The organism is Kitasatospora sp. NPDC001132 (genome assembly GCF_053598415.1).
Genome location: NZ_JBSFKF010000037.1, coordinates 1 through 57671, shown reverse-complemented (window position 1 = coordinate 57671; position 57671 = coordinate 1). Strand labels below are relative to the sequence as shown.

52 protein-coding genes are annotated in these 57671 nt (G+C 73.0%); 41 read left to right on the top strand and 11 right to left on the bottom strand.

Annotation, left to right across the window (positions count from 1 at the left end; translation table 11 throughout):
• The first annotated feature begins 15 nt into the window (after nt 1-15).
• A complete protein-coding gene (locus ACWDBE_RS33500) occupies nt 16-720 on the top strand; it encodes an HAD family hydrolase (protein WP_449791849.1) in 705 nt (234 codons plus the stop codon).
• Nucleotides 721-941: 221 nt separating this feature from the next.
• A complete protein-coding gene (locus ACWDBE_RS33495) occupies nt 942-2546 on the top strand; it encodes an ABC transporter substrate-binding protein (protein ID WP_449791848.1) in 1605 nt (534 codons plus the stop codon).
• A gap of 105 nt (nt 2547-2651) precedes the next feature.
• Here ACWDBE_RS33495 and ACWDBE_RS33490 read toward each other — a convergent pair whose 3' ends face one another.
• Both ACWDBE_RS33490 and ACWDBE_RS33485 read right to left on the bottom strand, forming a co-directional pair.
• The gene (locus ACWDBE_RS33490; RefSeq protein WP_049650980.1) at nt 2652-3323 is read right to left on the bottom strand and encodes a response regulator; all 672 of its coding nucleotides are present in this window, start codon (nt 3321-3323) and stop codon (nt 2652-2654) included.
• Nucleotides 3324-4223 (bottom strand): RecB family exonuclease, encoded by a 900-nt coding sequence (locus tag ACWDBE_RS33485; RefSeq protein ID WP_402404810.1) that lies wholly within the window; start codon nt 4221-4223, stop codon nt 3324-3326.
• 264 nt (nt 4224-4487) lie between these two features.
• Between ACWDBE_RS33485 and ACWDBE_RS33480 the strand changes: the two genes are divergently transcribed.
• The 3 genes from ACWDBE_RS33480 (at nt 4488) to ACWDBE_RS33470 (ending at nt 7366) form a co-directional block, all read left to right on the top strand.
• Nucleotides 4488-5600 carry a site-2 protease family protein gene (locus tag ACWDBE_RS33480; protein WP_449809784.1) on the top strand — a complete coding sequence of 371 codons (1113 nt, stop codon included), beginning with the start codon at nt 4488-4490 and terminating at the stop codon, nt 5598-5600.
• A gap of 61 nt (nt 5601-5661) precedes the next feature.
• Nucleotides 5662-6621 (top strand): tRNA (adenine-N1)-methyltransferase, encoded by a 960-nt coding sequence (locus tag ACWDBE_RS33475; protein WP_449791847.1) that lies wholly within the window; start codon nt 5662-5664, stop codon nt 6619-6621.
• A 130-nt stretch (nt 6622-6751) separates the two neighbouring features.
• Nucleotides 6752-7366, top strand: coding sequence for a hypothetical protein (locus ACWDBE_RS33470; protein ID WP_449791846.1), 615 nt, complete (start codon nt 6752-6754; stop codon nt 7364-7366).
• Between the two features lie 20 nt (nt 7367-7386).
• Here ACWDBE_RS33470 and ACWDBE_RS33465 read toward each other — a convergent pair whose 3' ends face one another.
• A complete protein-coding gene (locus ACWDBE_RS33465) occupies nt 7387-7692 on the bottom strand; it encodes a ferredoxin (protein WP_392874377.1) in 306 nt (101 codons plus the stop codon).
• Between the two features lie 286 nt (nt 7693-7978).
• Here ACWDBE_RS33465 and arc point away from each other — a divergent pair, with 286 nt between their 5' ends.
• From arc to ACWDBE_RS33350, 23 genes are all read left to right on the top strand, one after another.
• Nucleotides 7979-9745 (top strand): proteasome ATPase, encoded by a 1767-nt coding sequence (gene arc / locus ACWDBE_RS33460; protein WP_402404822.1) that lies wholly within the window; start codon nt 7979-7981, stop codon nt 9743-9745.
• 227 nt (nt 9746-9972) lie between these two features.
• Nucleotides 9973-11484, top strand: coding sequence for a depupylase/deamidase Dop (gene dop, locus ACWDBE_RS33455; RefSeq protein WP_449791845.1), 1512 nt, complete (start codon nt 9973-9975; stop codon nt 11482-11484).
• Between the two features lie 174 nt (nt 11485-11658).
• Nucleotides 11659-11877: a ubiquitin-like protein Pup gene (locus tag ACWDBE_RS33450; protein ID WP_188299085.1), complete on the top strand. Its 219-nt coding sequence runs from the start codon at nt 11659-11661 to the stop codon at nt 11875-11877.
• A 162-nt stretch (nt 11878-12039) separates the two neighbouring features.
• Nucleotides 12040-12882, top strand: a complete 843-nt coding sequence (gene prcB, locus ACWDBE_RS33445) for a proteasome subunit beta (RefSeq protein WP_449809776.1) — start codon at nt 12040-12042, stop codon at nt 12880-12882.
• 31 nt (nt 12883-12913) lie between these two features.
• Complete coding sequence (prcA, locus tag ACWDBE_RS33440) at nt 12914-13669, top strand: proteasome subunit alpha (RefSeq protein WP_392874388.1); 756 nt, start codon at nt 12914-12916, stop codon at nt 13667-13669.
• Between the two features lie 117 nt (nt 13670-13786).
• A complete protein-coding gene (pafA, locus tag ACWDBE_RS33435; RefSeq protein ID WP_449809775.1) occupies nt 13787-15148 on the top strand; it encodes a Pup--protein ligase in 1362 nt (453 codons plus the stop codon).
• 301 nt (nt 15149-15449) lie between these two features.
• The gene (locus ACWDBE_RS33430) at nt 15450-16292 is read left to right on the top strand and encodes an FKBP-type peptidyl-prolyl cis-trans isomerase (protein WP_449809774.1); all 843 of its coding nucleotides are present in this window, start codon (nt 15450-15452) and stop codon (nt 16290-16292) included.
• 265 nt (nt 16293-16557) lie between these two features.
• Nucleotides 16558-17871: an FKBP-type peptidyl-prolyl cis-trans isomerase gene (locus tag ACWDBE_RS33425; protein ID WP_449791841.1), complete on the top strand. Its 1314-nt coding sequence runs from the start codon at nt 16558-16560 to the stop codon at nt 17869-17871.
• Nucleotides 17872-18017: 146 nt separating this feature from the next.
• Nucleotides 18018-18428, top strand: a complete 411-nt coding sequence (locus tag ACWDBE_RS33420; protein WP_449791840.1) for an FKBP-type peptidyl-prolyl cis-trans isomerase — start codon at nt 18018-18020, stop codon at nt 18426-18428.
• 177 nt (nt 18429-18605) lie between these two features.
• A complete protein-coding gene (locus ACWDBE_RS33415) occupies nt 18606-19580 on the top strand; it encodes a helix-turn-helix transcriptional regulator (RefSeq protein ID WP_449809773.1) in 975 nt (324 codons plus the stop codon).
• Between the two features lie 26 nt (nt 19581-19606).
• Entirely contained in the window at nt 19607-20533 is a 927-nt protein-coding gene (locus ACWDBE_RS33410) for a helix-turn-helix transcriptional regulator (RefSeq protein WP_359901265.1), read from the top strand.
• 3 nt (nt 20534-20536) lie between these two features.
• Nucleotides 20537-20767, top strand: coding sequence for a hypothetical protein (locus tag ACWDBE_RS33405; RefSeq protein WP_049652006.1), 231 nt, complete (start codon nt 20537-20539; stop codon nt 20765-20767).
• A gap of 21 nt (nt 20768-20788) precedes the next feature.
• On the top strand, nt 20789-21001 hold the full coding sequence (locus tag ACWDBE_RS33400) for a hypothetical protein (RefSeq protein WP_449809772.1): 213 nt from the start codon (nt 20789-20791) through the stop codon (nt 20999-21001).
• A gap of 201 nt (nt 21002-21202) precedes the next feature.
• Nucleotides 21203-21502, top strand: a complete 300-nt coding sequence (gene tatA, locus ACWDBE_RS33395; RefSeq protein WP_449809771.1) for a Sec-independent protein translocase subunit TatA — start codon at nt 21203-21205, stop codon at nt 21500-21502.
• A gap of 127 nt (nt 21503-21629) precedes the next feature.
• Nucleotides 21630-22523 carry a twin-arginine translocase subunit TatC gene (gene tatC, locus ACWDBE_RS33390; RefSeq protein ID WP_449791864.1) on the top strand — a complete coding sequence of 298 codons (894 nt, stop codon included), beginning with the start codon at nt 21630-21632 and terminating at the stop codon, nt 22521-22523.
• A gap of 159 nt (nt 22524-22682) precedes the next feature.
• The gene (locus ACWDBE_RS33385; protein WP_449791836.1) at nt 22683-23858 is read left to right on the top strand and encodes an NAD(P)/FAD-dependent oxidoreductase; all 1176 of its coding nucleotides are present in this window, start codon (nt 22683-22685) and stop codon (nt 23856-23858) included.
• Between the two features lie 89 nt (nt 23859-23947).
• Nucleotides 23948-24265 (top strand): (2Fe-2S)-binding protein, encoded by a 318-nt coding sequence (locus tag ACWDBE_RS33380; RefSeq protein ID WP_355250421.1) that lies wholly within the window; start codon nt 23948-23950, stop codon nt 24263-24265.
• Entirely contained in the window at nt 24246-25646 is a 1401-nt protein-coding gene (locus tag ACWDBE_RS33375) for an FAD/NAD(P)-dependent oxidoreductase (RefSeq protein WP_392914115.1), read from the top strand. Before ACWDBE_RS33380 ends, ACWDBE_RS33375 begins: the two co-directional genes overlap by 20 nt.
• A 131-nt stretch (nt 25647-25777) precedes the next feature.
• A complete protein-coding gene (locus ACWDBE_RS33370; RefSeq protein WP_449791863.1) occupies nt 25778-26641 on the top strand; it encodes a dihydrodipicolinate synthase family protein in 864 nt (287 codons plus the stop codon).
• Nucleotides 26642-26745: 104 nt separating this feature from the next.
• Complete coding sequence (locus ACWDBE_RS33365; protein ID WP_392874424.1) at nt 26746-27750, top strand: proline racemase family protein; 1005 nt, start codon at nt 26746-26748, stop codon at nt 27748-27750.
• Nucleotides 27751-27799: 49 nt separating this feature from the next.
• Nucleotides 27800-29155 carry an aldehyde dehydrogenase family protein gene (locus tag ACWDBE_RS33360; protein ID WP_449809770.1) on the top strand — a complete coding sequence of 452 codons (1356 nt, stop codon included), beginning with the start codon at nt 27800-27802 and terminating at the stop codon, nt 29153-29155.
• A complete protein-coding gene (locus tag ACWDBE_RS33355) occupies nt 29155-30183 on the top strand; it encodes a proline racemase family protein (RefSeq protein ID WP_449791833.1) in 1029 nt (342 codons plus the stop codon). Before ACWDBE_RS33360 ends, ACWDBE_RS33355 begins: the two co-directional genes overlap by 1 nt.
• A complete protein-coding gene (locus tag ACWDBE_RS33350) occupies nt 30180-31112 on the top strand; it encodes an ornithine cyclodeaminase family protein (protein ID WP_449791832.1) in 933 nt (310 codons plus the stop codon). The genes ACWDBE_RS33355 and ACWDBE_RS33350 overlap by 4 nt, the downstream gene beginning before the upstream one ends.
• Nucleotides 31113-31116: 4 nt before the next feature.
• On the opposite strand, the gene ACWDBE_RS33345 is transcribed toward ACWDBE_RS33350, so the two are convergent.
• Nucleotides 31117-31446, bottom strand: a complete 330-nt coding sequence (locus tag ACWDBE_RS33345) for a hypothetical protein (protein WP_449791831.1) — start codon at nt 31444-31446, stop codon at nt 31117-31119.
• A gap of 159 nt (nt 31447-31605) precedes the next feature.
• Nucleotides 31606-32259, bottom strand: a complete 654-nt coding sequence (locus tag ACWDBE_RS33340; RefSeq protein ID WP_449791830.1) for a TetR/AcrR family transcriptional regulator — start codon at nt 32257-32259, stop codon at nt 31606-31608.
• 119 nt (nt 32260-32378) lie between these two features.
• Here ACWDBE_RS33340 and ACWDBE_RS33335 point away from each other — a divergent pair, with 119 nt between their 5' ends.
• Together ACWDBE_RS33335 and ACWDBE_RS33330 are read left to right on the top strand one after the other, a co-directional pair.
• Nucleotides 32379-33260 carry an NAD(P)-dependent oxidoreductase gene (locus tag ACWDBE_RS33335; RefSeq protein WP_449809769.1) on the top strand — a complete coding sequence of 294 codons (882 nt, stop codon included), beginning with the start codon at nt 32379-32381 and terminating at the stop codon, nt 33258-33260.
• Between the two features lie 204 nt (nt 33261-33464).
• A complete protein-coding gene (locus ACWDBE_RS33330; RefSeq protein WP_449791828.1) occupies nt 33465-34181 on the top strand; it encodes a GntR family transcriptional regulator in 717 nt (238 codons plus the stop codon).
• 172 nt (nt 34182-34353) lie between these two features.
• Here ACWDBE_RS33330 and ACWDBE_RS33325 read toward each other — a convergent pair whose 3' ends face one another.
• Entirely contained in the window at nt 34354-35037 is a 684-nt protein-coding gene (locus ACWDBE_RS33325; protein WP_449791827.1) for an ABC transporter ATP-binding protein, read from the bottom strand.
• The gene (locus tag ACWDBE_RS33320; RefSeq protein ID WP_449809768.1) at nt 35034-36110 is read right to left on the bottom strand and encodes an ABC transporter permease; all 1077 of its coding nucleotides are present in this window, start codon (nt 36108-36110) and stop codon (nt 35034-35036) included. Before ACWDBE_RS33320 ends, ACWDBE_RS33325 begins: the two co-directional genes overlap by 4 nt.
• Nucleotides 36111-36273: 163 nt before the next feature.
• On the opposite strand from ACWDBE_RS33320, the gene ACWDBE_RS33315 reads away from it, so the two are divergent.
• From ACWDBE_RS33315 to ACWDBE_RS33305, 3 genes are read left to right on the top strand one after another with little or no spacing between them, the layout of a single operon-like run.
• On the top strand, nt 36274-37479 hold the full coding sequence (locus tag ACWDBE_RS33315) for a sensor histidine kinase (RefSeq protein ID WP_449791825.1): 1206 nt from the start codon (nt 36274-36276) through the stop codon (nt 37477-37479).
• Nucleotides 37476-38102 carry a response regulator gene (locus ACWDBE_RS33310; protein WP_449791824.1) on the top strand — a complete coding sequence of 209 codons (627 nt, stop codon included), beginning with the start codon at nt 37476-37478 and terminating at the stop codon, nt 38100-38102. Before ACWDBE_RS33315 ends, ACWDBE_RS33310 begins: the two co-directional genes overlap by 4 nt.
• Before the next feature lie 48 nt (nt 38103-38150).
• A complete protein-coding gene (locus tag ACWDBE_RS33305) occupies nt 38151-39176 on the top strand; it encodes an NAD(P)H-dependent flavin oxidoreductase (RefSeq protein ID WP_449791823.1) in 1026 nt (341 codons plus the stop codon).
• A gap of 64 nt (nt 39177-39240) precedes the next feature.
• Here ACWDBE_RS33305 and ACWDBE_RS33300 read toward each other — a convergent pair whose 3' ends face one another.
• Nucleotides 39241-40692, bottom strand: coding sequence for an aminopeptidase P family protein (locus tag ACWDBE_RS33300; RefSeq protein ID WP_449791822.1), 1452 nt, complete (start codon nt 40690-40692; stop codon nt 39241-39243).
• A 161-nt stretch (nt 40693-40853) separates the two neighbouring features.
• On the opposite strand from ACWDBE_RS33300, the gene ACWDBE_RS33295 reads away from it, so the two are divergent.
• The 5 genes from ACWDBE_RS33295 to ACWDBE_RS33275 are packed head-to-tail and all read left to right on the top strand — an operon-like array spanning nt 40854 to nt 46536.
• Complete coding sequence (locus ACWDBE_RS33295; protein WP_449791821.1) at nt 40854-42602, top strand: ABC transporter substrate-binding protein; 1749 nt, start codon at nt 40854-40856, stop codon at nt 42600-42602.
• A 13-nt stretch (nt 42603-42615) separates the two neighbouring features.
• Nucleotides 42616-43578, top strand: coding sequence for an ABC transporter permease (locus ACWDBE_RS33290; protein WP_449809767.1), 963 nt, complete (start codon nt 42616-42618; stop codon nt 43576-43578).
• Complete coding sequence (locus tag ACWDBE_RS33285; RefSeq protein ID WP_449791819.1) at nt 43575-44561, top strand: ABC transporter permease; 987 nt, start codon at nt 43575-43577, stop codon at nt 44559-44561. Before ACWDBE_RS33290 ends, ACWDBE_RS33285 begins: the two co-directional genes overlap by 4 nt.
• Nucleotides 44561-45562, top strand: a complete 1002-nt coding sequence (locus tag ACWDBE_RS33280) for an ABC transporter ATP-binding protein (RefSeq protein ID WP_449791818.1) — start codon at nt 44561-44563, stop codon at nt 45560-45562. Before ACWDBE_RS33285 ends, ACWDBE_RS33280 begins: the two co-directional genes overlap by 1 nt.
• The gene (locus ACWDBE_RS33275; RefSeq protein ID WP_449791817.1) at nt 45559-46536 is read left to right on the top strand and encodes an ABC transporter ATP-binding protein; all 978 of its coding nucleotides are present in this window, start codon (nt 45559-45561) and stop codon (nt 46534-46536) included. The genes ACWDBE_RS33280 and ACWDBE_RS33275 overlap by 4 nt, the downstream gene beginning before the upstream one ends.
• Nucleotides 46537-46685: 149 nt before the next feature.
• Here ACWDBE_RS33275 and soxR read toward each other — a convergent pair whose 3' ends face one another.
• Nucleotides 46686-47159, bottom strand: coding sequence for a redox-sensitive transcriptional activator SoxR (gene soxR, locus ACWDBE_RS33270; RefSeq protein ID WP_449791816.1), 474 nt, complete (start codon nt 47157-47159; stop codon nt 46686-46688).
• Between the two features lie 60 nt (nt 47160-47219).
• On the opposite strand from soxR, the gene ACWDBE_RS33265 reads away from it, so the two are divergent.
• Nucleotides 47220-48677, top strand: a complete 1458-nt coding sequence (locus tag ACWDBE_RS33265; RefSeq protein ID WP_449809766.1) for an MFS transporter — start codon at nt 47220-47222, stop codon at nt 48675-48677.
• A gap of 68 nt (nt 48678-48745) precedes the next feature.
• Here the strand turns inward: ACWDBE_RS33265 and ACWDBE_RS33260 are convergent, their stop codons facing one another.
• Nucleotides 48746-51109 carry an immune inhibitor A domain-containing protein gene (locus ACWDBE_RS33260; protein ID WP_449809765.1) on the bottom strand — a complete coding sequence of 788 codons (2364 nt, stop codon included), beginning with the start codon at nt 51107-51109 and terminating at the stop codon, nt 48746-48748.
• Between the two features lie 167 nt (nt 51110-51276).
• Complete coding sequence (locus ACWDBE_RS33255; protein ID WP_449809764.1) at nt 51277-53343, bottom strand: prolyl oligopeptidase family serine peptidase; 2067 nt, start codon at nt 53341-53343, stop codon at nt 51277-51279.
• 104 nt (nt 53344-53447) lie between these two features.
• Between ACWDBE_RS33255 and ACWDBE_RS33250 the strand changes: the two genes are divergently transcribed.
• Together ACWDBE_RS33250 and ACWDBE_RS33245 are read left to right on the top strand one after the other, a co-directional pair.
• Nucleotides 53448-54620: an aminotransferase class V-fold PLP-dependent enzyme gene (locus ACWDBE_RS33250; protein ID WP_449791812.1), complete on the top strand. Its 1173-nt coding sequence runs from the start codon at nt 53448-53450 to the stop codon at nt 54618-54620.
• Between the two features lie 162 nt (nt 54621-54782).
• On the top strand, nt 54783-57671 hold a 2889-nt coding region (locus ACWDBE_RS33245; protein ID WP_449809783.1), incomplete at its 3' end, for a DEAD/DEAH box helicase.

Genomic DNA, 57671 nt, shown 5'->3' with positions numbered 1-57671 from the left:
CGGAAGGACCCCGCCATGACGACCAGCTCCACCGCCACGCGCATCCTCGAACACGGGGACGACCGCGGGCTCCAGGCGGTGCTGCTGGACATGGACGGGACGCTGGTGGACACCGAGGACTTCTGGTGGCAGGCCGAGGCCTCGCTCTTCGCCGAGCTGGGCCACGAGCTGGACGAGGCCGACCGCGCCCACGTGGTCGGCGGCCCGATGGCCAGGGTGATGGAGTACCTGGTCGCCAGGACCGGCGCGGACATCGCGCCGGCGGACCTGGGCGTGCTGGTCAACCAGCGCTTCGTCGACCTGCTGGCCGGCGGCGTGCCGCTCATGCCGGGCGCCGAGCGGCTGCTCAACACCCTTGCCGCGCACGGGATCCCAGCCGCCATGGTGTCCGCCTCGCACCGGCACGTGATCGACATCGTGCTGCGCTCGCTGGGCGCCCACCACTTCGCCTTCACCATCGGCGGGGACGAGGTGCCGCGCACCAAGCCCTTCCCCGACCCGTACCTGGAGGCCGCCCGGCGACTCGGCGCGGAGCCGGTCCGCTGCGTGGTGATCGAGGACACCCCGACCGGGGTGCGGGCGGGCGAGGCGGCCGGCTGCCCGGTGATCGCGGTGCCCTCGGTGGCGGCGATCGAGCCGGCTCCGGGGCGGCTGGTGCTGCCGTCGCTGGAGCAGGTCGACCTCGATCTGCTGCGCTCCCTGGTCGCCTCCCGGGTGTGATTGTCGTCTCATTGCGACTCGGCCTCACCGGCCGATAAGCGGCCCGGCGGGGCTCCGGACCGAAGTCGCCGGGGGAGAAAACGGGCAATGGCTGACAACTCGTCGAGCGCGCCGTGATGCCCTGAACCGCCGTGTCCCAAACGTCATCAGCGCGGGTATCGGTCGTACGTGTTCGATGTGGCACGCTACTCCAGTTCGTGCCACCCAAAAGGACGCGCCTCGTGAAGACTTCAGCTGAACGCCTGGCAGTACTCGGTTGCGCCGGCCTGGTCGCCGTGTCGGTGGCGGGCTGCGGATCGGTGACCGACGTGGTCAAGGGGGACGGCGGCAAGTCGATCACCATGGGCACCAGTCAGCTGACCGGTGTCCTGGACCCGGCGGCCGCCTACGACGCCGGCTCCTGGCTGCTGCTGCGCAACACCTTCCAGTCGCTGCTCACCTTCCAGGCCGCGGCCAGCTCGCCGTCCCCGGACGCCGCGCAGTCCTGCGAGTTCACCAGCGCCGAGGCCACCGAGTACCACTGCACCCTGAAGCCCGGCCAGAAGTTCTCCAACGGTCACCCGCTGACCGCCCAGGACGTGGTCTTCTCGATCGAGCGCACCAAGAAGATCAACGACCAGACCGGTCCGGTCGAGCTGCTGGACTCGATCAAGTCCGTCGAGGCCAAGGGCGACAACGAGGTGATCTTCCACCTCTCCACGCCCGACGCCACCCTGCCGGCGAAGCTGGCGAGCCCGGTCGGCGCCATCGTGGACCACCAGGTCTACCCCGCGGACAAGGTCGTCCCGAACGACAAGCTGATCGGCTCCGGCCCGTACCGCTTCGACGCGGTCGAGAACCTGAGCGGCGGCAAGCAGCTGGGCAAGGTCGTGCTGTCGGCCAACGACAAGTACGGCGGCGAGGCCAAGCTGCGGAACAACAAGTTCACCGTGCGGTTCTTCGACAAGTCGGAGGACCTCAAGGCGGCGCTGGACAAGGGCGAGATCGACCTCACCGACAACAGCCTGGAGCCGAACACCGCCGCCCAGGTCCGCTCCGACCAGCAGGGCGGCAAGACCGACCTCCAGGTGACCGAGGGCGACAGCAACGACACCCGTTCGCTGGTCCTCAACACCAAGGACCCGCTGATGAGCAACGTCGCCGTCCGCCAGGCCGTCGCCCAGATGATGGACCGCAAGGCGCTGGCCCGCGACGTCTTCGCCCGCACCGTCCAGGCGCTCTACTCCATGGTCCCGGCCGGCCTGCCCGGCCACACCACGGCCTTCTTCGACCGCTACGGCGACCAGGACGTGAACAAGGCCAAGAAGATCCTGGCCGACGCCAAGATCCAGACCCCGGTCAAGTTCACCCTCACCTGGTCCCGTTCGCGGGCCGGCAGCAACGAGGCCGAGACGCTGAAGAAGCAGCTGGAGACCGGCGGCCTCTTCCAGGTGACGCTCGTCCAGGAGCCGGACTGGGACTCGTACCGCAAGGGCTGGACCGAGGGCAAGTACCAGGCGTACATCATCGGTTGGTTCGCCGACTACCCGGACCCGGACAACTACCTCGCCCCGCTGCTGATCAACGGCGGTGCGTACCACCACGGTTGGGACGACCCGCGGATCAGCGGGCGGCTGGTGCCGGAGGGCCTCAAGCAGACCGACCGCAGCGCCGCGGCCGCCACCTACGCGCAGATCCAGGCGATCGAGGCCGAGAACGTGCCGCTGATCCCGCTGTACCAGAACAAGTCCTTCTTCGCGGCCCGCTCGTACGTCACCGGCGTCGAGTCCACCGTCGACACCACCGGCTACTTCCGCTTCTGGGAGATCAGCCGGAACAACAAGTAGCGCCCGCAGGACGGCGGCCCGCCCGCATCCCCGTCGGTACGGGGAGCGGACGGGCCGCCGTGACGTTTCCGCGGCCCCCGGGAGGCCCAGGGGCCGCCGGAACCGCTAGAGGGCGCCGGGGCGCACCAGTCCGCTCTCGTAGGCGTACACGGCCGCCTGCACCCGGTCGCGCAGCTGCAGCTTGGTCAGCACGTGGCCCACGTGCGTCTTCACGGTCGTCTCGCTGACGAACAGCTCGGCCGCGATCTCCGCGTTCGACAGCCCGCGCGCCACCAGCTTCAGCACCTCCAGCTCGCGCTCCGTCAGCGCGCCCAGCGCCTGCGGCGGCGCCTCGTCGCCCGAGGGCAGCTTGGTGGCGTACATGTCCAGCAGTCGGCGGGTGATGCTCGGCGCCAGCATCGCCGCGCCGTCCGCGACCACCCGGATCGCCTGCACCAGCTCCTCGGCCGGGACGTCCTTCAGCAGGAAGCCGCTGGCGCCCGCGCGCAGCGCCTCCACCACGTACTCGTCCAGGTCGAAGGTGGTCAGCACCAGCACCTTGGCCGGGCCGTCCCGCCCCGGGCCGGCGATCCGGCGGGTCGCCTCGACGCCGTCCATCCTGGGCATCCGGATGTCCATCAGCACCACGTCGGGCTGCAGCGCCCGCACCTGGTCCAGCGCCTGCTGGCCGTCGCCGGCCTCGCCGACCACCACCAGGTCGGACTCGGCCTCCAGGATCATCCGGAAACCGGTGCGCAGCAGCGGCTGGTCGTCGACCAGCAGCACTCGGATCGTCACCTAGGACTCCTTGCTCATCGGATCCCCCGTGGGATCGCTCTCGTCCGACGTACGGGCTACCGGCAGCGGGTACGGCGGCGGGGTGCCGCCGAACTCCGGGCAGCTGGCCTGGTGGTCGCACCAGTCGCAGAGGCGGTTGCGGGTGGCAGGGAAGTCCCCGGTGGCCACCGCGTGGCCGATCCGCTCCCACAGCGCCAGGAGCTTGCGCTCCACCGCCAGCAGGTCCGCCTGGTCCGGGTCGTAGCTGACCACGTCACCGCCGCCACCGAGGTAGACCAGCTGGAGGCGCTTGGGGATCACGCCCTTCCAGCGCCACACCACCAGGGCGTAGAACTTCATCTGGAACATCGCCTTGCCCTCGAAGTCCCGCGAGGGCGCCCGGCCGGTCTTGTAGTCCACCAGCCGGACCTCGCCGGTCGGGGCGACGTCCACCCGGTCGATGTAGCCGCGCAGCAACAGGCCCGAATCCAGGGCCGTCTCCACGTAGAGCTCCCGCTCCACCGGGTGCAGCCGGGTCGGGTCCTCCAGCCGGAACCACTGGCCGACCAGCTTCTCGGCGTCCGCCAGCCAGCGGGTCAGCGCCGCGCCGTCCGGGTCGTCCGGGAACAGCGTGCCCAGCTCCGGGCGCTCGCCCAGCAGCCGCTCCCACTGCGGGCGCAGCAGGCCCAGCGCCCGCTCCGGCGTCCGCTCGGCCGCCGGGCTGTCGAAGAGCCGCTCCAGCACCGCGTGCACCAGCGTGCCCCGGGTCGCCGCCGAGCTCGGCGGCTCGGGCAGCCGGTCGATCACCCGCAGCCGGTACAGCAGGGGACAGGTGAGGAAGTCCCCCGCTCGGGACGGGGAGAGCCCGGTCGGGGGTGCCGCCGGTCGCGCGGTGGCACTGCTGGTCTCGGTGTGCTGCATGGCTACGACCCTATTGCCCTTCGCCGTCATCCCGCTGCCACGGTGCTGCCACGGCCGCCGTGAGTGGGTAGGAAGCTGGAAGCAGGGCCGTGCGGCGCCGGAGGGCCACGATCACGTAGCGTGGGCGCACCGGGCACGACGGGGGAGACGACCGAAGGGATCACGGTGAGCGACAGCAGGGGGCAGCAGTCCTCCGACCAGCCACCGCAGGCGGGCGAAGGGCGCCCGGCCGGGCCGCCGCCCGAGCGCCGCGGCGGCATCCTGATGGGCCGGCCCTTCGGCGTGCCCGTCTACGTCACACCCTCCTGGTTCGTCATCGCCGCGCTGATCACCTGGGTGTTCGGCGGACAGCTGGGCGACGTGCTGCCCGACCTCGGCGGTGCCCGCTACCTGGTCGCGTTCTTCTTCGCGGTGGCCTTCTACGCCTCCGTGCTGGTGCACGAGCTCGCCCACACCCTGGTCGCGCTGCGCTACAAGCTGGGGGTGCGGCGGATCCAGCTCCAGTTCTTCGGCGGGGTGTCCGAGATCGAGAACGAGGCGGAGCGCCCCTGGCGGGAGTTCTGGCTGGCCTTCGTCGGCCCGCTGCTCTCGCTGCTGCTCGGCGGCGTGTTCTACCTCGCCGTGCGGGCGGTGGAGCCGTCCACCGTGCCCGGGGTGCTGCTCACCGGCCTGATGGTCTCCAACCTGGTGGTCGCCGTCTTCAACCTGCTGCCCGGCCTGCCGCTGGACGGCGGCCGGATGCTGCGCGCGCTCGTCTGGGCGGTCACCGGCAAGCCGATGACCGGCACGGTGGCCGCCGCCTGGGTCGGCCGCGGGCTGGCCGTCGCCGTGCTGATCGGCCTGCCGCTGCTCAGCGCCTCCCGCGGGGTCGAGCGCACCACCACCGACACCCTGGTGGACGCGGTGCTGGCCGCGGTGCTCGCCGCGATCATCTGGAACGGCGCCACCGGCAGTCTGCGCAACGCCCGGCTCAAGGAGGTGCTGCCCGGCCTGCGGCTGCGCGAGCTGGCCCGGCGGGCCGTCGAGGTCACCGCCGACACCCCGCTCGGCGAGGCGCTGCGGCGCGCCCGCGAGGCCCAGGCCGGCGCGGTGATCGTGGTCGACGGCCGGGGCGAGCCGATCGCCCTGGTGCGCGAGTCCGCCGTCCGCTCGGTGCCCGAGCACCGCCGCCCCTGGGTGGCCGTCGGACCGCTCGCCCGCGACCTCGAACCCGGCATGCGACTGGACGCCGACCTCGGCGGTGAGGACCTGCTGCGGGCCGTCCAGGCCACCCCGGCGGGGGAGTACCTGGTGGTCGAGCCGGACGGCCGGGTGTACGGCGTCGCCGCGCTCAGCGACATCGAGCAGCGGCTGACCGCCGCCCTCACCGGCCGCTGACCGGACAGCCGACGATCACCCGCGTCCCGCGGGCCGGTCCGCTTCCCTTAGGATTGTCGGCATGTCCGAACCGACCGGTGCCGCCCGCCGACGCGGGCCCTTCCAGGTCGGGGACCAGGTCCAGCTGACCGACCCCAAGGGTCGCCACTACACGTTCACGCTCCAGGCCGGGAACCAGTTCCACACCCACAAGGGTGCGTTCCCGCACGACGAGCTGATCGGCGCTCCCGAGGGCACGGTCGTGCGCACCACGGGGAACGTTCCGTACCTCGCGCTGCGCCCCCTGCTCCCCGACTACGTCCTGTCCATGCCGCGCGGCGCCGCCGTGATCTACCCCAAGGACGCGGGGCAGATCCTGGCCATGGCCGACATCTTCGCGGGTGCCCGCGTGGTCGAGGCCGGAGTCGGCTCGGGCGCGCTCAGCACGTACCTGCTGCGCGCCGTCGGCGAGCAGGGCATGCTGGCCTCCTACGAGCGTCGGCAGGACTTCGCCGACATCGCCCAGGGGAACGTCGAGCGCTACTTCGGCGGCCCGCACCCGGCGTGGAAGCTCACCGTCGGCGACCTCCAGGACAACCTGGTCGAGACCGACGTCGACCGCGTCATCCTCGACATGCTGGCCCCCTGGGAGTGCCTGGACGTCGCCTCCAAGGCGCTCGTCCCCGGCGGCCTCATCTGCTGCTACGTGGCCACCACCACGCAGATGTCCAAGACCGTCGAGGCGCTGCGCGACCACGGCACCTTCACCGAGCCGCAGGCCTGGGAGACCATGGTCCGCACCTGGCACCTGGAGGGCCTGGCCGTCCGCCCGGACCACCGGATGATCGGCCACACCGGCTTCCTGCTCACCGCCCGCCGCCTGGCGGACGGCGTGGAGCCGCCGCTGCGCCGCCGCCGTCCGGCCAAGGGCGCGTACGGCGAGGACTACGACAACGGGGCGCCCGAGCCCACCCTCCAGGAGCGCGCCGCGGCCCGCAAGGCCGCCCGCGCCACGGACGCGGACCAGCCCGACCTGGGCTGAACCCGGACCCACCGAGAAGGGGTGGTACGAGCACGGCGCTCGTACCACCCCTTTCGCATGCCGCCGAGCACGGTGTGGGACGATGCTCGCTCACGCAGAGCGGCTTGTGGAGCCCTGGAGGGGACGCCTGGTGAAGACCGCGGTCGGGACGACGACGGCGACGACTGGACAGCGGACACCGCGGGGCCGTTCCGGGCCCGGACACGCGCGCACCGCCCCCTGGCACTGGGCCGTCGCCCTGGCCGGCTGCGGCGCGGTGGTGGGGGCCGCGCTGGCCGCCTCCCCGGCGACCGGCACCCCGGTACCCGCCCACGAGACCCCCAAGGCCATCGCCGCGACCGCCGCCCCCGACCCGGCCCGGGCCCAACTCCCGCTGGACTGCGGTCCGTTCCCGGTCAAGACGACGCTGGTCGTGCCCGCGCGGCTCGGTGACGGGCGCCCCGGCACGGTGGTCACCGCGCACTGCGCCACCGAGACCGGCACCCCGCCGGACGCCGTCTTCCTGCTCGGCTTCGGCCCGGGCGAGCGCCCCGAGGTGGTGGCCACCCTGCTCGCCGAACGCGAGAACCTCACCGTGAGCCGGATCGCGGTGCGGTCGGACGGCGTCATCACCGGCCACGCGCAGGGGTATTCGAGCGAGGACGTGCCGCGGTTCCGGCCGGACGTCTCGGTCGACCTCACCTGGACGCACCGGGGCGGCGGCTGGGAACGCTCCCAGGCCGCCGCCCCGGTCTCCGCCGTGTGACGGACCGACTACGGACCCGACTACTCCGCGTCCGGCCCGTACACCTCGACCCGGTCGGCGACCCGGCGCACGTGGATGCAGTCGCCGGGGCACTCCTTCGCCGAGTCCACCACGTCCTGAAGGATCGTCAGCGGCACCGGGGCGGTCTCCCCGGGCTGCTGGCGCAGCTCGTCGTCAGGCCCCTTCACGTAGGCCAGCCCGTCGATGTCGAGCTCGAAGACCTCGGGTGCGTACTGCGCACAGATGCCGTCGCCGGTGCACAGATCCTGGTCGATCCACACCTCCAGCTCCTCGGCCGCTGCCGCCGTCTGCTCGGTCACCGACATGGTCCCCTGCCGTTTCTGTCCCGGGTCGCCCCTATTCCTGGAGCAATCCCGCCATTCGTACAACGATCGGACCTCCAGTTGTGGTCGCGATCGGATATCACTTCGCCCGACGATACATCTGGCCCGCTTTGGGCGGTGCGCGGTGGGTATCCCCCTTAGCAGAGGGGAAGCACGCTGGGGCGAAGATCGGACACGCCCGTTCCATCTTTCTTGATCTAGGGGTTTACGGACCCCTGGTCCCAGGTAGGGTCTGGAAGCGTCCAGCTCCCCGGAGGAGGTGAGGACCGTGGCAGCCCACGATGACGACTACAACCGCAGCACCGGCAGGCCCGCTCGTGGTTCCGACGAGGCCGCTCAGGTCTCGTACCTTGAGCAGGAAATCGCCGTGTTGCGCCGCAAGCTCGCCGACTCGCCGCGCAATTCGAGGATCCTCGAAGAGCGGATCGTCGAGCTCCAGACCAACCTGGCGGGCGTGACCGCCCAGAACGAACGGCTCGCCTCCACCCTGCGCGAGGCCCGCGACCAGATCGTGGCCCTCAAGGAGGAAGTGGACCGGCTCGCACAGCCCCCGGCCGGCTTCGGCACCTTCCTCGACGCGAACGAGGACGGCACCGCGGACATCTTCACCGGGGGGCGCAAGCTCCGCGTGAACGTCAGCCCCAACGTCGCCCTCGACGAGGTGCGGCGCGGCCAGGAAGTGATGCTCAACGAGGCCCTCAACATCGTGGACGCGATGGCCTTCGAGAACATCGGCGAGATCGTCACCCTCAAGGAGCTCCTGGAGGACGGCGAGCGCGCCCTGGTCCTCGGTCACACCGACGAGGAGCGCGTGGTGCGCCTCGCCGAGCCGCTGCGCGGGATGACCATCCGGGCCGGGGACGCCCTGCTGCTGGAGCCCCGCTCCGGCTACGTGTTCGAGGTCGTGCCGAAGTCCGAGGTCGAGGAGCTGGTCCTCGAGGAGGTCCCGGACATCGACTACCGCCAGATCGGCGGTCTGAGCAACCAGATCGAGCAGATCCGCGACGCGGTCGAGCTGCCCTACCTGCACGCCGACCTCTTCAAGGAGTACGAGCTGCGCCCGCCCAAGGGCGTGCTGCTCTACGGCCCGCCCGGCTGCGGCAAGACGCTGATCGCCAAGGCGGTCGCCAACTCGCTGGCGAAGAAGGTCGCCGAGGTCACCGGCCGCCCCCAGGGGAAGAGCTACTTCCTCAACATCAAGGGCCCCGAGCTGCTCAACAAGTACGTGGGCGAGACCGAGCGGCAGATCCGGCTGGTCTTCCAGCGCGCCCGGGAGAAGGCGGGCGAGGGCACGCCCGTCATCGTCTTCTTCGACGAGATGGAGTCCCTGTTCCGCACCCGCGGCTCCGGGGTCAGCTCGGACGTGGAGAACACCATCGTCCCGCAGCTGCTCGCCGAGATCGACGGCGTGGAGGGCCTGGAGAACGTCATCGTCATCGGCGCCTCGAACCGCGAGGACATGATCGACCCGGCGATCCTGCGGCCCGGCCGCCTGGACGTCAAGATCAAGATCGAGCGCCCGGACGCCGAGGCCGCGAAGGACATCTTCTCCAAGTACCTCAAGGACTCGCTGCCGTTCCACCCGGACGACCTCAAGGAGCACGACGGCTCCGTCGAGACCACGGTGGCCGCGATGATCCAGTCGGTCGTGGAGCGGATGTACTCCGAGACGGAGGAGAACCGCTTCCTGGAGGTCACCTACGCCAACGGTGACAAGGAGGTCCTGTACTTCAAGGACTTCAACTCCGGCGCGATGATCCAGAACATCGTCGACCGGGCGAAGAAGATGGCCATCAAGGACTTCCTCGACCACGGCCAGCGGGGTCTGCGCGTCTCCCACCTGCTCGCCGCCTGCGTGGACGAGTTCAAGGAGAACGAGGACCTCCCGAACACCACCAACCCGGACGACTGGGCCCGCATCTCCGGCAAGAAGGGCGAGCGGATCGTCTTCATCCGCACGCTGGTCACCGGCAAGCAGGGCGCCGAGTCCGGCCGCTCGATCGACACTGTCGCCAACACGGGGCAGTACCTGTAAGCACGCGGTTGTCCGGGCCGGCAGCGGTCCCCGGAGCTGTACGCACCCCGTCCGGCTGTGGCGCCTCGCGGCCCCGCAGCCGGACGGCGCGTCTCCGGGCCCGCCGCTCGGCGCCGGGTTCTAGGCTCGACCCACCGTCCGCGGGCAGAGGCCGGCGTCGGTGTTGTTCGGCGGTACGTCAGCGTGCTCCGCCCGTCGGGGGCGGTGCACCGGGCAAGGAGGGCCGCATGACCGTACGGCGCGTGATGGGCATCGAGACCGAGTACGGGATCTCCGTGCCCGGGCACCCCAACGCCAACGCCATGCTCACCTCGTCCCAGATCGTCAACGCGTACGCGGCGGCGATGCACCGGGCACGGCGGGCCCGCTGGGACTTCGAGGAGGAGAATCCGCTGCGCGACGCACGGGGGTTCGACCTGGCCCGCGAGGTCGCGGACGCCAGCCAGCTGACCGACGAGGACATCGGCCTCGCCAACGTCATCCTCACCAACGGGGCCCGGTTCTACGTGGACCACGCGCACCCCGAGTACAGCTCGCCCGAGGTGACCAACCCGCGTGACGCCGTGCTCTGGGACAAGGCCGGCGAGCGGATCATGGCGGCGGCCGCGCAGCGCGCGCTGGAGCTGCCCAACGGGCAGAAGATCCACCTGTACAAGAACAACACCGACAACAAGGGCGCCTCCTACGGCACCCACGAGAACTACCTGATGAAGCGGGCGACACCGTTCGCCGACATCGTCCGCCACCTCACCCCGTTCTTCGTCTCCCGCCAGGTGGTCACCGGCGCCGGCCGGGTCGGCATCGGCCAGGACGGCTCGGCGCACGGCTTCCAGATCAGCCAGCGGGCGGACTACTTCGAGGTCGAGGTGGGCCTGGAGACGACGCTCAAGCGCCCGATCATCAACACCAGGGACGAGCCGCACGCCGACGCCGAGAAGTACCGCCGGCTGCACGTGATCATCGGGGACGCCAACCTCTCCGAGATCTCCACCTACCTCAAGCTGGGCACCACCTCACTGGTCCTGTCGATGATCGAGGACTCGTTCATCGCCGCCGACCTCGCCGTCGACCAGCCGGTGCGCACCCTGCACCGGGTCTCCCACGACCCGACGCTCAAGCACCTGATCACCCTGCGCAACGGGCGCAAGCTCACCGCCGTCCAGCTCCAGCTGGAGTACTTCGAGCTGGCCCGCAAGTACGTCGAGGACCGCTTCGGCACCGACGCGGACGAGCAGACGGTGGACGTGCTGGCGCGCTGGGAGGACGTCCTGGGCCGACTGGAGCGCGACCCGATGTCGCTCTCCCGCGAGCTGGACTGGATCGCCAAGCGGGAGATCCTGGAGGGCTACCGCAGCCGGGACGCCCTGCAGTGGGACAACCCGCGGCTGCACCTGGTCGACCTCCAGTACAGCGACGTACGGCCCGAGAAGGGCCTCTACAACCGTCTGGTGGCGCGCGGCAGGTTCGAGCGGCTGCTCACCGAGGACGAGGTCGAGCGGGCCGTCTCCAAGCCGCCGGAGGACACCAGGGCGTACTTCCGCGGGCGCTGCCTGGAGCAGTACGCGGAGCACGTCGCGGCCGCCTCCTGGGACTCGGTGATCTTCGACCTGCCCGGCCGGGACTCCCTGCAGCGGGTCCCCACCCTGGAGCCGTTGCGCGGCACCCGCAACCACGTCAAGGAGCTGCTGGACCGCTGCCGCACGGCCGAGGACCTGCTCCGGGTGCTGTCCGGCGGGTAACTTTTCGATCACCATGGGTGAACGTCCGCCGAATGGGAATCATCCGGGGTGGCAGCGGGTGTTGGACAGGAAGCGCCACCGGCAAACCGGGAGCGGTAGTCGCACCTTGTGTATAGGGTCGGTGCAGCAAGCAACGACCGAACCGTGCCAGACGAATCGAGCGGGGTGAGGGAAATGGCGAGCAAGGACACCGGCGGCGGCCAGCAGCGGGCGAACCGTTCCTCCGAGGAGGTCGAGGAGCAGGCCGCGGAAAGCCAGAATTCCGACGACCTCAAGGAGCGCCAGGAAAAGCTGAGCGACGACGTCGACGCGGTGCTGGACGAAATCGACGAGGTCCTCGAATCCAATGCGGAGGATTTCGTCCGAGGATTCGTCCAGAAGGGCGGGCAATAGTCCGGCCCGGGCATTCCGGAATTCACGGTCGCGATCGTCCCCGGCGGCCGGGCGGAGAACACCGCCCGGCCGTCCGGCACCGGCCCCTCCACGCGTTCACGGTGATCGTCGGACGGGTAGGGTGCGGGCAGCGCGCGCTTCAAGCTACCTGGAAGGAATCGTGTGGAAGCCAACACTCGCGGCACCGGGCGTCTGCCGGCTGCCTTCCTGACCCCGGGGTCGTCGTCCTTCATCGACTTCCTCGCCGACCACCAGCCGGAACTGCTCCCCGGCCGCCGCGGGCTCCCCGAGGGCGTCATGGTCGAGGCCCCGCACGGGACCACGATCGTGGCCGCGGTGTTCGACGGCGGCGTGGTGATCGCGGGTGACCGGCGGGCGACCATGGGCAACGTGATCGCCCAGCGCGACATGGAGAAGGTCTTCCCGGCCGACGAGTTCAGCGCGGTCGGCATCGCCGGCACCGCGGGCCTCGCGATCGAGATGGTCCGGCTGTTCCAGCTGGAGCTGGAGCACTACGAGAAGATCGAGGGCACCACGCTCTCCCTGGAGGGCAAGGCCAACCGGCTCACCACCATGATCCGGGGCAACCTGGGCATGGCGATGCAGGGCCTCGCGGTGGTGCCGCTGTTCGCCGGCTACGACCTGGACCTCGGCCGCGGCCGGATCTTCAACTACGACGTCACCGGCGGGCGCTCCGAGGAGCGCGGCTTCACGGCCACCGGCTCGGGATCGGTCTTCGCCCGCGGCTCGATGAAGAAGCTCTACCGCGAGGACCTGACGGCCGACCAGGCCGTCACCATGGTCGTCCAGGCGCTGTACGACGCCGCGGACGACGACTCCGCCACCGGCGGTCCCGACCTCGCCCGCAAGATCTTCCCGATCGTCTCGCTGATCACCGAGGACGGCTTCCGCCGGCTCACCGAGGCGGAGGTCACGGAGGTCGCCGTCGCCATCACCGACGAGCGCCTGGCCCGGCCCAACGGCCCGCAGGCCCCGCTGATCTAGCCACCCCCTCACAGGAAAGGGACGACCGCCGGTGTCGACACCGTTCTACGTCTCACCCCAGCAGGCCATGGCGGACCGCGCGGAGTACGCCCGCAAGGGCATCGCCCGCGGCCGCAGCGTGGTCGTGCTCACCTACGCCGACGGCATCGTCTTCGTCGCGGAGAACACCTCCAGGGCGCTCCACAAGGTCTCCGAGATCTACGACAAGATCGCCTTCGCGGCGGTCGGCCGCTACAACGAGTTCGAGAACCTGCGCATCGGCGGCGTCCGCTACGCCGACCTGCGCGGCTACTCCTACGACCGGGCCGACGTCACCGCCCGCGGCCTGGCCAACGTGTACGCCCAGACCCTGGGCACCATCTTCTCCTCGGTCGGCGAGAAGCCGTACGAGGTCGAGCTGATCGTGGCCGAGGTCGGCCGCACCTCCGACAACGACCAGATCTACCGGCTCACGCCGGACGGCTCGGTCGTGGACGAGAAGAACTACGTGGTGGTCGGCGGCAACGCCGACTCGATCGGCAACTACCTGGGCCAGCGCCACCGGGCCGGCATGAGCCTCACCGAGGCGGTGAAGCTCGCCGTGGACTCGCTCGCCCGGGACCCCAACGGCGGCAGCCCGCGCAGCCTCACGCCGGAGCAGCTGGAGGTCGCGGTCCTCGACCGCCAGCGGTTCCAGCAGCGCAAGTTCAAGCGGATCCTGGGCAACCAGCTGGGCCGGCTGCTCGACGGGGACCAGTCCGCCGAGGCGGACGACGAGGACAACCCGGCGGACGGCACGCCGGTGTAGCAGTTCCTGCGGAGTCCCGTACGGCGGCCTGCCGCCGTACGGGACTCCGGTGCCCCTGCGGCGGCCCAGTCGTCGTGGAGGCGGTTTCGGACAGCTCCGACAGAGAATGGAGTGCTCATGGACCGCCGGATTTTCGGGCTGGAGAACGAGTACGGCGTGACCTGCACGTTCCGCGGGCAGCGGCGGCTGTCGCCGGACGAGGTGGCGCGGTACCTGTTCCGCCGGGTCGTCTCCTGGGGGCGCAGCAGCAACGTCTTCCTGCGCAACGGCGCCCGCCTGTACCTCGACGTCGGCTCCCACCCCGAGTACGCCACCCCCGAGTGCGACGACGTCGTCGAGCTGGTGACGCACGACAAGGCCGGCGAGCGCATCCTCGAGGGGCTCCTGGTGGACGCCGAGCGGCGGCTGCACGAGGAGGGCATCGCGGGGGACGTCTACCTCTTCAAGAACAACACCGACTCGGCCGGCAACTCCTACGGCTGCCACGAGAACTACCTGGTGGCCCGGCACGGCGAGTTCTCCCGGTTGGCCGACGTGCTGATCCCCTTCCTGGTCACCCGGCAGCTGATCTGCGGCGCGGGCAAGGTGCTCCAGACCCCGCGCGGCGCGGTGTACTGCGTCAGCCAGCGGGCCGAGCACATCTGGGAGGGCGTCAGCTCCGCCACCACCCGCTCGCGCCCGATCATCAACACCCGGGACGAGCCGCACGCGGACGCCGAGCGCTACCGCCGGCTGCACGTGATCGTCGGCGACTCCAACATGTCCGAGACCACCACGCTGCTCAAGGTCGGCTCCACCGACCTGGTGCTGCGGCTGATCGAGGCCGGCGTGGTGATGCGCGACCTCACCCTGGAGAACCCGATCCGGGCGATCCGCGAGGTCAGCCACGACCTCACCGGCACCCACCAGGTGCGCCTCGCCAACGGCCGGGAGGCCAGCGCGCTGGACATCCAGGAGGAGTACTACACCAAGGCCCTGGAGTTCGCCGAGCGCAAGGGCATCAACACCGGGACGGTCGCCCGGGTGCTCGACCTGTGGGGCCGCACCCTGGAGGCCGTCCGCACCGAGCGGCTGGACGGGGTGGCCCAGGAGATCGACTGGATCATCAAGTACAAGCTCATCGAGCGCTACCGCGAGAAGAACCAGATGAGCATGTCCAACCCGCGGGTGGCGCAGATCGACCTCGCGTACCACGACATCCACCGCCGCCGCGGCCTGTTCTACCTGCTCCAGGGCAAGGGCCAGGCGCAGCGGGTGACCACCGACCTCAGGACCTTCGAGGCCAAGTCGATCCCGCCGCAGACCACCCGGGCCCGGCTGCGCGGGGACTTCATCCGCCGGGCGCAGGAGCAGCGCCGGGACTTCACGGTGGACTGGGTGCACCTGAAGCTCAACGACCAGGCCCAGCGCACGGTGCTGTGCAAGGACCCGTTCCGTTCGGTGGACGAGCGGGTGGAGAAGCTGATCGCGGGGATGTGAACCCGCTGAGGCCGCGTGGTCACCAGGAGTGACCGCAGCGGTGTGATCAAGGAGGCGTCCGGCCCCGGTGGTGTCTACCGGGGCCGGACGCGTGCCGGGCATACGCTGTCCGTCGAGTCAGGAGAGCCGACTTCGACCGACAGTTAGGACCACCGTGCGCCGCACCGCCGGTTTGCTTCCCACCCTGCCGCTGCTGCTCGCGGTCGCCTGCAGCAGTTCCCCCCCGGCGGCTGGCCCCGCGACGCCGACCACGGTGAGCGCCGCCCCGACGGTGCCGGCGCCGGTCAGCGAGGCGTCACCGATGCCCACCCTTTCGGGTGGCGGGTACGGCAGCAAGGCCACCATCACCATCCCCGAGGGCCAGCAGCCCAGCGGCCAGTTCGTGGTGAACACGGTCACCGAGGGCGAGCGGGCCACCGTCAACAAGGGCGACTGGGTGACGGTCAACTACACCGCCAAGGACTGGACCACCGGCAAGGACCTGCCCAGCTCGTACGACGCCAACGGCAAGCCGCAGCTCTACCAGGCCGGCAGCGGGCAGCTGGTGCCGGCGCTGGACCAGAGCGTGATCGGCAAGAAGGTGGGCTCCCGGCTGCTGGTGGTGGCCCCGCCGGCGGCGGCCTTCGGCGAGCAGGGCTCCGGCCAGCTGGGCGTCAAAAAGGGTGACACGGTGGTGTTCGTGCTGGACATCATGGAGAGCCTGCCGCCGGACTCCACGCTGAGCGGGACGATGACCGAGCCGCCCGCGACGATGCCGCAGGTCAAGGACAACGGCAAGGCCCCGGCGACGATCACGGTCCCGGCCGGGCAGGCCCCGCCGAACGAGCTCCAGCAGGCCGTGCTGATCAAGGGGGAGGGCAAGCAGGTCAAGAGCGGGCAGACCCTGGTGGTGCAGTACACCGGGGTGCTGTGGGCCAACGGCCAGCAGTTCGACTCCTCCTGGACGCACGGCGGAGCCCAGGCGGTGCAGATCGGCACCGGCAGCGTGATCGAGGGCTGGGACAAGGGCCTGGTCGGGCAGAACGTCGGCAGCCGGGTCCTGCTGGTGGTGCCGCCGGCGCTCGGCTACCAGGACAAGGCACAGGGCTCGGTGCCCGCGAACTCGACCCTGGTCTTCGTGATCGACATCCTCGAAGCGGTCTAGCGGTCTGGCGGTCCAGCTGCCGGGGGGCTGTGCCTGGGGGGACTCCACCGGCGCAGCCCCTCGAACTCACCCCGGGGATTCCGTACGCTTGGGCGGACGCTCGTACAACGAAGCGTCCGCCCTCATCCTGAGCTGTCATACTGCCCACGCACTGTGGCAGGCGCCGCCCGGCGCCGAGGCCTGGGGCGGGCGGTGCGACCGCAGGCCGGCGTGCCCACGCCGGGCGCAGACCTGGAAGACCTCGTGGCGAGATGGATGGGGAGTCATGACTGAGAAGACGCCGAGCCCGGGCGGGGCCGGCACCGCGGCGAACGACGGCTCTGCGGACCCGGCCGCCTCCCGTCCCGGCGGCCCGGTCGGCGGGGACCGCGAGTCGATCGTCGTCCCCCCGGCGATCCTGGCGCAGCAGGCCGGCTGGGCGCAGCCCGGTGAGGCGCCGCGCGCCCCGGGCGGCGGGACCAAGACGGACGACGCCCCGCAGATCTTCGCCTCCAGCGTGCGCAAGTCCGACACCTCGGAGGCCGGGTACGACGAGAACCCGCCCGGCGTCGGCAAGCTGGGCGTGATCCTCGGCACGGTGATCGCCCTGCTGCTGGTCGGCAGCGGCGTCACGCTCTACATGGTGAACAAGGACGGCTCCAAGGACAGCGCCGCGGCCAAGCCGGACGCGGCCAAGACCGCGCAGCCCACGCCGACCGCCGAGCCGGTACCGCCGATCAAGGACAGCGCCAAGGTGCTGCCGACGGTCGCCGGCGACTTCGGCAAGAAGGCCGAGATCCAGGTGCCGGGCGAGGCCTCCGACGGCTCCTTCGTGGTCAAGGTGCTCACCGAGGGCACCGGCGCCAAGGTCGAGAAGAACTCCTGGACCTCGGTGGACTACACCGCCAAGGACTGGAACACCGGCAAGGACATCCCGAGCTCGTACGACGCCAACGGGAAGCCGCAGATCTTCCAGGCCGGCACCGACTCGCTGATCCCGGCCCTGGACCAGGCCGTGATCGGCAAGAAGGCCGGCAGCCGGCTGCTGGTGGTGGCCCCGCCGGCCGCCGCGTTCGGCGCCCAGGGCAAGGCCGACATGTCGATCGGCCCCAAGGACGACCTGATCTTCGTGATCGACGTCCGCAATGCCAACGCGCCCGACTCCGTGGTGAGCGGGACAGTCACGCCGCCGCCGGCGGACTTCCCGCAGGTCAAGGACAACGGCAAGAAGCCGGCCGAGATCACCCCGGTGGCCGGGGCGAAGGACCCGACCGAGCTGAAGTCGCACGTCCTGATCAAGGGCACCGGGCCGGCGGTGGAGAAGGGCGAGAAGGTCGTCGTCCAGTACACCGGCGCGCTGTTCAAGGACGGCAAGGTGTTCGACTCCTCGCTCAGCAAGGGCCAGGCGTTCACCTTCCCGGTCGGCGGCGGCCAGGTCATCCAGGGCTGGGACCAGGGCCTGGAGGGGCAGACCGTCGGCAGCCGGGTCGAGCTGGTGATCCCCGCCTCGCTGGGCTACGGCGACAAGGGCCAGGGCGACATTCCGCCCGGCGCGACGCTGGTCTTCGTGGTGGACATCCTCGACGCCGGTCAGGGCTGATCCACTTTCGGGTGACAATGGTGCACGTGTGACCTTCGGGTCCGGCCGTGTGGCCGGACCCGGACGGGCGGCGGGTGCGCGTACGGTGGTTCGCCGAGACTTCTGTCGGGGCGGACCCGGTACGGGTGCCCGCCGCTTGGTCGTGAATGCAAGCGAATGTGAGAAGAGGGACTGTGAGCGTCAACCTCAACGAGAAGCCCGAGATCGACTTCCCGATCGGCGACGCCCCGACGGAGCTGCAGATCCGCGACATCGTCGTCGGTGACGGCGAGGAGGCCAAGCCGGGCCAGGTCGTCAGCGTGCGCTACGTCGGCGTGACCTTCGAGACCGGCGAGGAGTTCGACGCGAGCTGGAACCGGGGCACCGCTCCTTTCCAGTTCCCGCTGGGCAAGGGCCGCGTCATCAAGGGCTGGGACCAGGGCGTCGCCGGCATGAAGGTCGGCGGCCGCCGCGAGCTGACCATCCCGTCGCACCTGGCGTACGGTGCCCAGTCGCCGACCCCGGCCATCCCGCCGCACTCGACCCTGATCTTCGTGGTCGACCTGCTGGGCGTCTGAGCCTGCCGTGACCGTGGGCCGGACCCCTCCGGGGGCCCGGCCCACGGGCGTGTCCGGGGGCGTTCGCGGAGGCGGCTTTTGCAGCGCGTACCGCTACCGGTACGGTCGGTCCCGCCGGGTGGAGACCGCCCGGTTGGCGCACCCCGCGCGCGGCGCGGCACACCGGAAGGGTCAGCGATGGCGATCGCCAAGGCAGAGCGGCTGATGAATCTCGCCCTGTGCCTGATGAACACCAGACGTCCGCTCTCCAAGAAGGAGCTGCGGGAATCCATCGAGGCGTACCGCGAGGCCTGGCAGACCAGCAGCGAGGACGCCTTCAACCGGATGTTCGAGCGGGACAAGGACGACCTGCGCGAGCTCGGCCTGGTGATCGACGTCGACGAGAGCGCCCTGGACGGCGAGCTCGGCTACCTGGCCAGGGCCGACCGCAACCGGCTGCCCGAGATCGCCCTGGACGCCGAGGAGGCGGCCGCGCTGACCCTGGCCGCCCGGGTCTGGCAGCAGGCCAAGATGTCCGGCGCGGCCAGCGGCGCCCTGCAGAAGCTGCGCGCGGCCGGGGTGCCGTTCACCGAGGCCGAGGGCCGTACCGCCCTGGAGCCGCGCATCCCCGCCCGGGAGGCCGCGTTCGAGCCGCTGCTCACCGCAGCCCGGGACCGCCGTCCGGTCACCTTCGAGTACCGCAAGGCCGGCGCCGCCGCCGTCGAGCAGCGCAGCGTCGAGCCGTGGGCGCTGGAGTGCTGGCGCGGCCACTGGTACCTGGCCGGGTACGACCGCGACCGGGGCGACGCCCGGGTGTTCCGGCTCAGCCGGATCACCGGCCGGGTGAAGGCGCGGGCCGGGGCCTTCCTCGGCACCGTGCCCGAGCACGTGGACGTCCGGGCCACCGTAGCGAAGTTCGCGGGGGAGGGTGCCACCGCCACCGCGACCGTCCGGGTCCGCCGGGGCGCCGGCTTCCCGCTGCGCACCAAGGCGCTGAGCAGCACCCGGGTGGACGAGGCCTGGGACGAGCTGGAGATCCCGTACGGCAACGGGCTGGGCGCGGACCTGGCCGAGTTCGGGCCTGACGTGCTGGTGCTCGGGCCGGAGGAGCTGCGGGCGGATGTCGTCGACCGGCTGCGGGCGGTCGCGGGGCTTGAAGGAGAGAGCGCGTGAGCAACGCCATCGACCAGACGCGACGGATGCTGTCGCTGGTCACCTACCTGCGCGAGCGGCCCGGGGCCGAGGTCGCCGAGGTGGCCCGGGCGTTCGGGATCAGCGAGCGCGAGCTGATCGCGGACCTCAACGTGCTGCCGATGTGCGGCACCAGCTTCCGCGGCGGCGACCTGCTCGACATCGACACCGACGGCGAGCGGATCTGGTGGCACAACGTCGACGACGTGGCCCAGCCGCTGCGGCTGGCCGCCGACGAGGCGACCGCGCTGCTGGTGGCCGCCCGCGCGGTGGCCGGGCTGCCGGGCCTGCGGGCCGGGGACCGCGAGGCGCTCACCCGGGCCGTCGCCAAGATCGAGAACGCGGCGGGGGAGAGCGCCGAGGGCAGCGCCAGGGTCGGCGTCACCTTCGAGGCGGAGAGCCACGTCTTCGCCGACATCGACCGCGCGCTCAGCGAGGGCCGCCGGCTCTGGCTGCGCTACTACTCGCACGGGCGCGGCGGGATGACCGAGCGGGAGGTCGACCCGATCCGGCTGCTCACCGAGGGCCACACCTACCTCGAGGCCTGGTGCCGCACCTCCGAGGACCACCGGATGTTCCGGCTCGACCGGGTCGCCGAGATCCGCGTCCTGGACGTCCCGGCCGACCCGCCCCGGCGCGAGCCGCGCGACCTCAGCGGCGGGCTGGTCAACCCGGCGGCGGACGACCCGGAGGTGGTCGTCGAGGTCTCCTCCGGCGGGCGCTGGGTGGCCGAGTACTACACCCACGACCGGGCCGAGGAACTGCCCGACGGCGGGCTGCGGATCACCCTGCGCAGCGCCGACCCCTCCCAGCTGCGCCCGCTGGCGCTGCGGCTGGGCCGGGACGGCCGGATCGTCTCGCCGCCCGAACTGGCCGAGCAGGCGCGCTCGGCCGCGCGGGAGGCGCTGGCCGCCTACGGGGAGGGGCGGGCCTGAGCGGTGGAACCCGGGACCAGATTCAAGGTGTACTGCTCCGAGTGCCGGGAGAAGGTGGAGCTCCCGGCCGAGGACTTCCGCCTGACCCTCGGCCGCACCCCGGCCCAGGCGCACTACAGCTTCGGCTGCCCGCGGTGCGGGGCGGCGGTGCGCAAGCCGGCCGGGGAGAAGATCGTCGAGGCGCTCACCGGGGCCGGGGTGCGCACCATGCGGCTCGTCCCGGCGGAGGGGTGACCCCCGTATAGGGTGGGGCGCATGTCCTGGATGCTCGTCGCCGCCGTCCTGCTCGCCACCGCGGGCCTGCTGGTCCTCGGGATCCTCGCGATCCGGCTCTGGCTGGACGTGCGGGCGCTGGCCAAGGGCGTGGACCGGGCCTCGCGGGCGCTGGCCGCGGCGGCCGAGGACCTGGCGGAGGCGATGCCGGCGGCGAACGCCCCGGTCGAGGAGCGGACCGTCCCGGTCGCGTAGTTCCGCACAGCACGACCGGGCCGACGGCGGCACGGGGGCTGCTGCGCGCGGGCGGGGTCGGGTTACGCTCTGAGGTGGCTCCTGAACCGCGTTCCTGGGGCCGCTGTCCTGTTCGGGCGGCCGTCGTCGTGGCGTCATCCGCAGCGGTTACCATCCGCAGCGGACGGCCCGTCGGGCCGCCATGACTGAAGGTGGTCGCGCATGCGCATCTCGATGACCGCGATCGTGGTGATCGTGGTTCTCGCCATCGTGCTGTTCGGAGCCAAGCGGCTGCCGGACCTGGCGCGCTCGCTGGGCAAGTCGATGCGGATCCTGAAGAGCGAGGCGCAGGCGATGCGTTCGGACGGCGAGTCCGAGCAGCCGGCCCGGCCCGCTCCGGCTCCGGTCGACGGTGGTGCGGGCAAGACCATCCGGTCCGCCCCGGGCGCGGCGGCCACGGCCCGTCCGGTGAACGAGTCCGCCGCCGGGGCCTTGGCGCCCGACGGCGACCGTCCGCACTGAGCGCGGCGCACGTGACGTACGCGACTTCGCAGGCCCGTCGACCGGCGGGCCCCCACGCACGAGTTGAGGACCGGGGTTGAGCAAGCTCTCCAAGGCGCCGAAGGCGTCAAAGGATCCTGAGGGGCGGATGGCCCTCGCCGACCACCTGCGGGAACTGCGCAACCGCGTGGTCAAGTCGGTCCTGGCGATCGTGGTGATCACCATCGTGGCGGCGATCTACCACAAGCAGCTCGAGGACCTGCTGCTGAAGCCGCTGCCGCAGTGCAACACCCCGGAGCTGGCCAAGCACTACCACGGCAAGTGCGCCCAGGTCTCCAACATCGGCCTGACCGCCGGTTTCACCTGGATGCTGAAGGTGGCCCTGACGGCCGGTGTGGTCGCGACCGTGCCGATCTGGCTCTACCAGGTCTGGGCCTTCGTGGCGCCCGGCCTGCACAAGCACGAGAAGAAGTACACGTTCGTCTTCCTGCTCTGCGGGACGCCGCTCTTCCTGGCCGGTGTGGCCGTGGCCATCCTGGTGCTGCCGACCACGATCGACGTGCTGATCTCGTTCACCCCGAACAACACCACGCCGATCCTGCCGCCCGAGGACTACTTCGACATCGCCACCAGGATGGTGCTGGTCTTCGGCCTGGCCTTCGAGTTCCCGCTGCTGCTGGTGATGCTGAACGTCATCGGCATGGTCGGCGGCAAGCGGCTGCTGGGCTGGTGGCGCGGCATGGTCATGGGCATCACGGTGTTCGCGGCCTTCGCCACGCCGAGTGCCGACCCGCTGAGCATGCTGGCGCTGGCCGCGCCGATCTGGGCGCTGTACTTCATCGCGGTGGCGATCGCGCTCTTCAACGACAAGCGGAAGGCGCGCCGCAACCCGGACGCGGGGCTGGACGACGAGGAGGCCTCGCACCTGGACCTGTCGGTGCAGCCGGTGGCCGGTGCGGAGTCCGTCGAGGCCTCGGCGGCCCCGGCGGCCGGCGCGGCGGTGCCGGCGTCCCGCCGCGAGGAGATGGACGACATCACCTGAGTCGCCCGAACCGGTAGGCCCTGACGGAGCCCCGGTCCGCCGCTCTGCCGAGCGGTGGGCCGGGGCTCCTCGGCGTTCGGGCCTTTCCGCTGGTCGGGGGTGCTCCCGGTTTCGGGCGGCGGGCTTGGCAGCTCTCATGGCATGTGACATATTACTGACGTGCTGAAGACCGAGAGACCTCCCCTGGATGTCGTCGTGGTCGGCGCCGGCGTGGTCGGCGCCGCCTGCGCCTACTACGCCGCCCGCGCCGGGCTCGCCGTCGCCGTCGTGGACCGCGGCCCGGTGGCCGGCGGCACCACCGGCGCGGGCGAGGGCAACCTGCTGGTCTCCGACAAGGAACCCGGCCCCGAACTCGACCTCGCCCTGCTCAGTACGCGGCTCTGGCGCGAACTCGCCGAGCGGCTCGGCCCGGCCATCGAGTACGAGCCCAAGGGCGGCGTGGTGGTCGCCTCCACCGCCGCCGGACAGGACGCGCTGCGGGCCTTCGCCGCCGGACAGCGGGCCGTCGGGGTCGAGGCCGAGGAAGTGCCCGGCGAGCGGCTGCGCGAGCTGGAACCGCACCTGGCCGAGGGCCTGGCCGGCGGCTTCCACTACCCGCAGGACGCCCAGGTCCAGCCCGCCCTCGCCGCCGCCCACCTGCTGCGCGAGGCCCGCCGGATGGGCGCCCGGCTGATCGCCGGGGAGAGCGTCACCGCCATCGACCGGGGCCCGGACGGCGCCGTGCGCGGCGTGCGGACCGACCGGCGCGGCCTGGCCGCCGGCGCCGTGGTGAACGCGGCCGGCACCTGGGGCGGCGAGGTGGCCGCACTGGCCGGGGTGGGCCTGCCGGTGCTGCCCCGGCGCGGCTTCGTGCTGGTCACCGAGCCGCTGCCGCGGGTCGTGCGGCACAAGGTCTACGCGGCCGACTACGTCGCCAACGTGGCCAGCGGATCCGCCGGGCTGGAGACCTCCGCCGTGATCGAGGGCACCCCGGGCGGGCCGGTGCTGATCGGCGCCAGCCGGGAGCGGGTCGGCTTCGACCGCACGCTCTCCCAGGAGGTGCTGCGCCGGCTGGCCGCCCAGGCCGCCGCGCTGTTCCCGGTGCTCGCCGGAGTCACCGTGATGCGCACCTACCGGGGCTTCCGCCCGTACCTGCCGGACCACCTGCCGGCCATCGGGGCGGACCCCCGGGTGCCCGGGCTGTACCACGCCTGCGGGCACGAGGGGGCCGGCATCGGGCTGGCCCCGGCGACCGGGCTGCTGATCAGCGAGCAGCTCACCGGCAAGCAGCCGGAGCTCGACCTCGCGCCGTTCCGGGCGGACCGGTTCCCCGTCGAGGAGAGTTCCGCCGGGTGACGGCCCGGCCGGGTGACGGCCCGGCCGGGCGACCACCGGCCCCACGACCGCCAGACATGAGATTCCGTCCAGGATTGGAGAAGCCGCCGATGCGCCGCCGCACCCCCGCCGGGCTGGTCGAGGCCGAGCCAGGGCCCGCCCACCACATCGAGTTCGACGGGCGGCCCGTCCCCGCGCTGCCCGGGCAGTCGATCGCCGCCGCGCTCTGGGCCGACGGCGTGCTCGCCTGGCGCACCACCCGGGTCGGCGGCAGGCCGCGCGGGGCGTTCTGCGGGATCGGCGCCTGCTTCGACTGCCTGGCCACCGTCGACGGCCGCCCCAACCAGCGCACCTGCCTGCTCCCCGCCGAGCCCGGCACCACCGTCACCACCCAGGAGGGCCACGGCCGTGCCGACCTCGCCGTCTGAGACCTTCGACCTCGTCGTGGTGGGCGCCGGCCCGGCCGGGCTGGCCGCCGCCGTCACCGCCGCCGACCTCGGGCTGCGCTGCGCCCTGCTGGACGGCGGGCAGAGCACCGGCGGGCAGTACTACCGCCACCCGGCGCCCGGCCTCGGCGCGGCCCGCCCCGACCGGCTGCACCACCACTGGTCCGCCTACACCGGTCTGGCCGGCCGGCTCGACGCGCACGAGCGCGCCGGGCGGGCCGCCTTCCTGGCCGGTCACCACGTCTGGGCGCTGGAGCGCACCGGCGACGGCTTCGCGGTGCACGTCACCCGCGGGCCGGAGAGCACCGACCGGGCCACCGTCCGGTCCCGGTCGGTGCTGCTCGCCACCGGCGCGTACGAGCGGCAGCTGCCCTTCCCCGGCTGGACCCTGCCCGGGGTGGTCACCGCGGGCGGCGCCCAGGCCATGCTCAAGGCCGGGCTGGTGCTGCCCGGGAAGCGGATCGTGGTGGCCGGCAGCGGCCCGCTGCTGCTCGCGGCCGCCTCCTCGCTGGTCACCGCCGGGGCCGAGGTGCCCGCGGTGGTCGAGGCCACCGCCTACCTCGGGTACGTACGGCGCCCCGGCGTCCTGGCGGGCGTTCCCGGCAAGCTGGTCGAGGGCGCCGGGCACGGGGGCGCGCTGCTGCGGCACGGGGTGCGGCTTCGCCCGCGCAGCGCGGTGGTCGAGGCGCACGGGACGGACCGGGTCACCGGCGTCACGGTGGCCCGGCTGGACGCGGACTGGCGGCCGGTGCCCGGCACCGAGCGGCGGATCGACTGCGACGCGCTCGCCGTCGGCCACGGCCTGCTGCCGCAGATCGACCTGGCCACCGAACTGGGTGCGCGGACCGTGACCGGGCCGGACGGCGCCGTCGCGCTGGAGGTCGACGCCCGGCTGCGCACCAGCGTGCCCGGCCTCTGGTCGGCGGGGGAGACCAACGGCGTCGGCGGCGCGGACCTCGCGCTCGCCGAGGGCGAGCTGGCCGCCCACGCGGTGGCCGGCGAGCTGCCCGCGGCCGCGCTGCTGCGCCGCCGCTCGCGACTGCGGGCCTTCGCCGGGCTGATGGCCGCCGCCCACCGGCCGGGGCCCGGCTGGACCGGCTGGCTGCGCCCGGACACCGACGTGTGCCGGTGCGAGGAGGTGCCGGTCGCGGCGATCCGGGAGGCCGTCGACGAGCTGGGCGCGGGCGATCCGCGCACCGTCAAGCTGCTCACCCGGGCCGGGATGGGCTGGTGCCAGGGCCGGATGTGCGGTCCGGCCGTGGCCTGCCTGGCCGGTTCGGGTGAGCCGGGGCCGGACCGGCGGCCACTGGGTTGTCCGGTGCCGCTCTCCCAGTTGGCCGCCGGGCCCGCGCCCGAGGCGTAACGGGTCCGCCGTCGAACGGTGGGCCGGGGACCTTGTCTCCGGCCCGCCCGCTCTTGTAAAATGTCACACCTCATCAAGGAGTTCATGTGTCCATCACCCAGCACGACACCACCCGTCCGTGGCGCGGCATCATGGTCGCCACCACGCTTCCGCTGCGCCCGGACCACTCCGTCGACTACGACGCCTACGCCGAGCACGTCCGCTGGCTGATCGACTCCGGCTGCGAGGGCGTCGTCCCCAACGGCTCGCTGGGTGAGTACCAGACGCTCACCGCCGAGGAGCGCGCCAAGGTCGTCGAGGTCGCCGTCGAGGCGGCAGGCGACGGCTCCCGGGTCATGCCCGGGGTGGCCGCCTACGGCAGCGCCGAGTCCCGCCGCTGGGCCGAGCAGGCCGCCGAGGCCGGCGCCGGCTCCGTCCTGCTGCTGCCGCCGAACGCCTACCGGGCCGACCACGCCTCGGTGCGGGCCCACTACGCCGAGGTCGCCAAGGCCGGCCTGCCGATCGTGGCGTACAACAACCCGATCGACACCAAGGTCGACCTCGTCCCCCCGCTGCTCGCCCAGCTGCACGCCGAGGGCTCGATCGTCGCCGTCAAGGAGTTCAGCGGCGACGTCCGCCGGGCCTACGAGATCGCCGAGCTGGCCCCCGGGCTGGACCTGCTGATCGGCGCCGACGACGTGCTGCTGGAGCTGGCGCTCGCGGGCGCGGTCGGCTGGATCGCCGGCTACCCGAACGCCCTGCCGGCCGCGTCGGTGGCGCTCTACGACGCCGCCGTCTCCAAGGACCTGGAGAACGCGCTGCCGCTCTACAAGTCGCTGCACTCGCTGCTGCGCTGGGACTCCAAGACCGAGTTCGTCCAGGCCATCAAGCTCTCCATGGACATCGCCGGGCGCCCCGGCGGCCCGGTCCGCGCCCCGCGCCAGCCGCTCACCCCGGAGATCGAGGCGGCCGTCCGCGCGGCCACCGAGAAGGCGCTGGCCGACGGCCTGGTCTGATCCCCCCGCCCGGATGATTCCGGGCCCCGGGCCTCCGGGCCGGCTGCGGCGGCAGCCGGCCCGGCCCACCCCCACCATCCGAACCTGTACGGGAGTTGTGACCCATGCGGAGCCGTCACGTGTTCCACGCCGTCGACTCGCACACCGAGGGCATGCCGACCCGGGTGATCACCGGCGGCTTCGGCGTCATCCCCGGCGCCACCATGGCCGAGCGCCGGGTGCACTTCCAGCAGCACCTGGACCACTTCCGCACCCTGCTGATGTACGAGCCGCGCGGCCACGCGGCGATGAGCGGCGCGATCCTCCAGCCGCCGACCCGCCCGGACGCCGACTTCGGGGTGCTCTACATCGAGGTCTCCGGGCTGCTGCCGATGTGCGGGCACGGCACCATCGGGGTCGCCACCGTGCTGGTCGAGACCGGGATGGTCCCGGTGGTCGAGCCGGTCACCACCGTGCGGCTGGACACCCCGGCCGGGCTGGTGGTCGCCGAGGTGCACGTCGAGGACGGCGCGGCCAAGGCGGTGACCATCCGCAACGTGCCCTCGTACTCCGTCGCCCTGGACCGCAAGATCGAGGTGCCCGGCTACGGCACGGTGAACTACGACCTCGCGTACGGCGGCAACTTCTACGCCATCCTTCCGCTCGCCGAGTTCGGGCTGCCCTTCGAGCGCGAGCGCAAGCAGGAGATCCTGGACGCCGGCCTGGCGATGATGGACGCGATCAACGCGAGCCCGGACAAGCCGGTGCACCCGGAGAACCCGTCCATCCACAGCTGCCACCACGTCCAGCTGCTCGCCCCCGGCTCCACCGCCGAGCACTCCCGGCACGCGATGGCCATCCACCCCGGCTGGTTCGACCGCTCGCCCTGCGGCACCGGCACCTCGGCGCGGATGGCCCAGCTGCACGCGCGCGGCGAACTGCCGCTCGGGCGGGACTTCCGCAACGACTCCTTCATCGGGACCACCTTCACCGGGCGGCTGGTCGAGGAGACCGAGGTGGCCGGGCGGCCCGCCGTGGTGCCCACCGTCACCGGGCGGGCCTGGGTCACCGGCACCGCCCAGTACTTCCTCGACCCGAGCGACCCGTTCCCGGCGGGCTTCCTGCTCTGACCCCACCTACCTCCTTCGTCCCCGTACCTCCCCCGAAGGGCTGCTGGCCGTGACCATCACCTCGTACAACCCCGCCGACCCGGACGACCTCGTGGTCGCCGTCGAGGAGCCCGGCGCCGAGGCCGTGCGGGCCGCCGTCGGGCGGGCCCGGGCGGCGCAGGGCGACTGGCTCGCCGCCGGTGCGGGCGCCCGGTCGGCGGCGCTCGGCCGGATCGCGGACGCCGTGGAGGCGCACGCCCACGAGCTGGCCGCGCTGATCGTGCGCGAGGTCGGCAAGCCGTCGGCCGAGGCGCTCGGCGAGGTCGCCCGCACCGCGGCGATCTGGCGCTACTACGCGCAGGCCCCGTACGCGCCCTCCGGGGCCGTGCACGAGCCCGCCGCCGGGCCCGGGCTGCTGCTCACCCGGCGCCGCCCGTACGGGGTGGCCGGGCTGATCGCGCCGTGGAACTTCCCGCTGGCGATCCCGACCTGGAAGGCCGCGCCGGCCCTCGCCGTCGGCAACGCGGTGGTGCTCAAGCCGGCGCCCGAGGCGACCGCCTGCGCGCTGCGGCTGGCGGAGCTGGCCGGGCTGCCCGAGGACGTGTTCACCGTGCTGCCCGGCGGGGCGGAGGAGGGCGCGGCACTGGTCGACGCCGTGGACGTGGTCTCCTTCACCGGTTCGACCGGCGTCGGCCGGGCCGTGGTGCGGGCCGCGACCGAGCGCGGGGTGCCGGTGCAGGCCGAACTCGGCGGGCTGAACGCCGCGCTGGTGCTGCCGGACGCCGACATCGCGCAGGCCGCCGGGCACATCGCCGCGGCCATCGCCGGGTACGCCGGGCAGAAGTGCACCGCCACCAGCCGGGTGATCGCGGTCGGCGCCGCGTACGAGCCGCTGCGCGAGGCGCTGGTCAAGGCGCTGGCGGCGGTCGACGACGCGATCTGCGGGCCGGTGATCAACGCCGCGGCCCGGGAGCGGCTGACCGGCGCCGTCGCCTCGGCGGTCGAGTCCGGGGCCGTCGTCCTGGCGGGCGGCGGGGTGCCCGAGCGGGCCGGCTGGTACGTCGAGCCGACCCTGCTCACCGAGGTGCCGGCCGAACACCCGCTGGCGCGCGAGGAGTTCTTCGGCCCGATCGCGGTGCTGCACGCCGCGGCCGACCTGGACGAGGCCGTCGCGCTGGCCAACGACACCCCGCACAGCCTCTCCACCTCCGTGCACACCCGCAGCCTGGACGTGGCGCTGGCCGCCGCCGACCGGCTGGACGCGGGCATGATCCGGGTCAACGCGCCGTCCAGCGGCGTCGACTTCCACCTGCCCTTCGGCGGGGCCAAGGGCGCGAGCCACGGCGACCGCGAGCAGGGGCAGGCGGCCCTGGACTTCTACACCGTCAGCCGGACCGTCAGCGTGCTGCCGGGCGGTGGCGCCTGATGTTCGTCCGCACCGTCGACTACCACACGGCCGGCGAGCCGTTCCGGATCGTGCTGGAGGGCGTGCCGCCGATCCCCGGCGACAGCGTCGCCGAACGCCGCGCCATCGCGATCGGCTCGGGCGGCAGCGCGACCTCTCCCCGGCCGAGCGCGCTGGACGACGTCCGGCAGCTGCTCAGCCGGGAGCCCCGCGGCCACGCCGGGATGTACGGCGGCTTCCTGGTGGCGCCGGACGACGACGAGGCGCACCTCGGCGTGCTGTTCTGGCACAAGGACGGCTACTCCACCGCCTGCGGGCACGGCACCATCGCGCTCGGCGCCTGGGCGGTGGACTCCGGGCTCGTCCCGGCCCCCGCCGACGGCGTGGCGCGGGTGCGGATCGACGTGCCGTCCGGCCGGGTCACCGCCCTGGTGCACCGGACCGGTGGGCGGACCACCGGGGTGACCTTCCGCAACGTGCCCAGCCGGGTGACCGCGCTGAAGCTGCCGGTGGAGACCTCGCGCGGCACCGTGGAGGTCGCCGTCGCGCACTCCGGCGCCTGCTACGCCTCGGTGCCGGCCGCCGCCCTCGGGCTCGCCGTGGAACCGGCCCAGCTGCCCGAACTCACCGCCGTCGGACGGGAGATCAGGGCGGCGCTGGCCGACGCGGAGGCGGTCGCGCACCCGACGGACGCCCGGCTGTCGGGCGTGTACGGGGTGGTGCTGTACGACGAACTCCCTTCGGCGGACGGCGGGTTGAACCAGCGGAACGTCACCGTCTTCGCCGACGGCCAGATCGACCGCTCGCCCTGCGGCTCCGGCACCTCCGCCCGGCTCGCGGTGCTCGCCGCCGAGGGCCGGCTGGCCCCCGGCGAGCCGCTGCGGCACGAGTCGATCATCGGCACGGTCTTCACCGGCCGCTTCCTCGCGGGCGGCGACCCGTACGGCGAGGGCGTGGTCACCGAGGTCGGCGGGACGGCCCACCGCACCGGCGAGCACGGATTCGTCCTGGAGCCGGGCGACGAGCTGGGAGCGGGGTTCCTGCTGTGAGCCCGACCACACCGCCCGGTACGGCCGTCGTGCCGCTCCGGTACGCCGTCGCGGGCACCGGCGGGGTCGGGCCCGCCGACGCGGTGGAGGCGATCGAGCGGGTGCTGCTGGACGGGTTCGACCCGGAGGCGGCACCCGCCCGGTCGGCCGTACCCGTCCCCGCCGGGGAGCTGCTGCTGATGCCGGCCGCCGCCGGGCCGTACGCCGGGGTGAAGATCGCCGGGGTCGCGCCCGCCAACCCCGAGCAGGGGCTGCCCCGGATCACCGGCAGCTACCTGCTGCTCGACGGGCCCACCCTGCAGCCGCTCGCCCTGCTGGACGGCGCCGCGCTCACCGCGCTGCGCACGCCCGCCGTCACCGCGGCCGCGCTGCGCCGACTGGCCGTCCCGGAGGCCGAGCACCTGGTGCTGTTCGGCTCCGGACCGCAGGCGTACGGACACCTGGACGCCCTGCTCGCCGTCCGCCCGCTGCGCCGGCTCACCGTGGTGGCGCGCAACGCCGAACGGGCGCAGGCCCTGGTGGCGTACGGGCGGGAGCTCGGACTGGCGGCCGAGGTCGGCGGCCCGCGGGCGGTCCGCGACGCGGACCTGGTGGTCTGCTGCACCACCGCGCGCACCCCGCTGTTCGACGGTGCGCTGGTGCCGGCGCACGCGGCGGTGGCGGCGGTCGGCTCGCACGAGCCGGACGCCCGGGAGGTGGACGAGCTGCTGGTCCGGCGGGCCGAGCTGTACGTGGAGGCGCGCGGCGTCGCGGCCCGGGAGGCCGGGGACCTGCTGATGGCGGGCGTGGCCGGGCGGCAGCTCTGGAACCTCGCCGAGCTGGTGCGCGGCGACGCGCTGGTGCCGGACGGGCGGCCGCGGTTCTTCAAGAGCGTCGGGATGGCCTGGCAGGACCTGGCCGTCGCGGCGGAGGTGCACCGGCGGCAGTAGCCGCTCAGTCTCCGTGGAAGGCCAGCCAACTGCCCGGGACGGCAGCGCAGTTGGCGAGCAGGTTGCGCAGGTCGCGGACGGCCGCCCGCTGCTCCTCGGTGGTGCAGCGGGCGAGCAGTGCGGTGGCCTCCTCGAAGGCGGCGCCGGCGTCCTGTTCGTTGAACAGCGTGTCGCCGTAGGGGTCGATCCGGCCGAGCCGGTGGTGCGCCGGATCGGTGTGCCGGGCCAGGGCGATGGTGAGGGCCTCGCCGGGGCTCGAGAGGTGCAGCATCCGGGGGCGGGTGCGGCGGCCGTCGTTCGGGCGGCCGTCGTACAGCGCCATGTCGATTCCCACGTCCGTTGCTCCTGGCTGTGGTCGGGAGTTGTGGAACCGGAGCCGGCGCAGCGGGAGGGGATCCCCCGCTGGGCCGGCTCCTCACGTTTTCGGCTTCTCACGTTTTCCGGCCGGCTTCGGCGCCCCGGCTTCGGCGCCCCGGCGCCCGGTGCCCCGGTGTCAGGGCCGGTCGGCGGCGTAGGCGGTGACCAGCCGGGCCAGGTGCTTGCCGGTGACCAGCAGCGGCTCCTCGCTGCGGGCGACCTGGGCGGCGAGCTCGGCGCCCTCCAGCGCGCTGATCACCGTGCCGGCCAGCTCGCGGGCGTCCTCCTCGCCGATGCCGGCGGCGCGCAGCCGGTCCGTCACGAGGGCCCGCCAGTTGGCGAAGGCCTCGGCGACCGCCCCCTCGATCACCGGCACCCGGCCGATCGTCTCCAGGGCGGTGCTGGTGATCGGGCAGCCGTCCTGCCAGTCGGACCTGCGCAGTTCGGTGGCGAGCAGCCGGGTGCAGGAGGTCATCGCCGTGCCCAGGTCCGGCGAGGAGCCGAGCCCGGCGCGCAGCAGGACGGCGAACTCCTCGTCGCCGTGCCGGATCGCCTCGGCGGCCAGCTCCTGCTTGCCGCCGGGGAAGAAGTGGTAGACGGAGCCGAGGGTGGCCTCGGCCTCGCGGGAGATCTGCTTGATCCCGGTGCCCTCGTACCCCTGGCGCTGCAGCAGGCGGGAGGTGGCCCGGACGATCCGCTCGCGGGTGCCGGGTTTCGCCTCGGCCGTCGCCTTGGCGCCGGCGCCGGTCTTCGGGCCGGTCTTCGCGTCGGCTCTCTCGGGCGTCTTCACGCCGCGATCCTAGCCGAGATTCTGAGTAGAGCGTTCGTTCCAGTCCTGTGCTAGCGTCGGCCCGGCGCTCTGAGTAGAGCGTTCGTTCCAGAAGTTCGGTCCAGTGGAGGGGAAGACGCATGTCCGTTGAGCGGCAGTCGAAGCGGTCCGTGACGGTGATCGGGCTCGGCCCGATGGGGCAGGCCATGGCCGGGGCGTTCCTGGACGCCGGGTACGACGTCACGGTGTGGAACCGTACGGCCGCGCGGGCCCGGGAGCTCGTCGCCCGGGGCGCGCGCTTGGCGCCGAGCGCGGAGGCGGCGGTGGCGGCGAACGAGCTGGTGGTGCTCAGCCTCACCGACTACGACGCGGTGTTCCAGGTGCTGGAGGCGGTCGAGCCGGCGCTGCGGGGGAAGGTCGTCGCCAACCTCAGCTCGGACACCCCCGGGCGGGCCCGCGAGGCCGCCCGTCGGCTGGCCGAGCTCGGCGCCGTCCACCTGACCGGAGGGGTTCAGGTACCGCCGTCGGGCATCGGCAACCCCGGGTCGTCCACCTTCTACAGCGGCCCGGTCGAGCCGTTCCAGCGGCACCGGGCCGCCCTGGAGGTGCTCACCGGGGCCGACTACCGGGGCGACGACCCCGGGCTGGCGCAGCTGTACTACCAGATCCAGATGGACCTGTTCTGGACCTCGATGGTCGGCTACCTGCACGCCACGGCGATCGCCGAGGCCAACGGGATCCCGGCCGAGGAGTTCCTGCCGTACCTGAGCTCGACCGCCGCCTCGATGCCCGGCTTCCAGGCGTTCTACGCACCGCGGATCACCGCGGGGGACCACCGCGGGGACGTCGACCGGCTGGCGATGGCGCTGGCGAGCATCGAGCACGTCCGGCACACCGCGGAGGCCTCCGGGGTGGACGGCGCGCTGCCGGCCCTCCTGGCGGAGGCGGTCCGGCGGGGCGTCGAGGCCGGGAACGGCGCGGCGAGCCTGAGCACGCTGGTGGGGCAGTTCCGTCGGGCGTAGCCCTCCGTGCGGGCCCGAAGGTGGGGCCGAAGATCGTGTGCCGTCGGCCGTTGTCACGGCCGACGGCCGCTGTCACCATGGCTTTCGGGGTCGCGAGGAGGCGTCGCGACGGGCTGGTGACGGGTGTTCGAATCACTGGCTGTTGCGTACGCAACGTAACGTGACATTGTACGCTGGTGTTCTGCACCCACCCGGAGGAACACCATGGCCGACCTCAAATCCCGCACCCTGATCTCCGTACAGGAGCGGCTTCGCGACCAGGTCGCCCACGCACTCCGGGCGGCCCTGATCTCGGGCGAACTGCGCCCCGGCGTCGTCTACTCCGCACCCGCGCTCGCCGCCGACTTCGGCGTCTCCGCGACCCCGGTCCGCGAGGCCATGCTCGACCTCGCCCGCGAGGGCCTGGTCGAGGCCGTCCGCAACAAGGGCTTCCGGGTCACCGAGCTGACCGACCGCGACCTCGACGACTTCACCGAGATCCGCGCCCTGATCGAGGTCCCGACCGTCGGCCGGGTGGCCCGCACCGCCACCAAGGAGCAGCTGGAGCGGCTGCGCCCGCAGGCCGAGGCGATCGTCGCGGCGGCCGGCAAGCACGACCTGATCGGCTACCTGGAGGCCGACCGCCAGTTCCACCTGGACCTCCTGGGCCTGGCCGGCAACAGCCGGCTGGTCGAGGTCGTCGGCGACCTGCGCAAGCGCTCGCGCCTGTACGGCCTCAACCGGCTCGACGAGCGCGGTGAGCTGGTCTCCTCGGCCCAGGAGCACCTGGAGCTGCTGGACCTGCTGCTCGCCGGCGACTCGGCCGGGGCGGAGGCCTGCATGACCCGCCACCTCAGCCACGTCCGCTCCCTGTGGGCCGGCGAGGAGAAGCCCGCCGAGCCGGAGCCCTCGGCCCTGCGGCTCGGGGCCCGCCGGAGCTGAATCACTCGTTCGGGTGAGGCGCCGGGCGATCGTCGACCGGGCCGGACGACGGGTGATGGTGCTGACCGGGCCCGAGGGCGGGGGAGTACCGGCAGAGAGTGGTGCGCCGTCCCGGGCAGCTGGTCGCGCTGCCCGGGACGGCGGTGAGACTTCCGGTGGGGGAGTCGGCGGCTCAGACCGCCGTCGCGGGCAGCGTCAGCCGCCCGTCGTGGACCTCGGCGATCTGGTCGACGGCCGTCAGGTGGGTGCGGTCGTGGGTGACCAGGACGGTGGCGGTGGCCCGGCGGTGGGTGAGGTCGGTGATCAGGTCGAGGACGGCGGCGCCGCGTTCGTGGTCGAGGGCGCTGGTGGGTTCGTCCACCAGGAGCACCGTGGGGTCGTTCATCAGCGCGCGGGCGATGTTGACCCGCTGGCGCTGGCCGCCGGAGAGCTGGTGGGGGCGGCGGGCGGCCTGGTCGCGCAGGCCGACGGCGTCCAGGAGTTCCAGGGCGCGGGGCAGGGCGCTGCGCGGGGAGCGGCCGTCGAGGTGGGCCATCACCTGCAGCTGCTCCACGGCGGTGAGCGAGGGCAGCAGGTTGGCCTGCTGGAAGACGATGCCGATCCTGGTGCGGCGCAGCGCGGTGAGGTCCGCCCGGCTGAGGCCCGTGGTGTCGGTGCCGTCGATGACGACCTGCCCGGAGTCCGGGCCGATCAGGGTGGCGGCCACCGCCAGCAGGCTGGACTTGCCGGAGCCGGAGGGGCCGACGACGGCGGTGAGCGAGCCCTTGGGGACGGTCAGCGAGACCTCGTCCAGGGCGGTCAGCCGGCCGTCGCCGTCCGGGTAGGTCAGGGTGATGCGGTCGAGTACAAGACTCATCGGGCGCTCCCCAGGGCGGTCAGCGGGTCGACGGAGGTGATCCGGCGGATGGACAGGGCCGCGCCGATCGCGCCGAGGGCGATCATGACGGCGGCGGGCAGCAGGACGGTCGGGGCGTCCAGCACGAAGGGGACGGCGGAGCCGATCAGTGCGCCGAAGCCGGAGGCGATCGCGGTGCCCAGCAGGGTGCCGAGCACCAGCAGCAGGACGGCCTGGCCGAGGGCGTCGCGCAGCAGGTAGCGGGTGGAGGCGCCGAGGGCTTTGAGGACGGCGATGTCGCCGCTGCGCTGGATCGTCCAGACGGTGAAGAACGCGCCGATCACCAGGGCCGAGATGGCGAACAGGAAGCCGCGCATCAGCTGGAGGGAGCCGTTCTCCGAGGTGTAGGAGCCGATCGCGGCGAGGGCGTCGTCGCGGGTGTGGGTCTCGGTGCCGTGGCGGGCGTCGGCGGCGGCCAGGTCGGCGCCCTTCGCCGTGTCGAGCGCGATGACGGTGGCGTGGCCGGCGCCGCCGGGGGCGAACTGCTGCCAGTCGGTGAGGCTGGTCCAGATCACCGGGGTGTGGCTGTACGCGGCGTCGCCGTCGACGGCGGCGACCCGCAGCGGGTGCCCGGCCAGGGTGAACTCGGCGCCGGCGGTGAGGCCGCCCAGGTTCTCCGCGGCGGTCCTGGACAGTACGGCCTGGCCGGCGGAGATCCGGCTGCCCTGCGGGGCGAGGCCGGAGCCCTCCGGGACGCCGAAGGCGGACAGTGCGGCGGTGCGCTGCCCGGCGGCGGCCTTGGTGGTGGTGATGCCGAGCGGCTGGGCGGAGGTGACGCCGGGCTCACGGGCCCAGGCCTGCCACTGTTCGGGGGTGACCTGGGAGTCGGTGAAGGAGAGCTTCTGCCCGTCGGCGGGCTTGCCGAAGACCAGGTGGTCAGCGGGCAGGCCGGTGATGGCGGAGATGTTCTGCCGGCCGAGCCCGGCGGTCAGCCCGGACAGCAGGCCGACCAGGACGGTGATCAGCACGATGACGGTCCCCATCAGGGCGAACCGCCCCTTGGCGAACCTGAGGTCCCTCCAGGCGACGAACACGTTGGGCCTTCCTCTGCGCAGGTTCTCTCGACCCTTCCACCGTCCTGGACGACGGGGCCTCGGGGCATCGCGCGGGGGATTGCATCCTGGGCATCAAAGGGAAGATGCTGAGTTCAACCTTTTGATTGATGCCGGACCGGTGGTGCCGACTTAGGCTGGACGGATGGCGACCGAACGATCCAGAACCACCCCCGTCGCCCGCGTCCTCCAGGTCTGCCTGCACCTGCTCGTGGCGGGCCTGCTCGTGCTCGCCGTCGCCCGGGCCGTCTTCGTCGACCGCAGCGGCGATCCCGCGGCCGTCGCCGCGGCGGCCACCGCGATGGCCGCCGTCTACACCGTCGGGCCGCAGCTGGCCGCCGTGCGCCGTTCGCGCCGGGCGGCCGCGCTCTGGCTGGTGCTGCTCGGCGCCACCTGGGCGGGCGTGCTGATCGCCACCCAGGACGGGGTCTGGCTGGCCTTCCCGCTGTACTTCCTGGAGCTGCACCTGCTCGGGCGGCGCGGCGGGCTGGTCGCCGTCGGGCTGACCGCCGCCGCGTCGATCGCCGCGTGGTCCTGGCACCAGCACAGCTTCGGCTTCGCCGCCTCGATCGGGCCCGCGCTCGGCGCGGCCGTCGCCACCGCGACCGTGCTCGGCTACCAGGCGCTGTACCGGGAGAGCGAGGAACGGCGCCGGCTGATCGACGAGCTCACCGCCGCCCGCGCCGACGCCGCCGCCGCGCACCACGCGGCCGGGGTGCTGGCCGAGCGCGAGCGGCTCGCCCGGGAGATCCACGACACCCTCGCGCAGAGCCTCAGCTCCATCCAGCTGCTGCTGCGGGCTGCCCAGCGGGCCCTGCCGGAGCGCACCGAGGCAGCCGCCGGGTACGTCGAGCAGGCGCGCCAGGCCGCGCAGGACAACCTGGACGAGGCCCGCAGGTTCGTCCGGGCGCTCACCCCGCCCGCACTGGACGGGGATCCGCTGCCGGTCGCGCTGGAGCGGCTGTGCGCGACGACGACGGCGCACGGCACGCTGCCCGTCCACCTGCACGTCTCCGGAGACCCGGTCCGGCTGCCGGCCGCGCAGGAGGTCGCGCTGCTGCGGATCGCGCAGTCGGCGCTCGGCAACACCGTCCGGCACGCGGCGGCGACCCGCGCCGAGGTGACACTCAGCTACATGGAGGGCGAGGTGGCGTTGGACGTGGTCGACGACGGGGCCGGGTTCGATCCGGCGGCGGTCGCGGGCCGTACCAGCGCGGAGGGCGGGTTCGGGCTGCCCACGATGCGGGCCAGGGCGCGGGCGCTCGGCGGCAGCTTCACGGTGGAGTCGGTGCCCGGCGAGGGCACGGCGGTGGCGGTGCAGCTGCCGGTCACCGCGGAGGCCGGCTCGTGATCGGGCTGCTCATCGCGGACGACCACCCGGTGGTGCGGGCCGGACTGCGGGCGGTGCTGGAGTCCGAGCCGGACTTCACCATCGTCGCGGAGGCGGCCACCGCCGAGCGGGCCGTCGAGCTGGCCGCGGAGCCGGGCGTGGACGTGGTGCTGATGGACCTCCAGTTCGGGCCGGGGTCGGCGATGAACGGGGCGCAGGCCACCGCGGCGATCACCGCCAGGCCGGGCGCGCCCCGGGTGCTGGTGGTCACCACGTACGACACCGACGCGGACACCCTGCCGGCCCTGGAGGCCGGCGCCACCGGCTACCTGCTGAAGGACGCGCCGCCGGAGGAGCTGGCCCAGGCCGTACGGGCCGCCGCGGCCGGGCGCAGCGCGCTGGCGGCCAGCGTCGCGGACCGGCTGCTGGAGCGGATGCGGACGCCGGCGGCGGCGCTCAGCGCCCGGGAGACCGAGGTGCTGGGGCTGGTCGCGGACGGGCTGGCCAACCAGGGGATCAGCCAGCGGCTGCACCTGAGCCAGGCCACGGTGAAGTCCCATCTGGTGCACATCTACACCAAGTTGGGGGTGGACTCGCGTACGGCGGCGGTGCGCGAGGCGCGACGGCGGGGGCTGATCCGCTGAGCGTAGGGTGGGAGCGGTCCGTGCCCGCCCGCAGTGTGAGGAGCCCCGATGGCCGTCGGTATCCATGACCTCGCCGTCCCCGTGATCGCCGCCCCGATGGCGGGCGGGCCCTCGACGCCCGAGCTGGTGGCGGCGGTGGGCCGGGCCGGCGGGCTGGGGTTCCTGGCCGCCGGGATGAAGAGCGCCGCCGGGATGTCCGAACAGATCGCCGCGGTACGGAAGTCCGGCGACCGGCCGTTCGGGGTGAACCTCTTCGTGCCGGGCCCGCCCGGGGACCGGGCGGCCGTCGCGGCCTACCGGGAGCGGCTGCGGCCCGAGGCCGAGCGGTGGGACGTGACGCTGCCGGAGGAGGCCGAGCCGGACCGGGACGACTGGGAGGCCAAGCTCGCCGCGCTGGTCGCGGACCCGGTGCCGGTGGTCTCGTACACCTTCGGGCTGCCGACGGCCGAGGAGGCGGCGGCGCTGCGGGCTGTCGGGACGACCCAGGTCGCCACCGTCACCACGCCGCAGGAGGCGCGGGCGGCACAGGCCCTCGGGATGGACGCGCTGTGCGTGCAGGGCCCGGAGGCGGGCGGCCACCGGGGCACCCACCGGGTGGCGGACGAGCCGGGGGACCTGCCGCTGCTCGAACTGCTGCCCGCCGTACGGGAGGTGACGGCGCTGCCGCTGGTCGCCGCGGGCGGGCTCGGCGACGGCCCGGCCGTCGCGGCGGCCCTGCGGGCGGGGGCGGTGGCGGTGCAGCTGGGCACGGCGCTGCTGCGCTCCGACGAGTCCGGTGCCCCGGCCGCCCACCGGGCCGCGCTCGTCGAACTGCCGGAGACGGTCGTCACCCGCGCCTTCACCGGCCGCCCGGCCCGCGGCCTGCGCAACGCCTTCATCGACCGCTACGGCCCGTACGCCCCGCCCGCCTACCCCGAGGTCAACCGCCTCACCACCCCCCTGCGCGCCGCCGCCGCCCGCCGCGGCGACACCGACGCCATGCACCTCTGGGCCGGCACGGCCCACCACCTGGCCCGCACGGGCCCGGCGGAGCAGATCGTCACCGACCTCTGGCGGTCGGCGCGCGGGGCGTGAGCCAGGGCGTGTGGATCTCGGGGTGTTGTCCCCCGCAGGGGTGGATTATCGTCCGCTCCTGGGCTCAGGAGAGCAGGTTCGCCATCCAGGACTCGACGGCGTCGGCGGTGCGGGGGAGGGCGCCGGACATCAGGTGGGCGCCGTCGGCGGTGATGACCAGGTCGTCCTCGATGCGGATGCCGAGGCCGCGGAGTTCGGCGGGGAGGGTCTCGTCGTCGGGCTGGAGGTAGAGGCCGGGTTCGACGGTGAGGACCATGCCCTCCTCCAGGGTGCCGTCGAGGTAGCGGTCGGCGCGGGACCTGGCGCAGTCGTGGTAGTCGAGGCCGAGCATGTGGCCGCTGCCGCAGAGGGTGTAGCGGCGGTAGAGGCCGTTGTCCTCGGCGAGGGCCTCCTCGGCGGAGACGGGCAGGACGCCCCAGTCGGCGAGGCCCTCGGCGATGACGCGCATGGCGGCGCGGTGGAAGTCGCGGAACCGCGCCCCCGGGCGTAGGGCGGCGATGCCGGCGCTCTGGGCGGCGAGGACGAGGTCGTAGGCCTGGCGCTGGACCGGGGTGAAGGTGCCGCTGAGCGGGAGGGTGCGGGTGATGTCGGCGGCGTAGAGGGTGTCGGTCTCGACGCCCGCGTCCAGCAGCAGCAGGGAGTTCGGGTCGAGGGCGCCGTCGTTGCGGATCCAGTGCAGGACGCAGGCGTGGGCGCCGGAGGCGGCGATGGTGGTGTACGAGGTGCCGTTGCCCTCGGCGCGGGCGCGCAGGTCGAAGACGCCCTCGATCCAGCGTTCGCCGCGGTGGTGGCGCAGGGCGGTGGGCAGGGCGCGGACGACGTCCTCGAAGCCGGTGGTGGTGTGGTCGACGGCCAGTTGCAGCTGGCCGATCTCCCAGGTGTCCTTGACCAGGCGCAACTCGGAGAGGACGGCGGCCAGTTCGCCGTCCCGCAGGCCGTCGGCGGGCCGTCCGGTGGCCTCGTCGACCAGCGGGTCGGTGCCGGCCAGCACCCGGGTGGGCGGCTGGGGGCCGCTGAGCAGCTTGCCGAGGTCGTCGAGGTGTTCGGTGCGCACCCCGGTGAGGCGGGCCGCCTCGGCGAGGTCGGGCCGGGAGCCGACCCAGAACTCGCCGTAGCGGCGGTCGCGGTAGAACTCGCCGCCGTCGCGGGGGGAGCGCGGGCGCAGGTAGAGGATCGGCTCGTGGCCTTCGGGGCCGGCCGGTTCGAGGACCAGGACGTGGTCGGCCTGGTCCTCGCCGGTGAGGCCGGTGAGCCAGACGTACGCACTGTGCGGGCGGAAGCGGTAGTCGAGGTCGTTGCAGCGGACCTTGAGCCGGCCGGCCGGGACGATCAGCCGTTCGCCGGGGAAGGCGGCGGAGAGCCGGGCGCGGCGGCCGGGGAAGCGGTCGTAGCCGGGGACCCGCCGGTCGGCGGGGAGGGGGGTGGCGGACCAGCTGGTGGCCATGAACGAGGCGAGCGCGGGGGAGACCGGGAGGTCGTGGCTCCCGGTGTTGAGGCCGGTCGTGGGGAGGGTCACCGGTGAACTCCTAGGCGGGGCTGGGGAGATGCGGGCACGGACACAGCTCGGTAACGGAGGGCGTCACCTCTTGTGCAGTGCAATTTCACATTACTATGTTACGGGTCACACAGCGCAGCCGGCCAGATCGCTGGATCAGGCCCCCCACAGCGGAGTTGCACATGACCAGGCGCACCCACGCCGCCCTCGCGGCGGCCCTCGCGGCGACCCTCACCCTCGGCCTCGGGGCCTGCTCCAACGACAAGAGCGACAGTGGCGCCGACGCCGCCCCCTCCGACGGCAAGGGCCCGGGCGCGGCGTCCGGCTCGATCATCGGCGGCACCCCGGCCAAGGGCGGCACCCTCAACATCCTGACCAACCAGGACTTCGCCCACCTCGACCCGGCCCGCAACTGGGTGGTGCCGCACATGGATTTCGGCACCCGGCTGATCTACCGGACCCTGACCACCTTCAAGTCCGAGCCGGGGGCGGCCGGCAGCGAGATCGTCCCGGACCTCGCCACCGACCTCGGCAAGCCCTCCGAGGGCGGCAAGGTGTGGACCTTCACCCTCAAGGACGGCCTCAAGTACGAGGACGGCACGCCGATCAAGTCCGCCGACATCAAGTACAACGTCGAGCGCTCCTTCTCCCCGGACCTCACCGGCGGCCCCGACTACGCGATCCAGTACATGGCGGGCGGCGAGAACTACAAGGGCCCGCTGAACGGCGAGCACCTGGCGAGCATCGAGACCCCGGACGACAGGACGATCGTCTTCCACCTGAAGCGCCCGGTCGCCGAGTTCTCCTCCACCGTCTCGCTGCCGACCTTCGCCCCGGTGCCGCAGTCGCAGGAGAAGGGCACCCAGTACGACGCCCGGCCGTTCTCCTCCGGCCCGTACAAGATCGAGACCTACGACCGCGGCAAGCAGCTGGTGCTGGTCCGCAACACCAACTGGGACCAGGCCACCGACACCGTCCGCAAGGCGTACCCGGACAAGGTCGTGGTCACCCAGGGCATCAAGGGCGGGCAGGCCGACGACCGGATCATCGCCAGCGACGGCGCCGACGCCAACGCCATCAACATGCCGTGGATGCAGCACGAGACCGTCGCCAAGGTGCTGCCCAAGCCGGACGTCAAGTCCCGGATGGCCGCCGAGGTCACCGGCTGCACCGACATGCTGTACCTGAACACCGCCAAGGCCCCCTTCGACGACCCGAAGGTGCGCGAGGCGATGATGTGGGCGGTCGACCGCGACGCCCAGGTGACGGCCTTCGGCGGCCCGGCGATGGCCGACGTGGCGACCTCCTACCTGCCGCCCTCGCTGACCGCCGGCGTCAAGTCCGACCCGCTGAAGATCCCGGCCACCGGGGACCAGGAGAAGGCCAAGAAGCTGCTCCAGGAGGCCGGCAAGACCGACCTCAAGGTCTCGCTCACCGTCTCGCTCGGCGACAAGACCCGTGCCGAGGCGATCCAGCAGTCGCTGTCCAAGGCCGGCGTCCAGGTCACCATCAACACCACCGACCCGTCCGCCTTCGCCGACACCATCGGCGACACCAAGAACGCCCCCGAGCTGACCATCAGCGGCTGGTGCCCCGACTACCCCTCCGGTGCGACCTTCCTGCCGTTCCAGTTCGACGGCCGCACCATCAAGGAGAAGGGCAACCAGGGCAACTTCAGCCAGTTCAAGGACCAGGCCACGATGGACCGGATGGACCAGATCGCGGCCATGACGGACGTCAGCGAGGCCGACAAGGCCTGGCAGCAGCTGGACCAGGACCTGGCGAAGAAGGCCCCGGCCGTCCCGCTGATCTGGCAGCGCCGCCCCCTGCTGGTCGGCTCCAACGTGGCCGGCGCGTTCGGCAACCAGGGCTACGCCGGCATGCTCGACCTGGGTGCCATCGGCCTCAAGGACCCCGCCAAGGGCAAGTGAGGGGCCGGCAGCGATGAGTACCACCACTGAGTCTCCCGCCGTGGCCGACGCCACGGCGGGGGACGCCAAGAAGAGTGCCGGGCGCGGGCCCTGGCGGCTGGTCTGGGACCAGCTGTGGGCCAAGGGCTCGGCCCGGTTCGGATTGATCACCGTCGGCGTGCTGCTGCTGGCCGCCGCGCTGGCCGGCCCGCTCAGCTCGCTCGGCGGCTGGACCCCTGAGGAGTTCGACAAGCGCGCCATCGACCCGTACCTGGGCGGCGTGCCCCGGGGCGACTTCGGCGGCATCAGCGCCCGGCACTGGCTCGGCGTCGAGCCGGGCACCGGTCGCGACCTGTTCGCCCGGGTGCTGCACGGCGGGCAGGTCTCCCTGCTGATCGCGTTCACCGCGACGGCCGTCGTCGTGCTCGTCGGCACCCTGGCCGGCATCGCGGCGGGCTACTTCGGCGGGCGGGTCGACACCCTGCTGTCCCGGCTGATGGACCTCACGATGTCCTTCCCCTCGCTGATCTTCATGATCGCGATGATGTCGGTGGCCAAGGACGTCAACCGGATCCTGCTGATCACCCTGGTGATCGGGCTGTTCACCTGGCCCGGCATCGCCCGGGTGGTGCGCGGGCAGACCCTCTCGCTCAAGCACCGCGAGTACGTCGAGGCCGCCAAGGTCGGCGGGGCGCGCTCCTGGCGCATCCTCACCCGGGAGATCCTGCCGAACGTCTCGGGCCCGATCATCGCCTACACCACCCTGCTGGTCCCCGGCATGATCGCCACCGAGGCCGCGCTCAGCTACCTCGGCGTCGGCGTCCGCCCGCCGACCGCGTCCTGGGGCCAGATGATCGCCGAGAGCATCGTGCACTACGAGACCGACCCGACCTACTTCCTGATCCCGACCGCCTTCCTGTTCGTCGCCGTGCTCGCGTTCACCCTGCTCGGGGACGCGCTGCGCGACATCCTCGACCCCCGGGGAGGCCGGTCGTGATCCTCTACCTCGGCCGCCGGCTGCTCGGCGTGGTGGGCATCCTGCTCGCCATCTGCGCCATCACCTTCACCATCTTCTACCTGCTGCCCAACGACCCGGCCGCGGCCGCCTGCGGCAAGACCTGCAGCCCCGAGCGGCTCGCCGACGTCAAGGCGGCGATGGGCCTGGACAAGCCGGTCTGGGAGCAGTTCCTCGCCTACCTCGGCGGCATCTTCGCCGGCCGCGACTACGGCTCCGGCCCCAGCGCCGTGCACTGCGGCTTCCCCTGCCTCGGCTACTCCTACGAGTACGGGCTGCCGGTGTGGGACCTGCTCACCGACCGCCTGCCGGTCTCCGTCTCGCTGGCGCTCGGCGCGGCCGTGCTCTGGCTGGTCCTCGGCCTCGGCGCGGGCGTCACCTCGGCGCTGCGCAAGGGCAGGCCGGTCGACAAGGCGCTGATGGTGCTCTCCGTCGGCACCGCCTCGCTGCCGGTCTACTTCACCTCGATCATGCTGATCTGGGGCGTCGTCAGGACGGCCGGCCTGCTGCCCTACCCGGCGTACCACAAGTTCACCGAGAACCCCTTCGAGTGGGCCTCCAACCTGCTGCTGCCGTGGATCGCGCTGGCCCTGCTGTACGCGGCGATGTACGCCCGGCAGAGCCGCAACTCGATGATCGAGGCGATGGCCGAGCCGTACATCCGTACCGCCCGGGCCAAGGGCCTGCCGTCGCGGACGGTCACCGTCAAGCACGGGCTGCGCTCCGGGATGACGCCGATCCTGACCATCTTCGGGATGGACCTCGGCGGGCTGCTGGCCGGTGCCGTCATCACCGAGTCGATCTTCGGCCTGCCCGGCGTCGGCCGGCTGTTCTACGACGGCCTGGCCCGTTCCGACCAGCCCGTCATCCTCGGCGTCACCCTGCTCGCGGCCTTCTTCATCGTCGCGGCGAACCTGCTGGTCGACCTGCTCTACGCGTTCGTCGACCCGAGAGTGAGGTACTGATGGCCGAGCTGTTGGAGGTCGAGGACCTCAAGGTCTCCTTCGACACCCCGCGCGGCACCGTCCGGGCGGTGGACGGGATCTCCTTCACCGTCGAGGCCGGACGGACCCTGGGGCTGGTCGGCGAGTCGGGCAGCGGGAAGTCCGTCACCTCGCTCGCCGTCATGGGCCTGCACCGCGGCGCCACCGTCACCGGCTCGATCCGGCTGAACGGCCAGGAGCTGGGCGGCCTGGGGGAGCGGGAGCTGGGCGTCGTCCGGGGCCGCCGGATCGCGATGATCTTCCAGGACCCGCTGTCCAGCCTGCACCCCTTCTACACCGTCGGGGAGCAGATCGCCGAGCACTACCGGGTGCACTTCAAGGCCAACCGCAAGGCCGGGCGGGCCCGGGCGGTGGAGATGCTGGCCGAGGTCGGCATCCCCGAGCCGGCCCGCCGGGTCGACGAGTACCCGCACCAGTTCTCCGGCGGCATGCGCCAGCGCGTCATGATCGCCATGGCGCTCGCCTGCGAGCCCGAACTGCTGATCGCCGACGAGCCCACCACGGCGCTCGACGTCACCGTCCAGGCGCAGATCCTCGACCTGATCGCCCGGATCCAGCAGGCGCGCGGCCTCGGCGTCGTGATGATCACCCACGACCTCGGCGTGGTCGCCCGGGTCGCCCACGAGGTCCTGGTCATGTACGGCGGCCGGGCCGCCGAACAGGCCCCGGTGGACCGGCTGTTCGCACGGCCCGCGCACCCGTACACGCGCGGCCTGCTGGACTCGCTGCCGCGCCTGGACGACACCGACGACGCCCCGCTGCGGGCCATCCCCGGCAGCCCGCCGTCGCTGATCGCCCCCGCCCCCGGTTGCTCCTTCGCCCCGCGCTGCGCCCGCACCACCGCCGCGTCCGCCGAGGAGCACGCCCGCTGCCTGGCCGAGCGCCCCCTGCTCGGCCCGCTCGCCCCCGGCCACCAGGCCGCCTGCCACCTGCCGCTGGTGCCGGAAGGGGTGTCGCGATGACTCAGCCGTTGCTCTCGGTACGGGACCTGGTGAAGACCTTCCCCGGCCGGCGCGGGCGCACCGGGCGGCCCGGTGCGCCGATCCGGGCGGTGGACGGGGTGAGCTTCGACGTCGGCGCGGGCGAGACGCTCGGGCTGGTCGGCGAGTCCGGCTGCGGCAAGTCCACCACCGGGCGGATGATCGTCCGGTTGCTCGACCCGACCTCGGGCAGCGTCACCTTCGACGGCACCGAGATCGGCGGGCTCTCCCAGGCGCAGCTGCGCCCTCATCGGCGCGATCTCCAGATGGTCTTCCAGGACCCGTACTCCTCGCTCAACCCCCGGCAGACGGTGGCCCGGATCATCTCCGAGCCGCTGCTGGTCCAGGGGGAGAGCGCGACGGCCGCGCGCGAGCGGGCCGCCGAGCTGATGGACCTGGTCGGGCTGATCCCCGAGCACCTGGACCGCTACCCGCACGAGTTCTCCGGTGGCCAGGCCCAGCGCATCGGCATCGCCCGCTCGCTGGCCACCTCGCCGCGGCTGGTGATCGCCGACGAGCCGGTCTCCGCGCTGGACGTCTCCATCCAGGCCCAGGTGGTCAACCTGATGGAGCGGCTCCAGCGGGAGCTGGGGCTGGCGTACGTGTTCATCGCCCACGACCTCTCGGTGGTCAAGCGGGTCTGCGACCGGGTCGCGGTGATGTACCTGGGCCGGATCGTGGAGATCGGCGACAAGGCCGAGGTGTACGGCAACCCCGCGCACCCGTACACCAGGGCGCTGCTGTCCGCCGTCCCGCTGCCCGACCCGGAGGCGGAGCGGACCAGGGAGCGGATCGTGCTGCTCGGCGACCCGCCGAGCCCGGCCGACCCGCCGCCCGGCTGCACCTTCCACCCGCGCTGCCCGAAGGCCCAGGACGTGTGCCGGACCGAGCGGCCGCTGCTGAGGATCGCCGGGCCCGGCGAGCGGCAGGCGGCCTGCCACTTCCCGGAGGCCTGAGGCGTGTCCCGCGGATTCCGTCGGCCCCGGCCCGGATCCGCGGGACCCGGACCGGGGCACCCATGACCCCCGGTCGGACGCGGCGGGGAACCCTGCGAGGGCCGCGTCCGACCGGGTTCCACCCTTCTTGCCCCGGTCCCTCTCCCGTCTCAGTCCTCGACGGGCAGCAGGCCGTCCCCCGGCAGCAGCCGGCGCGGGCCCGGCCCCTCGGCGGCCAGCTCGTCCCCCGGGTTGAGCACCCGGCAGCGGCGCAGCGACACGCAGCCGCAGCCGATGCAGCCGGTCAGCTCCTCCTCCAGCCGTTCCAGCTCGGCCCGGCGGGCGCGCAGCTGCTCGGCCCAGCGCCGGGAGATCCGCTCCCAGTCGTGCTTGCCGGGCATCCGGTCCTCGGGCAGTCCGGTGAACACCTCGGCGACCTCGGAGAGCGGGATGCCGAGCCGTTTGGCGACCAGGATGAGCGAGATCCGGCGCAGCACGTGCCGCCGGTAGCGGCGCTGGTTGCCCGCCGTGCGCTCGGAGGAGATCAGCCCCTGGTCCTCGTAGAAGCGCACCGCCGAGGTGGCGATCCCGGCCCGCCGGGCCACCTCGCCGACGCTCAGCAGATCGACCGGTGCGGTGGTCATGGCGGCTCCTCGACGGTCGGTCTTGACTTCAAGTTTTGTTGAAGTCCTAGCGTACCGGACGTGACCGAATCAGTTGCCGCCAAGAACGACACGACCCAGCCCGAGCTGGGAAGTTACCCCAAGGAGTCGCCATCCGCGGGAGCCGCCGGAGGGTGGCGCGAACTCTTCTCTCGTCGCTACGCCGCCCCCGCCTCGATCCTGGCCGGCGGCGTCGCGCTGTACGCGATGAACCTCTACTTCACCGCCGCCCTGATGCCCTCGATCGTGGCCGACATCGGCGGCGAGCGGTACTACGCCTGGGTGGCCACCGGCTTCCTGACGGCCGCCGTCATCGCCTCGATGGTGGTCAGCCGGCTGCTGGACCGGCTCGGTGCCGCCCGGGCCTACGTGCTGGGCTTCCTGGTCTTCGGCGCCGGCGCGGTGGTCAACGCGCTCAGCCCGTCGATGGCGGTGCTGATCACCGGCCGGGTGGTGCAGGGCCTCGGCGGCGGCCTGGTCGCCGGGCTCGGCTACGCCGTGATCCGCAGCGCCCTGCCGGAGCGGCTGTGGACCCGTGCGGCCGGGCTGGTCTCGGCGATGTGGGGTGTCGGCACCCTGGTCGGCCCGTCGCTGGGCGGGCTCTTCGCCCAGCTCGGCGTCTGGCGCGGGGCGTACGTCCTGCTGCTGGCCGCCGCGCTGGTGCTGGCGGCGCTGGCCCGCCGGGTGCTGCCCGGGCGCTCCGGCGCGGGGCACGGCAGCGGCCCGGTGCCGCTGCCCTCGCTGCTGCTGCTCACCCTGGCGGCGGCCGCCTTCAGCGTCAGCTCGACCGTGCCGGGCGGCTGGCCGACGGCGCTCTGCCTGCTCGCCGGGCTGGCGCTGCTGGCCGGCTTCGTCTCGGTCGAGCGGCGCGCGGGGGCGACGGTGCTGCCGCAGCAGACCTACCGCGCCGGCAACCCGCTGAAGTGGCTCTACCTGACCGTCGCGGTGCTCTGCGCGGGCGTGGTGACGGAGAACTTCATCCCGCTGTTCGGCCAGGAGCTGGGCGGGCTCTCCCCGCTGGTGGCCGGGTTCCTCGGAGCCACGACCTCGGCCGGCTGGACCACCGCCCAGCTGTTCAGCGTCGGCATCGAGTCGGCCCGCGGCCGGGCCCTGGCGATCCGCACCGCGCCGCTGGTGCTGGTCGCCGGCCTGCTGGTCTACGGGCTGTCGCAGACCGGGCACGCCTCCGGGCTCCGGGTCCTGCTGTGGGCGGTGGCGCTGTTCGGTGCCGGCACCGGGATCGGGCTGGCCTTCCCGCACCTGAGCGTGGCCGCGATGCGCAGCAGCGGCGACCCGGCCGAGGGCGGCAAGGCGGCCGCGGCGATCAACACCACCCAGCTGATCGCCTTCTCGGTGACCTCGGCACTGGCCGGCACGCTGGTCAACCTGGGCGGCGACACCCCGGTCGACTCGGCCCGGTACATGACCTTCGGGACAGCCGCGATCACCGTCCTCGGGGTGGCGACCGCGGCCCGCACCGCCCGCAGCCTGGGGAGGTGACGACGCGGACCGGCCCCGGATCCCTTTCGTCGGGGGGATCCGGGGCCGCCGTCACACGGCTGCGCGGGTCAGGAGGCCGGGCCGACCCGGACGGTGGTGATCTTCCCGCCCTGGGACTCCCGGACGACCTCGATCTTCGTGTTGGTGTCCGGCACCTTCACCGTCAGCTGCGGCGTCGCCGGGTCGCCGTACACCCCGGTGTGGTCGTTGAACACCGGCACGGCCGGCTTCGCCGGGACGCGCACTGCGACGCCGCCCTTGTGCAGGGTGAACGGCGTGGTCGGCTTGAGCGAGAAGGGCGCGTCGTACGTCTGCGCCCGCCCGTTGACCAGGGTGCCGTCGGCGAAGCGGACCGGCGCCGGGTGGGCGTCGACCGGCAGGATCAGCCCGCCGCCGGGGTGGTCCTTGGTGTTGTTGTCACCGTACGAGGTGTCCCACAGCCAGACCAGGACGCCCTCCTGGTACGGGTAGTTGTCCACCACGTTGGCCTTGCCCGCGACGCCGCCGTAGCCGAAGTTGTACGGGCCGGTCTTCAGGAACGCCCCGTAGCCGGTGTAGCGGCGGTTCTCGGCGAGGTACGCGCGCGGGTGCTGCTTGACGGCGGTGCGGCCGGTGATGACCGTGAAGCCGCCGGCCGTCCAGCCGCCCGTGCCGTTCTCGGCGCCGTCGGTGAACAGCACGGTGGCGCCGGCGGTGGCCTTCACGGCGTCCACCAGCACGCCCCGGCCGTGGGTGTTGCTGTCCGAGGTGACGTGGAAGCGCAGCCGCACCTGCTGCCCGAGGTAGCCGTCCAGCGGGATGTGCAGCTGCTTGTAGCCGCCGGAACTGCCGCTCAGGCCCGGGGTGTTGGCGTTGGTGTTGCCGATCGGGGCGCCGTCCACGGTGCCGCCGAGGGCGGTCCAGTGCTTGCCCTGGTCGGTGGAGGCCTCGACGGTCAGGAAGTCGTAGTCCTGCTCGGTGTCGTACCAGACCGCCGCGTCCAGGGCGGCCGGGCCGGCGGCGGTGCGCAGGTCGACGTCCCGGGCGAGGGAGTTGTCGAGGTTGTCGCCGGTGTCGCTCCACCACTGCCGGCTGCCCTCGTACGGGTCGGCGAGGTCGGTGCTGGTGGTGCCGTCCGGCAGGTGGACCAGGACCGCCTGGGCCTGGTCGGTGTTGTAGCTGCTCACCCCGAGGGCGTGGGTGGAGCGGGTGGCGGCCTGCGCCTCGTCGTAGTCGAGCCAGCCGAACTGCAGCTTGCTCCAGGCGTCGAGGTCGCCGGGGTAGCCGCCGGTGGTGTTCGGGCCCTTGCCCAGGTAGGAGCCGGAGGACATCAGCGACCAGAAGTTGACGCTGTTGTCGCCGCCGCTGGTGGGGTACAGATCGGGCAGGCCGAGGTTGTGGCCGTACTCGTGGGCGAACAGGCCGACGCCGCTGTTCTCGCCCGCCTGGACGTAGTCGTAGACGTACAGGCCGGTGTCGCCGACGGGGGCGCCGCCGATCCTGTTGCCCTCCGGGCCGGTCTGCCCGGTCGCGTCCGGGAAGGTCCAGCTGCGGTGCGCCCACAGCGCGTCGGCGCCCTGGGCGCCGCCGCCCCAGGTCTCGTCCACGCCCGCGTGCACCACGACGACGTTGTCCAGGTAGCCGTCCGGCTGGGCGAACTCGCCGTCCTTGTCGTGGTCGTAGCGGTCGTAGACGTCGTACTGGGCGAGCTGCGCCTTGATGTCGGCGGCGGAGCGGCCCTTGGCGATCTCGCCGTCGTACCAGGCCTTGACGGCGTCCCGGATGAATTCCTGGCCCTGGGTCCAGGCGCCGGAGCCCTGCGGGCCCTTGTTGCTGCCGTAGCGGGCCTCGTTGTACGGGACGGTGACCCAGTCGCTGACGGTGCCCTCGACGTCGTACCGGCCGGAGGACTGGGTGCGGTAGTAGTTGCGCATCGACACCGCGCCGGGCGTGTCGTCGAAGAACATCTTCTGGTAGTACGCGCGGTCGAAGTCCGCCGACCACAGGGTGTGGTTGTCGTCCTGGCCCGGCTTGGGGATCTGGTTGTGGCGCGGGCCGGGGGTGCCGCCGTAGCGCGCCTGGCCGTTCCACTGGGTGGTGTCGTCCACCTGGTCGCCGAACTGGGCGAGGATCACGAAGACCTTGTCCGTGCGCTGGTGGGCGAGTTGGACGTAGTCGTCGCCGATCTTCACCTTCGCCGGGGCCCGCTTGCCGGCGCTCTTGGCGACGGTGCCCTTGTTGAGCTGTTCCAGGGCCTTGCCGCGCAGCGCCTGGCGCTCGCGTTCCTGCGGGACCAGCGGTGCGGGCGGGGCCTCGGCGCCCTGCCCCGCGTCGGCGGGGGCGGCGAGGGCGGCGGGGGGCGGGGGTGCGGCCTGGGCGGGGGTGCCCAGCAGGGTGGCCGCTATCGCGCCGGTGGTGAGCGCGGCGGCGAGGGCGGCGGACAGTCTGCGCAACTGACCGTTCCTTTCCGGGGGATGGGGGGCTTCGGGTCATCAGTCGGTGAAGCGCAGGTAATATTTCACATGTGACCGGTCACGTGGAAGAGTCCGGGCAAGCCGAAGGGGCGCCGCAGCCGGCGGTGCGACGCCCCTCGGCCCTCCGCCCAGGGCGGAGCGACGGGTCACTCCAAAGAGGCCCGGAGGAAGGCGAGTTCGGCCTGGGCCAGCTGCTCCAGCAGCCCGCCCGGGGTCATGTGGGTGGCGCCGGGCAGCGGCAGCACGCTGTGCGGGCGGCTGGCCCTGGTGAGCGCCTGGGAGAGCAGCAGGGTGTGCGAGGGGTGGACGTTGTCGTCCGCCAGCCCGTGGATCAGCAGCAGCGGCCTGGCCAGGCCGGGCGCGTCGGTGAGCAGGCAGTCGTCGGCGTAGCCCTCGGGGTTCTCCTGCGGCAGGTCCAGGTAGCGCTCGGTGTACGCGGTGTCGTAGAGCCGGAAGTCGGTGGGCGGGGCGCCCGCGCAGGCGGCGTGGAAGACGTCCGGGCGGCGCAGCACGGCGAGCGCCGCGAGGTAGCCGCCGTACGACCAGCCGCGCACGCCGACCCGGCCGAGGTCGAGGTCCGGGTGCTCCTCGGCGAGCGCGTGCAGGGCGTCGACCTGGTCGTCCAGCGTCACCCGGGAGAAGCGGCGGAAGATGGTCCGGCTGAACTCGGGGGAGACGAACGGGGTGCCGCCGTTGTCGACGGTGACCACCGCGAAGCCCTGGTCGGCCCACCACTGCTTGAGCTGCCAGCGGCGCGGCTCGTTGGCCACCGCCTGGTAGCCGGGCCCGCCGTAGACGTCCAGCAGGACGGGCAGCCGCCGGCCGGGGACGTGGCCGCGCGGGTACACCACGGCGGCGGGCAGGGCGCGTTCGGTGACCCGGGAGCGCTGCGGCTCCACCCGGTGGGGCAGTGGAGCACTGAGATCGGTGAGCGGCAGCTCGCGGCCGTCGAGGATGACGACGCGCCGGACGCCGCCGGCGTCGGCCGAGGTGAGCAGCAGGGTGTCGGCGGCGGCGAGGGCGGTGTGGGTGCCGGGGCCGGAGGTGAGCGGCTCGGGGGCGCCGCCGTCCGGGTCGATCAGGTGGACGTACTGGTCGAAGGGGTCGCCCTCGCCGGTCTCGCAGAGCAGCCGGCCGCGCAGCCGGCCGACGACCCGGCGGATCTGCAGGCCGGCGGTGTCCAGCGGCTTGCCGTCCAGCGCGAGGCCGCGGGCCTGCGGGGTGTCGTGGACGGTGAGCAGTCGGCCGTCGGCCAGCCGGGCGGGGGTTCCGGGCAGGTCGTCCACCCAGAACTCGTCGGTGGTGCGGGAGAGTTCGTCGGTCCTGCCGGTCTGCGGGTCGGCGCTCAGCAGTAGCACGTTCTGCTGCAGGCGGTCGGCGACGGTGAGCAGCACCTCCCCGTCGGAGGCCCAGGAGGCGGCGCAGACGTACGGGAACTCCTCGGCGTCCCAGTGCAGTCGGACCCGGGTGCCGTCGAGGCCGAGCACCCAGAGCTGGACGTCCGCGTTGGGGCCGCCGGCCTGCGGGTAGGCGAAGTCCTCGGGTGCCTCGCCGGGGTTCGCCGGGTCGGCGAAGTACCGCCGGGGGACGGCGGATTCGTCGACCCGGGCGGCCAGCAGCGCGCGGCCGTCCGGGCGCCACCAGTGGCCCCGGTGACGGCCGAGCTCCTCGGCGGCGGCGAACTCGGCGACGCCCCAGCGGGCGCCGTCGGCGGGGGAGAGCGGTTCGAGGGCGGGGGTGACGAACAGGGCGTCCCCGGCGACGTAGGCGACGCGCTGGCCGGTGGAGTCCGGCCGGGGGTCGAACGCGGGCCCGGCGACCGGGAGTTCGTCGCTGGTGCCGGCGGCGGTGTCGGTGCGGAACAGCCGGCCGTCCAGGGTGAAGACGGCGGTGGAGAGGTCGGCGGTGGCGGCGTACGTGCCGATCCCGGCGGCGACCAGCCGGGTGCGCTCGCGCAGCCGGCGCTCGACGGCGGGCAGGTCGTCGCGCCGGCCGGTGCGACCGGGCAGCAGCGCGGCCGGGTCGGCGACCAGCCGCTCCTCGCCCGTGGTGGCGTCGAGCAGGTGGAGGCGGTCGACCGGGTCCTCCGGACCGGTGGAGCGGAGCAGCAGCAGCCGGGTACCGTCCTCGGCGAAGGTGTACGCACGCGGCGCGCCGAAGGTGAACCGGCCGGTACGGGCGCTGAGGGCAAGGAAGGCGTCGGTGATGGTCACGGCCCGATGGTGGTCGCGAGGTGCGCGCCCCGACCAGTAGTCTGTCATGTGAAATGTCACACATCAGTATGTGTGTCAGCCAGTGTCAGCCAGCGGAGGAAACCGTGACCGAGGACCTGCGGACCGCCGAACCCCCGGCCCCGTTGCCCGCCGCCGACGGGCTGTTCAGCGTGTCGCCGGGGGCGGCGCACCTGAACCACGGCTCGTTCGGGGCCGTGCCCGTCCCGGTGCAGCGGGCGCAGGAGCGCCTGCGCGTCGAGCACGAACAGGACCCGGACGGCTTCTTCGCCGACCTCCCGGCCCGGATCGCCGCGGCCAGGACCCTGCTCGCCGCCGAACTGGCCACCGACCCGGACCGGCTCGCGCTGGTCTCCAACGTCACCGAGGCGGTCGCGATCGCCCTCGACAGCATCCCCTTCGCGCCCGGCGACCGGATCCTGGTCACCGACCACGGCTACGGCGCGGTGACGCGGGCCGCCGCCCGCAAGGCCGCCGAGACGGGCGCCGAGATCGTGGTCGCCCCCGTCCCCCTGGAAGCCCCCGACGAGCAGGCCGTCCGGGAGGCCGTGCTCGCCGCCGTGGACGACCGCACCACCGTCGCGGTCCTCGACCAGCTCACCTCGCCCACCGCCCGCCTGGTGGCCGGCCCGGCGCTGCTCGCCGACCTGCGCGCCCGCGGCGTCACCACCGTGGTGGACGGCGCCCACGCACCCGGCATGCTGCCCGCCCCGATCGACCCGAACGCCGACTTCTGGTTCGGCAACCTGCACAAGTGGGCCTTCGCCCCGCGCGCCACCGGGGTGCTCGCCGTCCGCCCCGAGTGGACCGCCCGGATCCGCCCGCTGGCGCTGTCCTGGGAGCACGACAAGGGCTTCCCCGGCAACGTCGAGTGGCGCGGCACCTGCGACTACACCCCCTGGCTGGCCTCCCCGGCCGGCTTCGAGCTGCTGCGCGGACTCGGCCACGCGGCGGTGGCCGCCCACAACGCCGCCCTCGCCGGGTACGGCCGCCGGGTGCTGGCCGAGCGGGCCGGCCTGGCCCCGCTGCCCGCGACGCCCGGGGTGTGGATGAGCACCGTCCGGCTGCCCGCCGGGTACGGCGAGACCGAGCCGCAGGTGAAGGCGCTGATGGCCGAGGTGTGGCACCGGCTCGGCGCCCGGATCGCCGTCCGCCCCTGGGAGGGCGGCGGGGTGCTGCGGGTCAGCGCGCAGCTCTACAACCGCCCGCAGGAGTACGAGCGGCTGGCGGACGGGCTGGTGGAGCTGCTGAAGGGCTAGCCGCTTCGAACCCGGCACCGTCCCGATCACCCGGAGACATTTGCGAGCATGGAACCGGGGAGGAGTGATCCCGTCGCACGGAAAATCGGTGCCATCGATGTCAGTCCTCCCGGGTAACCTCTCGCTGAGATGCGAGATCACACCAACCACCCCCGGACGGCGATGAACACCCCCGATCCAGAGCCCCAGGGCGACCAGGAGCTCAGCCCCGCCGAGGCGTACGCGGCCAGCCGTCGCCGGGCCCAGGAGCAGGCCACCGCCCTGTACGGCTTCCAGCAGCTGTACGACTTCCCGCTGGACGACTTCCAGCTGGAGGCCTGCCAGACGCTGGAGGCCGGATCCGGCGTCCTGGTCGCCGCCCCCACCGGCTCCGGGAAGACCATCGTCGGCGAGTTCGCCGTGCACCTGGCCCTGGCCTCGGGCCGCAAGTGCTTCTACACCACGCCGATCAAGGCGCTCTCCAACCAGAAGTACGGGGACCTGGTCAAGCGCTACGGCGCCGCCAAGGTCGGCCTGCTCACCGGCGACAACTCCGTCAACGGCGACGCACCCGTGGTGGTCATGACCACCGAGGTGCTGCGCAACATGCTCTACGCGGGCTCCAGCACCCTCGACGGCCTCGGCTACGTCGTGATGGACGAGGTGCACTACCTCGCCGACCGCTTCCGCGGCGCCGTCTGGGAGGAGGTCATCATCCACCTCCCCGAGTCGGTCACCCTCGTCTCGCTCTCCGCGACCGTCTCCAACGCCGAGGAGTTCGGCGACTGGCTGGACACCGTGCGCGGCGGCACCAAGGTGATCGTCTCCGAGACCCGCCCCGTGCCGCTGTGGCAGCACGTGATGGCCGGCAACCGGATGTACGACCTGTTCGCCGACCCCGACCGGGACGGCCGCCCCAAGAACAACCTGAAGAACCCCGGCAAGGCCGTCAACCCCGAGCTGGTCCGGCTCGCCCGCTCCGAGCTCGACCGCAACCCGCGCGACCGGTTCGGCCGCGGCCGGGGCCGCTCGATGCCCAACGGCCGTCCCGGCCGGGTCTGGACGCCGGGCCGGGTGGACGTCATCGACCGGCTCGACGCCGAGGGCCTGCTGCCCGCGATCACCTTCATCTTCAGCCGGGCCGGCTGCGAGGCCGCCGTCCAGCAGTGCCTCAGCTCCGGGCTGCGGCTCAACAAGGACTCCGAGCGCGCCCAGGTCCGGGCCGTCGTCGAGGAGCGCTGCGCCGACATCCCCGACGAGGACCTGCACGTCCTCGGCTACTTCGAGTGGCTGGACGGGCTGGAGCGCGGCATCGCCGCCCACCACGCCGGGATGCTGCCGCGGTTCAAGGAGGTCGTCGAGGAGCTCTTCGTGAAGGGCCTGGTCAAGGCCGTCTTCGCGACCGAGACCCTCGCGCTCGGCATCAACATGCCCGCCCGCTCGGTGGTCATGGAGAAGCTGGTCAAGTGGAACGGCGAGACCCACGCCGACATCACCCCCGGCGAGTACACCCAGCTCACCGGCCGGGCCGGGCGGCGCGGCATCGACATCGAGGGCCACGCCGTGGTCCTCTGGCAGCGCGGCCTCGACCCGGAGGCGCTGGCCGGCCTGGCCGGCACCCGCACCTACCCGCTGAAGTCCTCGTTCCGGCCCTCGTACAACATGGCCGTCAACCTGGTCTCCCAGTTCGGACGGCACCGCTCGCGCGAGCTGCTGGAGACGTCCTTCGCCCAGTTCCAGGCGGACCGCTCGGTGGTCGGCATCGCCCGCCAGGTGCAGCGCAACGAGGAAGGGCTGGAGGGCTACCGCGAGTCGATGACCTGCCACCTCGGCGACTTCGACGAGTACATGGAGCTGCGCCGCCGGCTCAAGGACCGCGAGAACGAGCTGGCCCGCGAGGGCACCAGCCAGCGCCGCGCGGCCGCCGTCGAGTCCATCGAGCAGCTGAAGCCCGGCGACGTCATCCACGTGCCCACCGGCAAGTTCGCCGGCCTCGCCCTGGTCCTCGACCCGGGCCTGCCGCCGGTCAACCGCTCCGGCCGGGGCGGCCCGCGCCACCCCGACTTCCAGGACGGCCCGCGCCCGGTGGTGCTCACCGCCGAGCGGCAGGTCAAGCGGCTCGCCATGATCGACTTCCCGCACCCGGTCGCCGCGATCGAACGGCTGCGCATCCCCAAGTCCTTCAACCCGCGCAGCCCGCAGTCCCGGCGCGACCTCGCCTCGGCACTGCGCACCAAGGCCGGACACCTGGAGCCCGAGCGCTTCCGGCGCGGCCGCGCGGCCGCCGCCGACGACCCGGAGATCACCCGGCTGCGCACCGAACTGCGCCAGCACCCCTGCCACGGCTGCTCCGACCGCGAGGACCACGCCCGCTGGGCCGAGCGCTACCACCGGCTGCACCGCGACACCGAACTGCTGGAACGCCGGATGCGCTCGCGCACCCACACCATCGCCCGCACCTTCGACCGGGTCTGCGCGCTGCTCACCGACCTCGGCTACCTCAGCGGGGACACCGTCACCGACGACGGCAAGCGGCTCGGCCGGCTCTACGGCGAACTCGACCTGCTCGCCTCCGAGTGCATCCGCGAGGGCGTCTGGAGCGGCCTGGCCGCCGCCGAACTCGCCGCCTGCGCCTCGGCGCTGGTGTACGAGGCCCGCCAGTCCGACGACGCCGGCGCCCCCCGGGTGCCGGAGGGCGCGGCCAAGGAGGCGCTCGGCAAGATGGTCCGGATCTGGGGCCACCTGGACGCCCTGGAGGAGCAGCACCGGATCAACACCGCCGAGGGCGTCGGCCAGCGCGAGCCCGACCTGGGCTTCGCCTGGGTCGCCTACCGCTGGGCGCTCGGCCACAACCTCGACCAGGTCCTGCGCGACGCCGACATGCCGGCCGGCGACTTCGTCCGCTGGACCAAGCAGCTGATCGACGTCCTCGGCCAGATCCAGGACGCCGCCGGCGAGGACGCCGAACTCCGCAGGACCGCCCGCAAGTTCGTGCTACGGCGGCCAACTCCTGTCAACCGTGGTCCCGGCAATCACCCGCACGTGGGACACCGGCCGCGGCCGGTCCGGGGT

Coding starts and splice junctions, on each gene's coding strand:
- ACWDBE_RS33485 (WP_402404810.1), bottom strand. CDS start 4,223: ATGCAGCACACCGAGACCAGCAGTGCCACCGCGCGACCGGCGGCACCC.
- pafA (WP_449809775.1), top strand. CDS start 13,787: ATGGACCGCCGGATTTTCGGGCTGGAGAACGAGTACGGCGTGACCTGC.
- ACWDBE_RS33330 (WP_449791828.1), top strand. CDS start 33,465: ATGGCCGACCTCAAATCCCGCACCCTGATCTCCGTACAGGAGCGGCTT.
- ACWDBE_RS33355 (WP_449791833.1), top strand. CDS start 29,155: ATGTTCGTCCGCACCGTCGACTACCACACGGCCGGCGAGCCGTTCCGG.
- ACWDBE_RS33315 (WP_449791825.1), top strand. CDS start 36,274: ATGGCGACCGAACGATCCAGAACCACCCCCGTCGCCCGCGTCCTCCAG.
- ACWDBE_RS33400 (WP_449809772.1), top strand. CDS start 20,789: ATGTCCTGGATGCTCGTCGCCGCCGTCCTGCTCGCCACCGCGGGCCTG.
- ACWDBE_RS33380 (WP_355250421.1), top strand. CDS start 23,948: ATGCGCCGCCGCACCCCCGCCGGGCTGGTCGAGGCCGAGCCAGGGCCC.
- tatC (WP_449791864.1), top strand. CDS start 21,630: ATGGCCCTCGCCGACCACCTGCGGGAACTGCGCAACCGCGTGGTCAAG.
- ACWDBE_RS33370 (WP_449791863.1), top strand. CDS start 25,778: ATGGTCGCCACCACGCTTCCGCTGCGCCCGGACCACTCCGTCGACTAC.
- ACWDBE_RS33365 (WP_392874424.1), top strand. CDS start 26,746: ATGCGGAGCCGTCACGTGTTCCACGCCGTCGACTCGCACACCGAGGGC.
- ACWDBE_RS33465 (WP_392874377.1), bottom strand. CDS start 7,692: ATGTCGGTGACCGAGCAGACGGCGGCAGCGGCCGAGGAGCTGGAGGTG.
- soxR (WP_449791816.1), bottom strand. CDS start 47,159: ATGACCACCGCACCGGTCGATCTGCTGAGCGTCGGCGAGGTGGCCCGG.
- ACWDBE_RS33450 (WP_188299085.1), top strand. CDS start 11,659: ATGGCGAGCAAGGACACCGGCGGCGGCCAGCAGCGGGCGAACCGTTCC.
- ACWDBE_RS33415 (WP_449809773.1), top strand. CDS start 18,606: ATGGCGATCGCCAAGGCAGAGCGGCTGATGAATCTCGCCCTGTGCCTG.
- ACWDBE_RS33275 (WP_449791817.1), top strand. CDS start 45,559: ATGACTCAGCCGTTGCTCTCGGTACGGGACCTGGTGAAGACCTTCCCC.
- tatA (WP_449809771.1), top strand. CDS start 21,203: ATGCGCATCTCGATGACCGCGATCGTGGTGATCGTGGTTCTCGCCATC.
- ACWDBE_RS33420 (WP_449791840.1), top strand. CDS start 18,018: ATGCAAGCGAATGTGAGAAGAGGGACTGTGAGCGTCAACCTCAACGAG.
- ACWDBE_RS33305 (WP_449791823.1), top strand. CDS start 38,151: ATGGCCGTCGGTATCCATGACCTCGCCGTCCCCGTGATCGCCGCCCCG.
- ACWDBE_RS33480 (WP_449809784.1), top strand. CDS start 4,488: ATGGGCCGGCCCTTCGGCGTGCCCGTCTACGTCACACCCTCCTGGTTC.
- ACWDBE_RS33430 (WP_449809774.1), top strand. CDS start 15,450: ATGCCCACCCTTTCGGGTGGCGGGTACGGCAGCAAGGCCACCATCACC.
- ACWDBE_RS33295 (WP_449791821.1), top strand. CDS start 40,854: ATGACCAGGCGCACCCACGCCGCCCTCGCGGCGGCCCTCGCGGCGACC.
- ACWDBE_RS33280 (WP_449791818.1), top strand. CDS start 44,561: ATGGCCGAGCTGTTGGAGGTCGAGGACCTCAAGGTCTCCTTCGACACC.
- ACWDBE_RS33290 (WP_449809767.1), top strand. CDS start 42,616: ATGAGTACCACCACTGAGTCTCCCGCCGTGGCCGACGCCACGGCGGGG.
- ACWDBE_RS33500 (WP_449791849.1), top strand. CDS start 16: ATGACGACCAGCTCCACCGCCACGCGCATCCTCGAACACGGGGACGAC.
- dop (WP_449791845.1), top strand. CDS start 9,973: ATGACCGTACGGCGCGTGATGGGCATCGAGACCGAGTACGGGATCTCC.
- ACWDBE_RS33410 (WP_359901265.1), top strand. CDS start 19,607: ATGCTGTCGCTGGTCACCTACCTGCGCGAGCGGCCCGGGGCCGAGGTC.
- ACWDBE_RS33335 (WP_449809769.1), top strand. CDS start 32,379: ATGTCCGTTGAGCGGCAGTCGAAGCGGTCCGTGACGGTGATCGGGCTC.
- ACWDBE_RS33325 (WP_449791827.1), bottom strand. CDS start 35,037: ATGAGTCTTGTACTCGACCGCATCACCCTGACCTACCCGGACGGCGAC.
- ACWDBE_RS33425 (WP_449791841.1), top strand. CDS start 16,558: ATGACTGAGAAGACGCCGAGCCCGGGCGGGGCCGGCACCGCGGCGAAC.
- ACWDBE_RS33475 (WP_449791847.1), top strand. CDS start 5,662: ATGTCCGAACCGACCGGTGCCGCCCGCCGACGCGGGCCCTTCCAGGTC.